Below are 54951 nucleotides of genomic sequence, written 5' to 3' on the forward strand. Positions count from 1 at the left end.
AATATCATGGTATATTTAAATTCGAATTATTTAAATGCACCCATAGCATTTTTATTATTTTTATCAATTTAATAATTACTAAATTGTTAACGCTAGAAAAAATAAAACCCTACAAGGTGGCTAATTAATTTGCAATCAATAAACCTCCAGTGTAAAAAGCTGGAGGTACTTAGTTATAGAACTAATAAAATTAAGAAATTTATTAATTAATAATATGTCCATAAAATATTAAATTATTCTTAATATTTAGACTATTGTTTTTCCTTATTATAATGGTAAAATATAGATAACAAAAACATAATTATATGGTAGTAAAGGAATTCCTCTCTAAGAAGTAAGAAGTTAATACTTAATTATGTGCCATTTATAAACGCCTCGCAAAATGGTTTAGGGCTCCTATAAAATAGGAACCCATTTCTTCTGCCGTCAAAAATAAGGAAGGATGGTTCAACGATTATGGGGCGTATAATTTAGGAGAAGTACTGCTTACTTCTGATGAAAATGGAAATAAATTAATTGATAGTTTAGATAATCAATTCAAGGTTAGGATGATGGTGCCGAAAGGCTAGAGATAGCTTATTTTAGAGGGATCTATTTAAAAATAGAATAAAAGCTCATCTGATATTTAGATGAGCTTTTATCCTATTGTATTGTCTGGTTCCTAGGTATAAGAGATTGTATAATTATATACTTACCTCATGTTTTATTGTATATATTAAATGTCAAAATAATATGTGAAAACCCAAAATGCCCCATAAATATTGCAAAGTCAGGGATAGGAAAAATGAGAAACACAAAGAAAGGCGTAGTTTAGCTGTTAAATGAGTTTTGGAGAAATCTGAAGATAGAAGACCATCACAAAAAGAAGTTTATATGAAATATGGTCGTGGCATAATAACACATGCAAAAGCTGAAAACATAAAGATTTATAAGGTTGAGTATACAGTTGAATATAAAAAAGATGGTGTTGGTCCTGAAGACAGTGGGAAAGATATTAAATGGTGCACACTTATTAGAAAAGACAAGAATTCGCCTTGGTTAATTGACGAAATTGGAGAGGGTTAATTGATAAAAAGAGTTTTGGGGAAATTCAGAACTCTTTCTCTGCTGTCAGATTAACCGCAGCGACTTCATGGGAGAGATAAAGCCCGGAGGGTGACTAACTAAAAACATTCTTATTCTCTTTTAAAATTAGTTTGACATGTAAATAGAATAGATATAAAATACAAATAAATAAATGTTCATTTATTTATTTGTATTTTTGGATGGTGATATGAAATGGCTAGAATTGCAGATCCTAAAAAAATAGATAATATTAAAAAAGCAGTGATGGAGTGTATAATAGATTACGGATATTCCAGCGTATCAATCGCTTTAATTTGTGAAAAAGCAGGAGTTTCTCCTGGATATTTGTATAGATATTATAATAGTAAAGAGGAATTAGTACAGGAATTGGTGGACTCGGAAATGAGCGTGATAATTAATGACTTTATAGCAGATATTGATTCTTCTGATACTATGTATGAAGCTGGATGTAGAACAATAAGAAAATTATTTATGAATGCAAACAGGGAGCCGATGATGGCAAAATTTGCTGCTTCAGTTGTGATGGATTTGAGAATACCCACAAAGGAAAAGTTTAATAGATTTAATGGCATACTGAATCTGGCGAAAAAATGTATTGAATTGGGGAAAAGAACGGGTGAATTTAAATCTAATGTAACTGCTGCGGAGGTATTGGTTGTGTCCTTTACAATTCCATTTAGGTATCTATCATTTTCGCTGGAATTAGAAAATAATAAAAAATTTACAGAAGAAGAAGCTAAAAGAATAGCAAAAATATGTATTAATGCATTGAAATAATTTTTACTTAAATTAATGAATAAATGTTTATTTATAAATAAAGAAGGTATAGATTTAAGTACAAGAAAATTACTATGATAATGAATTAAAATTGTTTCCTGAATCGAATTCTAAAGTCAGGTAGAACCGAAGATAAAACTGTCGAAGTTATAGGATAGGAAAGACCTCTTGAAATGTTCATACATATGATTTGATCGTGTATTTTGGAATAAGTGTATAAGGAATGGAGAAGGAGAAGCTTGATGAAGAACAGAATAAAAACTAAACCATCCGATCTAGTAGTCAATTTTATTGTAAATAAAAGTAAGTATATTGAAATATTTTTTGCAGTCATGGTCGTAATCAGCATATTTTTATATCTATTTGTGAAAGTCAATTATGATCTCACCAAATATCTGCCGAATACGGCGGCATCCAAAGTCGGCCTGAACCTTATGGAGAAAGAATTTGGCTATCCAGGTACCGCCCGCATCATGATCAAGAATGTATCCCTGTATCAGGCAAAGCTGTATAAGGAAGAGATAGAGGCGGTGGATGGCGTAGATACAGTATTTTGGGCAGATACGGCAGAAAATATTGAAAAGTATACCGATGTATATACTTCTGATACCTTTATAAAAGCCGAAAATATCCAGGATTATTATAAAGACAATTGTGCAGTGATGGATATTTCCTTTGTCAAAGGGGATTCCGACCAGAGGACATCGAAGGCACTGGACAAGATTTATGAAATTGTAGGTGATAAGGGCAGCTTTACAGGACCTGCTGTTCAGAATAAATCCTTGAATGAGAGCTTGAACAAGGAAATGAAAAGCGCTACGGTAATTGTAATCGCCGTTGTGGCATTGGTACTTATATTGACAACGACAGCGTGGCTTGAGCCATTGTTGTTCCTTCTGGTCATGGGGATTGCCATTGTGATTAATATGGGAACAAACGTATTTTTGGGAGAGATCTCATTTATGACTGCAAGTGTGGCCCCCGTTCTGCAGATGGCCGTTGCAATGGATTATTCAATTTTTCTGATGCATGCGTTCACCGAAGAAAAAGATGCAGGTAAAGAGCCCAAAGAAGCCATTGAAATTGCCATACGGCAATCCGCATCCTCCATTATAGCCTGTGGCATGGCAACCATTATCGGTTTTTTGGCGCTGACTCTCATGAAGTTTTCCATAGGATATGACCTGGGAATTGTTCTGGCAAAGGGAATTTTTATCAGTTTGCTGACTGTTTTGTTTCTGATGCCTTCCCTGATTATCCGAAGCCAAAATATGATTCAAAAAACTGCGCATCGTAAACTGGTAAAGCTCCCTAAGAGGCTGGGCAAAGGTATTTTAAAGATCAAATATGTGGCATTGGGACTTGCTATATTTTTGGCGGTGCCCTGTTTTATTGCAAAAGACATGAACAGTTTTCTTTTCGGCAATTCGGCGGTAGGTGCGGGAGAAGGTACGCAGGTCTATAAAGATGAGCAGGAAATTGACAGGATTTTTGGAAAAAGCAATATGCTTATGGCATTGATACCAGATGACTCCAACATAAAGGAGAAGGAATTGTCCGATGAATTGGGGAAGCTCAGTTATGTGAAAAAAGTAACCTCGCTGGAAAATACACTGCCGGAGGGTATACCGGAAAGCATTATTCCAAATAGAATCACCACACAGCTTCACTCGGGAAAATATGCACGTATTTTAATTTACATAAGAACGCGGGAAGAAAGTGATGCGGCATTTCGATATGCTGATGGGATCAAGGCCATTGTTCAAAAGTATTATCCTCAGCATTCGTCTTTGATTGGAGCTACTACCTTTACACAGGATATCAAAACCATACTCACCCGTGATTATACATTCGTGGACAAACTTTCTCTAATAGGGGTGGTAATCGTGGCAGTGATTGTATTTAAATCACTGTTGATTCCCATTCTGCTGGTAGTGCCTATTGAAATAGCGATTTTTTTCAATATGGCAGTACCTTATTTCATGGGGGAGAACATGATTTTCATGGGTTACATTATAGTCAGCTGCATCCAGTTGGCTGCAACTGTAGACTATTCAATATTGATGACCAACTACTATTTAGAATACCGAATGCATTTGGATAAGAGAGAGGCCATTCTAGAAACGATTTGGGCAGCGGTTCCGCCTATCATGAATTCTGGGCTCATTCTTTCCTTTGCAGGATATACACTTTACTTTACTTCAAGTATTGCCGCCATTGGTGCCATGGGACATCTAATTGGACGTGGTGCACTGATGAGTATTGCAATGGTTGTCTTGCTGCTGCCGGCACTACTGTATATTTTTGATGGACGCATCTACAAGCATATTTCCAGGATGAACCAGCTGAAAGACAAAGCAAGGAAGAAACTTGCAGATAAGCTGCAGTTGGGAGAAGTGTTGCCCAAGACAATAGAGGATAAATCTTCTGAAAGTTTGGAGGGATTGAAGAATGAAAATTAGGAAAAGAATTCTATCAAGTATATTAGCACTCTTGATTTTGCCCGTCACCTTGTCCGGCACGGCCACAGCGGCAGCACCCAAGGTCTCGGTGGATGAATCTGCTTATGTAAATCTGGATTATTACGGTACACCAACCAATATAAACATTGTAAAAAGCTGCAATTTAAATGGGAATCAACAATTCACAGACTATGGTGAATATGAAAAGGTGAGCAATATGTCCAACAATGTTGTTCCCACGATGAAGAATGGAGCTGTCAGTTGGAATCTGAACAACTACAAGGGACGATTCTATTATGAATGCACTCCCAAAAAGGGAACTGTAGTTTTACCATGGAATGTGGATGTGTCCTATTCCCTTAATGGCACTCCCATAGCTGCATCCAAATTGGTTGGTGCATCTGGTTTGATACAGATTGATGTAAAGGTGACGCCAAATACCAAGGCCAACATGTATTACAGAAACAATATGCTTTTGCAAATGCAGACCATAGTGGATATGTCAAAAGCGTCAAGCGTGGATGCGCCGGGTGCACAGGTTCAGACCATAGGCAATAAAAAAATCATTTTGTTTGCCGCACTTCCGGGAGAGAAAGATACCTTTACCCTCCGTATCGGTACGAATAGCTTTGAAACCGATGGTATTCTGCTGACCATGGTGCCGGGAACTCTGAGTCAGCTGCAGGATGTGAAGGATCTTAAAGATAACATCGACACGTTTAGAGATTCCATGAATTCCATCTATGACAGTACAAATGCACTTTTACAAACAGCTGAAAATATGCAAAGCGGTCTGTCACGAGCTAAGTCTGGTTTATCCTCATTGGACCGCGCTAACAGTAATATAAGTGTATCAAAAGATAGTTTGTTTGATAAATCAGAAACGGCATTGGCGGATTTGTCAAAAGTGGCATCCAATACGGCGGCAATGATTCCCCATATCAATGAGGGGGAAAATGCTATTGAAGATTTGAACTATGATTTGAATGCTATGACAAAAACCATTGAAAGTACAAAGACTGAACTGGAGAAATATAAGGCTTCCATCAAAAACGTACAGGATGACATTGAGGAACTGCGTGATGTTGTGAAAGATGTAAACAGCAAATCCGATGAAAGAGATGAACTGCTTCAGCGTACCAGATCGGATATAGAAGATATGCAGGCAGATCTGGAGAATTTGAGTGACAGCTCCTCTGACTTGAGCAACAAGTTGAATGCAGTGAGTTCTGACATATCCACATTGTCAGATGCCATGAAAAGTGTAAGTGGGGAATTGTCAGGAATTGCCGAAAAGTATTTACAGGGTATTGAAAATGAAGAGCTGAAGAAAGTTCTGATGGCATTATATAGTAACATACAACAAATGCTCTCCTATGTTGATTCAACGCTCTCAGATCTTGCTGCAGCATGCGATTCCACCAGTGAACTGCTTGACCAAACATCTGATATAAGTGAAAATGGTAAAGATTATTTAAATACCGTCAATTCAAGCATATCTTTGATAGAAGATTATTTCGAAGATTTTGACAGGGCAAATGAGGTTACAGATGATATGCTCAGTGAACAATCGGAAATATTGTCAAACACCAGCAGCTTGCTGACAAAAAGTGAAACCCTTATTGACAATATTTCAGCAGTCAATGATACAGCAAATAAGTATAAGAGCAGTTCTATAAAAGCACTGCAGGATATGGGAACCCTGCTGGACAGTATGACCAAAGGTCTTAATAGTTCACAGAATTTTCTGAGCAGCTTTGAATCTGTACTTAAAAACAGCAGCGGCGATATCAGCCAGGGCAACAGTGATATGCTTAAAGGCCTTATCGGAGTACTTAAGCAGAGCCTTGAGGGAATTAAAAGCGTACCTACCATGAGGAAGGCAAATGATTCTATTAAGTCTACTGCAGATAAGGAAATCGATAAATTTGAGAATGAGAACAGGCTGCTGTATCTGGATCCGAAAGCAGAACTGATCTCCTTTACTTCCAGCAAAAACCCTTCGCCCAGGAGCATACAGGTGATTCTGAGAACGCAGGAAATCAACAAGGACAGTGGTAATGAGAATATAACAAATGCGGATTCAGACGCGCAGGATAAAGGTGTACTTTACAGAATCATCCGGGTATTTGTTAAATTAAAGCAAGCTGTGGTATCAGCTTTCTCGGATATCAATCAATAAGGCGGCCAAGCATTAATTGAGTGATGTTAAATATGGAAAAGGAGAACTTGCAAAAGCTCTCCTTTTCCATAAATGTATATTTATCAGAGAACTATTATTTGATAATACTTCTAAATTCATAGATATATTAAAAGATATCACATTTGTTAAAAATGTGCCGAAAATATTGTATAATGAATGTAACATTTTAATTAGGGGGATATATAAGTGGAAAATGCAGATGTAAGGAAATCCTTAATTGCAGATATTTCTCTTCTAGTGGTTGCAGTAATATGGGGAGGAGGTTTTATAGCTGCAAAAATAGCTTTATTGAGTATTACTCCATTTTATCTGTTGTCCTTTAGATTTTTGTGTTCAGGAATCATTTTATATATGATATTTTTTAAAAAAATGATAAAAATAGACAGACAAAGTTTTATAGCTGGAATTACCCTGGGGCTGATCTTATACGCAGGGCAGACCTTTCAGACTGTTGGGCTTAAATATACAACAGCTGGAAAGCAGTCCTTCTTAACTGCTTCCTATGCTGCAATAGTACCTTTTGCTTCCTGGCTGGTGACTAAAAAAGCACCTAATATTTATGCAGTATTGGCCGGCTTTTTAACTTTAATAGGAATAGGATTTTTGAGTCTGCAGCAAAATATATCCATAAGTTTTGGAGACAGCCTTACACTGCTTTTTACAGTTGTTTATTCTTTCCAGATAATTTTGATTGGAATCTATGCTAAGAGGGATATAAATCCTATACATTTAACAACGGTACAATTGTTATCCGCAGGTATATTTACGTTGATAAGTGCGTTGATATTCGAGCCCCATATGCATGTCCCGGATAGCAGAGGAATAGCTGGAATATTGTATCTCATAATATTTAATACGACTATTGCATTCTTAGTACAAAATGTAGCGCAGAAGTATACATCTGATACCCATGCTTCAATAATATTGTCACTGGAATCAGTCTTTGGATGTTTTTTGTCTATACTTTTGATGGGGGAGGTATTTACAAAAAAAATGGTCATTGGATGCATAATCATATTTATTGCAGTAATTTTATCTAAGACAGATAGACTTCATTCTTTGCCAGGCAGGCAATCGAGTGATTCTTAGGTTCAGATTGTCGATCTGCAGAATTTTATGGAATATATATAATAGATATAAAAATATTGGGCAAATTATAAATGGGTATTTTTAAGATAGATTTAATAATAGTGCTATACTATCATTGTATTGAGAAAAAATTATAGATTCTGGAGGTGGAAATCAACTGTGTTGAATAAGGGTATAAAATTGGATTTAAGCAAAGTTGCTCCATACGTACAGGAAAAAGAAATTATGAACATGCAGTCAGATATATCAATTGCCCACAATATGATAGAAAATAAAAATGGAAGAGGAAATGATCAGCTGGGATGGGTTGACTTACCTGTATATTATGATGAAAATGAATTTAGAAGAATAAAAATTGCGGCACAAAAAATAAGGGAAAAATCTGATGCCTTAATAATTATAGGAATAGGGGGTTCATATTTAGGAGCTAGAGCAGCTATAGAAATGCTTTCACATAGTTTTAACAATATACTACCAAAGGATAAAAGAAGGAATTTGGCTGTATTTTATGCAGGTAATAATATGAGTTCAACCTATATGTATGATTTGATTCATACTGTAGAGGAAATGAATTTATCTATAAATGTTATTTCAAAATCTGGAACGACCACAGAGCCAGCAGTTGCATTTAGAATATTTAAAAAATTGCTTGAGAAAAAATATGGGAAAGAGGAAACTAGAAATAGAATATATGTAACTACAGACAGTAAAAAGGGTGTTTTAAGGGAAATAGCAGATAGAGAGGGATATGAGACATTCACCATACCAGATGATGTAGGTGGAAGATATTCTGTACTCACGGCAGTAGGACTTTTACCAATAGCGGCTTCAGGTATAGATATAGACGAAATGATTAGGGGTGCAGAAGATGCACGGTTGGAATGTAGAATAGAAGATCTTCAAAAAAATCCTGCATATCAATATGCAGCAGTTAGGAACATACTGTATAAAAAAGAAAAAATCATTGAAATGATAGTAAATTTTGAGCCCTGTCTTCACTATTTCGGAGAATGGTGGAAGCAGTTATTTGCGGAGAGTCAGGGTAAGGATAACAAAGGTATATTTCCCGCTTCGGTGGATTTTTCTACAGATCTCCATTCAATGGGTCAGTATATACAGCAGGGTTTGAGAATAATGTTTGAAACTTTCATAAATGTAGAAAAGCCTAGAAGGGAGATATTCATAGAAAAAGATAATGAAAATGTTGATGGAATTAATTTCCTGGATGGAAAATCTATAGATTTTATAAATCATCAAGCTTTTAAAGGAACAGTTTTAGCCCATAATAAGGGAAACGTACCGGTAATAGTTTTAAATGTACCTGAATTAACTGCCTATTACTTTGGGTATATGGTATATTTTTTTGAAAAATCTTGTGGAATTGGCGGTTATTTGATGGGAATAAATCCATTCGACCAGCCGGGAGTTGAGACCTATAAGAAAAATATGTTTGCCTTCCTCGGAAAACCAGGTTATGAATATAAAAAGAAGGAATTGGAAGGAATACTTGACTGACAATTTAAATTCACCTGCTTTACTGTGCTGTTGTACATAAGGCAGGATTATTTTTACTAAAGTGCAAACATGAAATAATAAATTTTTTCAGTGCCGATGAAAATATCCAGCCAAGTCTGAATTTTGATGCTTAGAAATGGTACTTATAATCTGCGTTGACAGCTGATTTCATCATGTCTATAATAATAGGTAAAATCGGGTTTTATTTACTTAATAGGAGGAAATTTTTATGAAGAAGGTGTTTATTAAATCCTTAGTAATATATACGATCTTGTTTTGTTTGCTAAATTACGTCAATACTTCAGAGCTTAATCCCATATCAATAATAAAGATGTTGATTATTTCTATCTTGTGTGCGCTGGCACTTTCCGGCCTTACTGTTTTACTGAAAGCCAATTTTTTAAAAAATAATAAGGATAAATTGAAGAGCAATAAAAAAAGTCAAAAAAAATAGAGGAGATAGCAATTGTAAATATGAAAATATTAGTAGATGCGGATGCTTGTGCAGGTAAGGATATAATAGAAAATGTTGCCAGAAAAAACAATGTTCCAGTGAAAATGTACTGTGATTTAAATCATGTTTTAGATTCTGACTACAGCAGTGTGGAATATGTAGACAGTGGATTTCAAAGTGTGGATATGTATCTTATAAACAACACTGAAAAAGGAGATATAGTAGTAAGTCAGGATTATGGGGTGGCAGCCATGGCTCTTGGCAAAAATGCCTATGCCATAAGTCCTAAAGGATATATATACAGTAATGACAATATAGATAAGCTCCTTTTTGAAAGGCATATATCTTCTAAGGTGAGAAGATCAGGAGGAAAGACTTGCAATCCAAAAAAACGGACAAAAGAGGATGATCATAGACTTGAAAAAAATTTACTTGAGTTGATACATTCATTTCATTGATATTCAGTGATTATCTTAAATTATTCCCTTGTATAGAAATAAATACATAAAAAATACTATTACAAAATATGGAATTATAGTATAATATAAGTTAGAAAAATCTGATCAAAGGAATTATTATACGTAGGGGATGATTTAGATGAATGAGCTGGCTATAAACTGTAATTTAAAAAGTCCGCAGGCGAAAGAGTCAAAAGTTATTATCAATGTGGATAATAACTTAAAGCAAAAGCTTGTTTATAAGTATATGATAGGATGTAATGGTGTATGGGATATCTTAAAGGATTTTACGAACGAGGAAAAAATTGAGTGGATTCCTGAGAAAGATGGAAAATATATATTGATGGTGCAGGCTAAAAAAGTAGGAGGAAATAAGAGTTTTGATTATGTATCTAAGATGGATTATATAATAGGAAAGGCAGAGGAAAAGTTAATAAGCGGCATTTATATAGATAAGGACAAGCTTAAATTAGGAGACAAGCTTAATATAACAGTGGATACTACTAGATTTCCCCTTTTGTTCAGGTATTGGATAAGAATAGAAGATGAATGGGAAATGATAAAGGATTATTCGGCAGATAATGTACTTTCCTGGGTGGTTAAAGGCGAAGGAAAGGGTGAAATACTGGTAGAATGCAAGAATATAGATTCTAAAAATGATTTTGATGATTTTCAAAGTGCAAAATTTCAGGTATATTCTTTAAAAAATGTGGTAATAACTGATTTTAAATGCTTAACTTCGGACCTTCTCGAAGACTCAGAACTGATTTTTCAGATAGATTCAGATCATGATAGTGACAGGACAATACTCTATAAATTTTTTAAAATAAGTTCTAATGGAGAAACAGAGTGCATTCAAAATTATTCTACAAAAAGGATAGTAAGTTATGTAGAGAAAAAAAGTGGTGAATATAGACTTTTATGTCTGGCAAAAGATATATATTCCATGAATAAATTTGATGACAGGGCTGTTTTGAATTTTAGAGTCAAAAAATACAATAAAATCTATATAAAAAATTTTATTGCAGACATGAACTATCCTCAGTTGTGCGGAGTAAAGATAACTTTAAAAGCAGAGGTCATAGGTGGAAGGGAACTTTTATACAGGTATGTGATTGAGGGAAATTACAGTGAAGATTCCGGGTATACTACCTGTGACAGTTATGTATGGGAAAGCAAACAACCAGGCAGATATAAACTTATCCTAATGGTAAAAGATAGATCTTTTCAGGGAAATTATGAGGCTATAGAATATCTAAATTATATTATAGATGAAAGAAGTAGAGAACCAGTTAAAATTGAGGGAATGATCTTAAATGTAGATAATCCTGTATTAAAGGGTAAAACTATTAAGATGAAGGTGAATGCTTCTGGTGGAGTGGATCTCAAATATGGATTTTTAATAAGGAAAGAGGGGACTGAATTAAAAAATATAGATTATAGCAAAGATAATTTTATGGAATTTACTCCAGAGGAAAGTGGAAAGTATGAGCTGGAAGCGAGGGTAAAAGACCAATATTCCGATAGAGAATATGATTGTCATTCAATAAAAAGTATAGAGGTTTTTGACTATATTCCTGCCGTAATTGATTACATACTATATCCTGTGAAAGAGCTTTTCTTAGTAGGAGATGAAATTGTTATAAATTCTGTGGTGCAAAACACTAAAAATGTTGTTATAAAGTATGTACTCAATATAAATAACCATAAAGTGGAGGAAACAGATTTTGTTCCTCAGAAAATATATGCTTTTGTTCCCAAATACGGCGGTGTATACAGATTGGAAATTTTTGCAAAAAATGTTAAAAGTAAAAAAGAATTTGACTGTAAAAAAGAAGTATGTGTAGAAGTCAATGAAGCGCTCCCTATAACTAATACAAGAATAACCTGTGATAATTTGAAATTTAAATGTAGTATACCTGTGACCTTTACGGTTCATAAAGAAGGTGGAAAAGATGTTATGTATGAATTTTACGTCATGGAAAAGGGGGATTGGAATTTAGTACAGGACTACAGCAAAAAAAATTATTATACTTATATTCCTTTTAATAGAGGAGAGTATAAAATATTAGCCCTTTGTAAAAGTCAGCGCAGTAAAGTTTCCTATGAGGACTACAGCATATTCTCTTTTAAGACCGAATAGCGGCAGACTTAAGTTTATATACTTTAATACGATAAAAGAAGAGTAATATATTTTTAGGCGGGTGAAATAATGAGTTTAAATAATATAAATTCTACAGATCAGGATAAGAATATCCAAAAAGTTTTACAGCTGGAGTTTATGACAGAAATATTCAAGCAGGCCTTTGAAAACCAGGATTCATTTCAACTTGTTATGGAAAGTTTGACAAAAGCATTGTCAGACAGCAGTGGAAATATAGATATATCCAAACTTTCTCTGGATGATGAGGACTTGAGCAAGCTGGGATATGGAGGCGGACAAAGACTGAATAATATCTACAATAGTGTAAGAGATGACGTAAAAAGTGGAAATTCGAGTATTGATGAAGCGGTGGAGAGTGCTTCCAGAAAATACGGTGTGGATAAAAATTTGATAATGGCAGTTATAAAACAGGAATCCGGTTTCAATCCGCAGGCCAAATCTTCTGCAGGAGCCATGGGACTCATGCAGCTTATGCCTGGGACGGCTAGTGAATTAGGTGTGACAAATCCCTATGATGTAGAACAAAATGTAGATGCTGGAACGGAGTATCTGAGAAATATGCTCAATATGTTTGGAAATTCCAAAGAACTAGCTCTTGCGGCATATAATGCGGGACCTGGAACTTTAAAAAATAGAGGCGTAGATAGCAGCTCGGATATTGTCAAGCTGCCCTATGAAACTAGAAATTATGTGCAAAAAGTTATGCAATATTATGGATAATTAAGTATATAGATTTAAATTTATAATTGTAGAATACAGAACTGCCGGATATACTGTGAAAAGCGTTCTGTATTTTTATGCATTAATTTATTCAATTATATGAATCTTTAATAGCTTGATTTTAAGTGGAAAATACTATAGTATTAACGAAAAAAGGAGTCAGTAAAGTGGATAGATTGGATAAGATATTGGCCAATTTGGGATATGGCACTAGAAAAGAAATAAAATCAATAATAAAAAATGGAGAAATTAAAATAAATGGGGCAGTTGTAAAAGATAATTCTGTGAAAATAAATCCCTATGAGTGCAGTATAGAAATTTCTGGAGAAAATGTAGATTATAAAAAATACATATATATTTTGATGAATAAGCCTTGTGGAGTTGTATCTGCAACTTTTGATAATTTTGATGAGACGGTTATAGATATTCTGGAGCCTAAATACCAGTCTTTTAAACCCTTTCCTGTAGGAAGACTTGATAAGGATACCAGGGGATTACTCATAATTACCAATGATGGAAAGTTAAATCATAGATTGATATCTCCAAGGAGCCATGTGGATAAAGTATATTATGCTGAAATAGATAGGCCTTTAAATGAGTCCGATGTTGATAAATTTGGAAAAGGTATAGTATTAAAAGACGGATATAAGTGTATGTCTGCTGCTTTGCACATCATGGAATCTACTCAGGACGGTTCCAGGGCAGAGGTGACTGTACAGGAAGGAAAATTTCATCAAGTTAAGAAGATGTTTAATTCTTTGGGCAAAAATGTAGTTTATTTGAGAAGAATACGGTTTGGCCCAATAAAATTGGAGGATAGTTTAGAGGAAGGGGAATATAGAGAATTGTCTAAAGAAGAAATAGAAAGTATAAAAAAAATTTAGCCGTGAAATTTTTTAATGCATATTTATGTAATTATATAGATGACCCCATATAAAATAATTCATATTCTACTTGATATTTTGTTTTAATTTTACTATAATGAATATGCAAGAATAAATAAAAGGAATAATAGCCCCCTTTTTATTTATGAGCAAACAGTCCATGCCCCAATGGACTGTTTTTATTTTATACAATTATACTTTTTTTACATATACTGAAATTTTATCAATAATAATTAATGGAATGTATTTATTTGAATAATAAATACAATATAATATGCTATATTGTAAAAATATCTACAGTTTTATAGATTAATATTTTAATACGTGATAAAATTAAATAAAAGATGTGTTTATAAACATACATGAATAAGGAGTGGCGTTCATGGGAGAATATAGATCCAAATTAGAAAGTAAGCAGATGGATTATCTATGTGAGGCGGTATTGTGCTTAAAAACAAAAGAGGAATGTTATAGATTTTTTGATGATATATGTACGATAAACGAAATAAAATCTTTGGAACAGAGACTTCAGGTAGCCAAAATGCTCAGCAATAAAAAGACATATTTAGATATTGCAGCTGCAACAGGAGCCAGCACTGCTACGATAAGCAGAGTGAATAGATGTCTTAATTATGGAAGTGATGGGTATAAAATAGTATTGGGAAGGCTTAAGTAAAATATTTTTAGTATAAGTAAAATTTTTAGATGTGTTGATGGGGGTCAGCACATTTTTTATGTCTTATATGATTAAAGTACTGCTAAAATGTTATAATATTAGACATGAAGCAGATATACGTATACAGTTTAGATTAAAGATATAGATCTATATCTATAAATAGGAGTGAATTTTATGGATTTGAAAAATCTTTTGAACCGGGAACAGTATGAAGCAGTAGCAGCGGTAGACGGTCCACTGCTGATCTTAGCTGGAGCAGGATCAGGTAAAACGAGAGTCCTTACCTATAGAGTGGCCCATATGATTAAAGATTTAAATATATATCCTTCAAAAATATTGGCCATAACTTTTACCAACAAGGCTGCCGGAGAGATGAAAGATAGGATAAAGGAACTTGTTGGAGATGAAGTGGAAGGTATGTGGATATCTACGTTTCATTCAAGCTGTGTGAGAATATTGAGAAGAGAAATAGATAAACTTGGATATAATAAAAATTTTGCCATATATGACAGCTATGATCAGAAGGTGCTTATAAAGCAGTGCATGGAGGAATTGAATATAAATGACAAGGATATAACAGATAGGGAGATAATAAATAAAATTAGTGGACAAAAGGATATTTTAGTATCTCCGGAGCAGTTCAAAAGAGAAAATGAGGGAAATTTTAGAATTAATAAAATTGCAGATGTCTATTTGTTGTATCAAAAAAAGTTAAAAGATAATAATGCTTTGGATTTTGATGATCTTATATATAAAACTGTGCAGCTTTTTAAGGAGCATCCGGATGTACTGGAGTTTTACCAGAGAAAATTTGAGTATATAATGGTGGATGAGTACCAGGATACTAACAGGTCCCAGTATGAATTTGTCAAATTATTGGCTCAGGGGCATAAAAATATATGTGTAGTTGGAGATGACGATCAATGTATTTATGCCTGGAGAGGAGCGGATGTGAGAAATATTTTGGATTTTGAACAGGATTATCCAAATGCGAAGGTGATAAAGTTAGAACAAAATTATAGATCAAAGGGGAATATATTAAAGGCGGCCAATGATGTTATAAGCAATAATTCCAATAGAAAGAAAAAAGTGCTTAGGACTGAAAGTGAAAATGGAGACAAGATAAAATTGTACAGGGCTTATTCTGATCTTGAGGAAGGAAGATATGTGGCATTTAAGATAAGAGATATGGTGAATAGAGATGAAAAAAGACAATATAAGGATTTTGCGGTGCTTTACAGAACCAATGCCCAGTCACGTATTTTTGAAGATGCTTTTATGAAATCCAATATACCTTATAGAATAATTGGAGGACTTAAGTTCTATGATAGAAAAGAAATAAAAGATATTATGGCATATCTGAAATTTATAAATAATCCACTGGATGATATAAGCTTGAGGAGGATAATAAATGTACCCAAGAGGAATATAGGAGATTCTACAGTACAAAAGATACAGGGTTTTGCCAATTCTATGGAAGAATCTCTGTACAATGTGATTTTGGATGTGGACGAAGTATCAAATTTATCCAAGAGAAGTATTAATTCTATAAAAAAATTTGTAAGTATAATAAACAGCTTTATCAAAAGTAGGGATAAAATACCTGTTTCCAGTCTCATAAGGGAAATACTGGATATAACAGGATATTTGGATGAACTCAAAGACAGCAAGGAGGCAGACAGTATAAGTAGGGTGGAAAATCTTAAAGAACTCGTATCGGCTGCTTCTGAGTTTGAAACTACTTCAGAAGATACTTCACTTTCTGCATTTTTGGAGAAAGTGACCCTTGTTTCAGATATAGATAATTTTGATGACAATGCTGATTCTGTTGTACTCATGACTGTACACAGCGCGAAAGGGCTGGAATTTCCGGTAGTATTTATGGTTGGGATGGAAAATGGAATATTTCCGGGAATGCAGTCGTTGGATAGTGCCAAGGAAATGGAGGAGTCCAGAAGGCTCTGCTACGTGGGTATAACCAGGGCAAAAGAACAGCTTTATATGACTTCTGCTGAAACAAGAAGGGTATTTGGCAGGACAGTTTCATATCAGCAGTCTGATTTTGTAGATGAAATATCCCGCGAACTGAAGGAATATGATACTGTAAAGGAAAATAATATTAATAGTTATTCAAATAGGGTTTTGAATAATAATGCTTTTTTATGGAAGAAAAAGGCGGTTTCTAGCAATTTATCAGAGGCTGCAGGAATTTCTGCTGAAAGAGATGTTCCTGGTGACAAGTATTTAAAGCCTGAAGGTATAAAAGAGGGTATAAAGGTAAGACATAGTAAATTTGGGGTAGGAACTATTGTCAGCATATCAAAAAGTGGAAGTGACATAAAGCTCACTATAGTTTTTGACAAAATGGGAATAAAAAATTTGATGTATGGGATAGTGCCATTGGAAGCTGTATAGGGTGTACTCCCAGTTTACTTATGAGGTGATCTGATGAATGATGATATTGTGCATAAGATGAATGAAATTATAAAAGAGTTAAATAGATATGCCTACGAATACTATGTTGAGGATAATCCGAGTATTTCCGATAAAGAGTATGATATGAAATACGATGAACTTGTAAAATTGGAAAGGGATACTGGAATTGTTTTTCCCTATTCTCCTACACAGAGGGTGGGGGATACTGTGCTGTCTCAGTTTCAAAAATACATACATAAAGGCAGATTGTGGAGTCTTGACAAAGCTCAGAGCGTAAATGCCATAGAAGAGTGGCACAGGAGAAATGAAAGAATTGTAAATAATTATAACTTAACTCATGAGGATAAATTGCCAGAGCTTAAATATGTGCTGACTAAAAAGTTTGATGGACTTACGATAAACTGCACCTATGATGAAAGAGGAATGCTGATAAAAGCAGCTACTAGAGGCACGGGTATTGTTGGAGAGGATATAACTGCCCAGGCAAAGACCATAAAGTCTCTTCCCCTTAAAATAGACAATAACAGTCTGGTTGAAATACACGGGGAAGCTGTTATGACTAAAAAAGCTTTTGAACAGTACAATAAAAAAGCGAAGACTCCACTTAAAAATCTCAGAAACGGTGCTGCGGGGGCTCTTAGAAACTTGAATATAAAAGAGACGGCCAGGAGAAATCTTTCAGCCTTTTTTTATGATGTGGGATATAATGAAGGCAGACCCTTTAAAAGTTATGTGGAGATGATGAATTTTATAAGGGAAATGGGACTACCGCAGGACAGCTATCTTAAGATATGTACCAATATGGATGAGATAAAAAATGAGCTGGAGTATGTACACAGTATAAGAAATGAACTTCAGTATGATATAGATGGAGTGGTAATAGTAATAGATGATATGAGAACAAGAGAAATTCTAGGATATACCATTAAGTTCCCAAAGTGGGCCATAGCTTATAAGTTTGAGGCAGAGGAGATTACCACACAGCTTTTAGATGTTGAGTGGAATGTAGGTCGCAGCGGGAGGGTGACCCCTACAGCCATTTTGGAGCCGGTGGAATTAGGCGGAGCTACAGTAAAAAGGGCTACTTTGAATAATATGGATGATATAAGGAGAAAGGGAATAAAAATAGGATGCAGGGTGTTTGTAAGAAGATCCAATGATGTGATTCCGGAAATTACGGCGGTGGTGGAAGATGGTGAAGCGGATAAGACTGTGGATATAGAAGTCCCTGAAAAGTGTCCATACTGTGGTAGTAAACTTATAAAGGATGGTGTGCATTATTTTTGTGAAAATACGCTTTCCTGCAAACCTCAGATGGTAAAAAGCATAGTTCATTTTGGAAGCAGAGAGGCAATGGATATAGAGGGATTCAGCGAAAAAACTGCAGGGCAGCTTTTCGAAAAATTAAATATAAAATCCATAGCTGATTTGTATAGAATTCAAAAAGAGGATCTAATGACCTTAGATAAATTTGGAGAAAAAAAATCCCAAAATCTTATAAATGCCATAGAAAAAAGTAAAAATTGTGATCTGTCCTCATTTATATATGCCCTTGGAATACCGAATGTGGGCAAAAAAACTGCCACTGATCTGTGTAAAAAATTTAATAGATTGAGAGATATCCGAAAGGCTGAACTGGAAGATCTTGTATCAATTCCGGATATAGGTGAAACGGTGGCAAAAGGTATAATAGAATTTTTTAAACAGGACAATATAATAGAGAGCATAGATGAATTATTGAAATTAGGTATTAAACCACATTTTGAGAGTATTAATGTAGAGGAAAATGTATTTAAGGGAAAAACGGTAGTGGTCACAGGAACTTTAAAAAACTATACGAGAATGGGCATAAAAGAAAAATTGGAATCTCTAGGAGCTAAGGTTTCCGGCAGTGTAAGTAAAAAGACAGATTATGTCATAGCAGGTGAATCTACTGGAAGTAAATATGAAAAGGCAATTCAATTTGGAGTAAAAATAATTGATGAAAATCAATTTGAAAATATGCTGTGAATATTTACAAAACAATCGAAGAGAGTTAATATAAAAATAGTTTTGATTTATGATAAAATTAAACTTCAGGTAAAGAACCTGTGGAGGAAAAAATGAAAAGAACAATAAGTTTACTAGGATGGATAGGTGTTATATTCACTATTATTGCATTGGTATTGACACTTCTTACTACATATCATTTTACATATGTAAAGTATTTTAATGATTATTATATGCTGCAGTGGAGTATATTTGGTACTATGATAATATGGGCTGTGAATATGATCATTTTTAGAAGTAATTTTAAAAATATAGTATATCCTATAACTTGCGTGATAATAGCTTGTGTGACTATGTTTTTTATGTACATGAAGGTATTTTGATGTTTTTAAATAAGACAATCTTAAAGATTGCCTTATTTTTTTGATGTAAGCATATGTACATATTGAGTTAATTTTTCCAGCAGGTAATTTTTATATTTTAGCTGTGATAAGACTTGTTTGACAGTTATAAATCCCCAGATTAAGACGAATATGACAGTACACATAGTCAAAATACCTAAAACTTCTATTACAAGTAACATTTTACACTCCTCCGTATAATTAAAATCTTAAGGATACAAAAGCGCTTAAAACATACGTGAACATTATATCATAAAAAATTTATATTAAAAATATTATAATATAATCTGATTATTTTTGTAATAACTGACAATAATTTAAACTGTATTTTATTATCGTGAAAATAAGGAGATATATATGAAGAAACTTATTTATATAATGTGTATTATATTAATAATTTCAGTGGTTTCAATAACATTGATAGGAGGATCTCTGGAAAAAAAAGTTCAGCAAACTGAGAGCAATGATTATAAAAATAGTTTGGTATATAATTTAGGTGAATCGCCTAAAAATTTAATAATGCTTGATTCTGATAATATAAGGCAAAAGGATATACTTGCAAATACATTTGAGGGTCTGGTGAGTAGTGATGAAGATGGGAAAATAATTCCCGGTATAGCGGAAAATTGGAGTGTAGATGAAAGTGGAACCAGCTATACTTTTAAGATAAGGAAAAATGCTAAATGGAGCAATGGATCTAATATTACCGCCTATGATTTTGTGGACTTTTTTTCTAATATACTAAGCAAGGACATGGACAATATATATGCCCAGCAGCTGAATTGTGTATTTGGAGCAGAAGAATACAGGCAGGGTAAATGTGATTTTGGAAATGTTGCCATAAATGCTCTAAATGACAGAACGTTATGCATAAGGCTAAATTATCCCTGTAACTATCTCCTGAATATACTTGCACAGCCTATATACTCTCTTAGAAATATTGATTATAAACTCGTAGATTGGAAAAAGGATTATAAATCCATATTGTATTCGGGAAGTTTTGTCATAGACAGCATATCTCAGAATGGTGATATTACTTTAAAGAAAAATACCTATTATTGGAATAGATCACAGGTGAAAAGCAGCAAGGTAATACTTACGTTTTTAAAAACCAGTGAAAATGCATTGGCAGCTTTTGAAGAAGATAGGGTAAATATATTTACTAATCCCCCACTGGGAGAAATAAAAAATATAAAAAATAAAGTAAATTACATGACTTCACCTAATTTAAGCGGTAAAGGCATAGCTTTCAATATGAAAAAAGAAAATGTAGTAAATGACGTCAAATTTAGAAATTTTGTATCCATGGCTGTTGATAGAGAAAATATAGTAGAAAACATACTGTGTAATACTGCTGTTACAGCTAACTCCTATGTACCGAATTATGTAAGTAATGGATTGAACGGTAAATTTATGAATAAAATATTTTTTCAGGATAAGTCACAGGGGGAAAATGCTGCAGATATGATTAAAGGTTTGAATTATGGTGAAAATGAATCCCTCAAATTAATATATGTGGATAGTGTGGAAAATAAAAAAGTATGTGAGGACATAGCTGAGCGTATTGAGAAGATCTCTGGAATAGCAGTAAATTGTCAGGGATATGAATTGTCTAAATTCAAAGAGCAGTTGAGGGAGGGGCATTATGATATGGCAGAAATAGACTATGCAGGAGACTATGATTATCCACTTGCATTTTTAAATATGTGGAATTCCTCCCGGGCTTATAATTTATACGGATATAGAAATTTGCAGATTGACAGTAAATTGATGAATTCGTCCTTTAAAAAGGATGGAAATCAAAAAATAGAGATATTTAGAGATATCGAGAATGACTTAGCACGGGATATGCCTATGGTACCTTTATATTTTGAAAATACGGTTATTGTCTCAAAAACTTATGTTTCGGGTGTCTATGCGAATATAATGGGAAATATAAAGCTGGATAGGGCCTATCTGAATTATTAAAGGTCAGATAAAAAGGGATTGTCTTAAAATTTTTTAAAACAATCCTTCAAGTTTTTATCCTTGTGAATTTAAGGGGAAAGACCTTTATCTTTTATCTGATTCTTTGGAGAAAAGTATATACAGTTTGTTTTTGGAGATGAAAGATCTGTAATTGCAGTAATATGATTTAAAGTACATTTCCCGTTTTTCTCATGTATGCATCTTTCAGAACAGTTAATATCCATCATTGCCTATCACCTTCCTTATAAAGAACCAGATTGATTTTTATGTTTAGCTGTAAAATGCTTGTACTGGAGTGATATTATTATATCCTAAAGATAAAAAATTTATCCTTGGAAAGAGATTGGAATTTTGGGGTTTAAAAAATGCAGTACAATGAAAAATATAAACATATTTTTATATGTGTCAAAAGAAACTTTTACAGATTTAAATTTTTTCTTTTTCATGCTGTAAGTTACATACTTACAAAAAACTGGTGCTATTTCACAGGATTCAGGAGAGGGAATTGAGGATGTCCTGAAATTTTGTTCCTCTATTAGATCTTCTGATCTAAGAGAAAAATTCCTATATCGCTCTACATTGTTTAAATCGGGAGCTTCAGGCCAGCTTAAGATCATACCTGAATCTATAAGTTGACGTTTGAATATATCCAATACTATTAAATTGTTTTTATCTCTATTTTTGTACACTTCTACATTTATCAGAAAAGCCATTAGATACAGCATGACTTCCAGACAGGTAAATTCTACATTCTTTTTAGAAGTATCCTTTATAAACAATCCTTTTTCTGAATCATAAAGTTTTAAAAGTTTTTCAAGTATAAAATTTGCATTTTCTTTATATTTTATAAAATTCGTATGCTTATATATCATAATAAAATTTATATAGTTTAAGGAATCATTTTCAACGTCTGTTTCTTTTGCCATGCCGGACTGAGAATTTGCATGGTAAAATTTTTCAAAAATAAGCTCCGATATGTCAAGTATCAGATCTTTGCATTTGTTATCTTTGGAATACTCGTAGAATATATTTAATGCAAAGCACAATCTTGTAAGCTCTTCAAAAGACAATTCATACAGATCATTTTTTGAATCAATAAGCATATTTAAAATATCAAAGGAAAAATTTTTAAAATCTTCTTTTCCCTCACCATCCATCAAAGTACTGCATCTATAGTATGCAGCCATTAATAGAGCTTGAGATGAAAATTTGAATTTCTTGTATTTGTCTACAAATTTAATTTCTCCTGGATTTGCTCCACTTTCACATTTTTTATCAATAAATACGCCTTCACTGTTTCTAAAATAAGATGCGTAAAACTCTAGTTGTTTTTTACTCAGGGCAATATAGAATTTTCCTAAATTGTATTTATTCTTATCTATGTTATGAAAAGAATTATAGTAATCTGAAAGTTCCATCAAGCATAATGTCATAAATGCATTGCTGTCTATGTTTATTTCTTTTTTAAATTTGTCATCGTTCCAGCATAACCTGTCATTTATATTTATGAGAACAGGATTTGCTTTTCTATAAATACATAAAAGTGGAGAAACATTTTTAAATGTGTTAATATCAAAATTGGATGTATTTTTTGAGATAATTCCTTTGACTGAAGTGAGAACTCCACATTTTGAGTGTAGTACAATGTCTCTTAAAGATTCTTTTGAAAAATAAAACAGCTGCTGCTTCACATTACTGGGTTTTATTTTATTGATTTTTAAGAAAGGTCCTATATATTTCAAAATATTTACACCTACCATAAATTAATCCCTATATAGATAATATGAAACAGGATGCAAAATGGTGCTTATTTATTTTAGAAAGGAAGGAAAGTTTTATGGAAATTGGAAAATTGGATTGGAATGACTTAAAGGAGATAATAGATAAAAATAGGGCAGTTAAGAGAGAAGATGTTAGGATAAGGGGTGATATAGGTGAGGACTGCAGTGTTATAAATTTTGGAGATAAAGAATGCGTTGTTTCTACAGATCCTATTACTGGTGCTGATCTGAATAGCGGTAGGCTTGCAGTACATATAAATTGCAATGATATAGCATCCTGTGGTGTAGAGCCAGTGGGAATTTTAGTTACAATTCTAGCTCCTGAGAATTCATGCCTGGAGGATATAAATAAAATTATGGAAGAAGTAAGTGAGGAGGCAGGAAAGCTAAATGTGGAAATATTAGGCGGTCATACAGAAGTGACTAAAGCTGTAAATAGGATGGTTATTTCCTGTACTGCTATAGGAAAGGGAGAAAAAGATAAAGCTGTGGCTACTTCAGGGGCAAAGAAAGATGATGATATAGTAGTGACAAAATATTTGTGCCTGGAAGGAACTAGTATTATAGTGAATGATTTTGAGGAAAAACTCAAAGACATACTTACAACGGAGGAAATAGAGAAAGCAAAGGGTTATATAAAGCATATAAGTGTAGTTAAAGAAGGTGTATTGTCCGGCAAATTTGGAGTGAATTCTATGCATGACGTAACTGAAGGAGGGCTTTTGGGAGCGCTTTGGGAAGTTGCTAAGGCAAGTAAAGTTGGATTTAAAGTGTATGATGATAGGATACCACTTACTGAAATAACGATGAAAATATGCAGAAAATATTCTGTAGATCCTTTGAGATTTGTATCTTCAGGTAGTATGCTCATTACTACTGAAGATGGAAAAGGATTGGTACATATGTTGAAAAGCAATGGAATTAAAGCCAGTATCATAGGGAAAGTTACTGAGGAATCATATAAACTGGTTTGCAGTGGAAAAGAGAAGAAGATAACACCTCCAAAAAGTGATGAATTGTTTATATTGGAGGAAAAATTGAAATAATTGATGTATAATTGATTTGATAAGATACAGTTTTGGTTTTGGAGGTAAAAAATGCGAATTGATGGTAGAAAATGTGATCAAATTAGGCCTATAAAAATAACGAGAAATTATACGAAATATGCAGAAGGATCTGTGCTTATGGAAACTGGGGATACGAAGGTAATATGTACTGCATCTATAGAGGATAAAGTTCCACCATTTTTGAAAGGAAAAGGTGAAGGTTGGATTACCTGTGAATACAATATGCTTCCCAGAGCTACTCAGGTCAGAAAAGTGAGGGATATAACCAAAGGGAGAATTGATGGAAGGACCATGGAAATACAGAGACTTATCGGCAGGGCACTCAGATCTGTAGTGGATTTAAAAGCCATAGGGGAGAAAACCATATGGATTGATTGTGATGTAATTCAGGCAGATGGTGGTACTAGAACAGCCTCTATATCTGGAGCATTTGTGTCATTGGTGGATGCTGTGAATGTGCTCCACAAAAGATCACCTTTTAAAATATATCCAATAAGAGATTTTGTAAGTGCCATAAGTGTGGGAATTGTAGATAATGAAAGAATGTTGGATTTGTGTTATATAGAGGATTCAAGAGCTAAAGTAGATATGAATATAGTGATGACAGATTCAGATGAAATTGTGGAGATACAGGGTACAGGAGAACAGAGCCCGTTTACAAAGGAGGACTTGAGAGAACTTATGATTCTGGGAGAAAAAGGAATAAAAAGTATGGTTCATGCCCAGAAAAACAGCCTGAAGATGGATTCACTGTGGATAGGGACAGGTGGCAAATAGTGAAAAAATTAGTGGTAGCCAGCAATAATTATAATAAAATAAGGGAGATTAAACAGATACTTGCCCAATACCCCCTGGAGATTTTATCTATGGGGGAAATTGGAGTGAATATAGATATCGATGAGAATGGAACTACATTCCTGGAGAATGCCTATAAGAAAGCCAAAACGGTATATGATTTTCTTGGACGAAAGTTTATGGTATTAGCAGATGATTCGGGTCTTATAGTAAAAGGATTAAACGGAGAACCAGGAGTGCATTCTGCAAGATTTGCAGGCGAACATGGGAATGATAAAAAAAATAATGAGAAACTCTTAAAACTTTTGGAGAATAAAAATAGAGAGAGTAGAAATGCAAGATTTTTGTGTACTATGGTATTGATATTGGGAGTTGATGAGGTACTTGAAGTACAGGGAGAAATAGAGGGTATAATATGTGAAGAAGAAAGGGGAAATAACAGATTTGGCTATGATCCCCTGTTTTATGTACCGGAATACAATATGACTTTTGGAGAAATGTCTGCTGAATTGAAGAACTCCATAAGTCATAGGGCGAGAGCCCTAAAAAAACTGAAAATTGAGATGGGAAAATATATTGAGAAGAAGGTATGAGATTTGCATATAGGAGTAATAAGTGATACCCACAGGGATAGAAAGTTTGTGGACAGAGTTAAAAGTATTTTTTCCGGCATGGATACAATTATTCATTTGGGGGATAATGTTCAGGATGTTTTGCAGATTGAAAAGTTTTATAGAGGACCCATTATCAATGTAAAGGGAAATTGTGATTTTTCTGTAAGTGTTCCCAGCGAAAGAGTTGAAGTCATAGGAGGCAAGAAATTTTTTATAACTCATGGTCACAGATATGATGTTAAATATGATCTTTCCAGACTAAAATATAAAGCTTTAGAGGAAGAAGCCGATGTAGTTTTATTTGGACATTCGCATGTGTCCAAGATAATTTATGAAAATGGAATATGGTTTATAAATCCAGGAAGTCCATCTGTTCCTAGAGATGGGTTTAACAGTGTGGCAGTGATAGAACTTAGTGATAAAATTATAAATCCCCAAATAAGGGGAGTATGAATAAAACAAAAAAATCTCAAATTGGGTATTGACGAATCCATATATATCGTGTAGAATAATTTATGTTGTCAAGAGTTTGAAAAAACTTCTAGTATGAATAAAGCCAATATTTTATGTCGGGGTGTGGCGCAGATGGGAGCGCGCGTGGTTTGGGACCATGAGGTCGCAGGTTCAATCCCTGTCACCCCGACCATTTGATTTCATGAAATTTTATGACAGGGATATTATCACTTAATATTAAACAATTATGCGGGTGTAACTCAATGGTAGAGTGCTAGCCTTCCAAGCTAGTTATGAGAGTTCGATTCTCTTCACCCGCTCCAAGCGTGCGTCTTTAGCTCAGTTGGATAGAGCAACGGCCTTCTAAGCCGTGGGCCGGGGGTTCGAATCCCTTAAGACGCACCAATATGCGCCATTAGCTCAGTTGGTAGAGCATCTGACTCTTAATCAGGTTGCCCGGGGTTCGAGTCCCCGATGGCGCACCAGAATATGGTGGACGTAGTTCAGCTGGTAGAGCGCCAGATTGTGGTTCTGGTTGTCGTGGGTTCGAATCCCATCGTTCACCCCAGTGTTGGGATGTAGCCAAGTGGTAAGGCAGTGGACTTTGACTCCATCATTCGTAGGTTCAAATCCTGCCATCCCAGCCATTTAATGGTGTACTAGCTCAGTTGGTAGAGCATCTGACTCTTAATCAGGTTGCCCGGGGTTCGAGTCCCCGATGGCGCACCAGAATATGGTGGACGTAGTTCAGCTGGTAGAGCGCCAGATTGTGGTTCTGGTTGTCGTGGGTTCGAATCCCATCGTTCACCCCAGTGTTGGGATGTAGCCAAGTGGTAAGGCAGTGGACTTTGACTCCATCATTCGTAGGTTCAACTCCTGCCATCCCAGCCATTTAATGGTGTACTAGCTCAGTTGGTAGAGCATCTGACTCTTAATCAGGTTGCCCGGGGTTCGAGTCCCCGATGGCGCACCAGAATATGGTGGACGTAGTTCAGCTGGTAGAGCGCCAGATTGTGGTTCTGGTTGTCGTGGGTTCGAATCCCATCGTTCACCCCAGTGTTGGGATGTAGCCAAGTGGTAAGGCAGTGGACTTTGACTCCATCATTCGTAGGTTCAAATCCTGCCATCCCAGCCATTTAATGGTTTACTAGCTCAGTTGGTAGAGCACATGACTTTTAATCATGGTGTCCGGGGTTCGATTCCCCGGTAAGCCACCATATGTTTATAATGATTTCTAATTTCATACATGCAGGTGTGGCGGAATTGGCAGACGCACTAGACTTAGGATCTAGCGCCTATGGCGTGGGGGTTCAAATCCCTTCACCTGCACCAAAATTATAGATAGGGAATTTGTTATTGTGCGGGAGTGGCTCAGTGGTAGAGCGTCACCTTGCCAAGGTGAACGTCGCGGGTTCAAATCCCGTCTTCCGCTCCAAGGGTGAAATAAAATTTAAGGATTTGCGGGTGTAACTCAATGGTAGAGTGCTAGCCTTCCAAGCTAGTTATGAGAGTTCGATTCTCTTCACCCGCTCCAGCAATACGCGTCTTTAGCTCAGTTGGATAGAGCAACGGCCTTCTAAGCCGTGGGCCGGGGGTTCGAATCCCTTAAGACGCACCAGCATGCGCCATTAGCTCAGTTGGTAGAGCATCTGACTCTTAATCAGGTTGCCCGGGGTTCGAGTCCCCGATGGCGCACCATGTAAATAGCGGGGTGTGGCGCAGATGGTAGCGCGCGTGGTTAGGGATCATGAGGTCGCAGGTTCAAGCCCTGTCACCCCGACCATTTAGGATTAATGGGGAATTTAAAAATCCCTAGTGAGCTCATATATTTGTGTGATTGCTTAGCAATGGATTTGCGGGTGTAACTCAATGGTAGAGTGCTAGCCTTCCAAGCTAGTTATGAGAGTTCGATTCTCTTCACCCGCTCCATTTGTATTTTTAAAATAAGTGCAGTTTGCACCCATAGCTCAGCTGGATAGAGTGATGGACTTCGAATCCAGAGGCCGGGAGTTCGAATCTCCCTGGGTGCACCATTAAGCATTGATAACACTAGGTTTCAGCAATTTAAAATTTGCTGATTTTTTTATTTTAACACATTTTTAACACATAAAAAAATAATGATGCTAAATGATTGTTAAAATAAATCATTTAATGTTTCTGCAGCATCAGTCTTTTGTTTAGGCATAACGTGAGTATATATATCTGCTGTAGTGGAAATACTACTATGTCCTAGGAGCTTTTGAACTGTTTCAGGCCTTGCTTTACGCTCAAATAATTTGGTAGCATATGTGTGCCTTAAACAGTGAAATTTACGATAAGGTACATTTGCCTTTTTTAATAGCCTTCTATACATTTTGGTTAAATTTCTTGCGTATATATTTTTGCCAGTGGGGGTTGCAAATACAAAATTATTATTAGTATAATCTACATTTGCGGATTTTTCTTCCTGCTGCTTTGATTTATGCTCTTCTAATATTGGAATTAATTTTGAGGGTATAGCTACAGTTCTAACACTATTTTTAGATTTAGGAATTTGTTCTATAACTTTAAATTCTCTACTTTCATCATCATTAATTAAACTAACTTGTTTGATTGCTCTCTTTACATGGACTTCTTTTTTTTCAAAATCAATGTCACTCCATTTAAGGCCTAATAATTCACCTTGTCTCAATCCAGTGCCTAATGCCATTAAAAATAGCGCTCTCAATCTATGATTAATTAATACACCTTCGAATCTATGTATTTCCTCATCTGAAAAAACTTGCACTTCTTCTTTTTTAACATCTTTTAAACCAGGAATAGTTAACCTTGCACATGGATTTCTATTAAGGTATCCTTCATCTACTGCATAATTAAAAAATTCCTTTAATAACTTGTTTAAATTTTTAATTACATTACTGCTTTTAGCGGATTTATATAATAAATTATAATATCTCTGAAGCTGTATGCTCTGGATATTGCAAAGTTTAGAACCATATATGCTATCACTCTTTACATAGTTTCTATATATACCTTCGTATCTTTCAAAAGTAGCAGGCTTTATTTTTGATTTCATAACTTCAAATAACCATAAGTGCATGAGTTTGCCTAAGGTGACATCCTGAAAATTTACATTAAGACCATTTTTTATTCCATTTAAATACTCATTTTTTTTACTTTCTGCATCTGACTTGTCCTTTCCATAAAATTGTTTTCTTATAATTTTACCATTACCGTCGCGGCCAACTACGGCAGTCATTCTATAATATTTAGTTCCATTTATTTCAATATTAGTTTTTCTGGCCATATTAATTCCTCCCTTTAATAAAAAATCAAACTAATGTTCTGATTGAAGTTAAAAAATATATAGTACTTAATGTACTGAATCAAATAGCTTATTATTTTTTCTATATTTCTTTGGCGTATATTTCAATTTATTACATATCTTCATATGTTCCAATGCTTCTCTTATACTCTTAGAGAGAATTTCTATATCTTCTTCATTCAAGGGGTTTCCAATTGAAATATATGATTCTTCCAATTCGGAAATTGCTTTATCGGCATATTTATTTATTTTATCAAGTTCTTTCTGAGTGAGAGTTTTTGTAAGTTTTTGAATATATTTTTGACTATATTCCATTTATATCATCCTTTCTAATAATTATAATTTAGAGTTATTTTTATGGGCAAATTTTCTTTTGTTAAGTATTTTAGCCTTCCAAAATAATTCACTTATTGTATCAAGCATTTCCTTTTTACCTTGTTTACTTATATTTTTATCTAATTCCAATTGTTCAATACATTTATTCATTTCTCGTATGTATTGTTTTTTATCTCTGGAAGTTACTTTGTATGGGTAATCTTCTGGTATGATAACTTTGATATTATCTTTCATAATAAAACACTCCTTAAACAGAATATTGGAACATCAGTTCTTTAAATGTTAAAAAATATAGAATTATTATTAATGTTAATTATTTATATCATATTAAATCTTAGCTTCAAGGCTTGTACCGGAATACCCTCCGCACAAGCAATTTGTACAAGAGTAAACCCCTTGTAAGGTAGTAAAATGTCTTTAGGTATGGTCATAAATGCCGCAAAAGTATTGGCCTGAATTTCTAGTTTATTAATTGAAAAAAGAGTAGTGTTACGTAAAAATGGAGTATTGGCATTAGGGTGAAATCTAATATGGCCTAATTCGTGAGCACAAGTAAAGCGGCCAGAAAAGCTGTTTTCTTCTAATTCCCGATTTATGTGTATCATTCTTTGGCGTACATATTTATTATAATAACCATTTATATTCCCCAGAGGTTCTTTTAATATCATAATATTTTCAGCCCTTGCAATTTCAAAAGGGTTGTTTGTTTTATGCTTTTTTATTAGACGGAGTACTTCTTTCTCTATAACATCCCTCAATTCCCCATTCCCCCAATTTTATTTTCTGTATTTCTTTGGAGTATATTTTTTAGCTGCCTGTTTGGCAATTCTCATTGAGTTTTCAAGGCTTATCCTTAATAATTCCCTGGTTTCATCATCCATAGGTTCGCCGTCAAACATGAGTCCATCTTGCGAATTTTCCAGCTGTTCAAGTGTTTTATTAAGGTCTTTTTTTATATCACGTTCATCCTTTTCACTTAACTTTGGTCGGGGATTATTGGTTTTGCTATCCGTGAGACCCATTAAGTAATCTAGAGAAACGTTAAAATATTCTGCTATTTTTTTCTTTATAGAATCACTAGGAATTCTCTTGCCTGATTCGTATTGAGACAATGTTGTATTAGCTATGTTAAGTGTTTTAGCCAATTCCAATTGGCTTATAGATTTTTCTTCACGTAAAATTCGTATTCTATCTCCTAATGTAGCATTTTCTGTTCTATCTGTAGTGTCTAGTAAATAATCTACAGATACATTAAAATATTTTGCGAGTAACCTTAAAGTTTCAATATCGGGCTCTCTTCTGCCTGTTTCGTAATGAGCATATGTAGCTCTGTTAATATTTAAATTTTTACTTAATTCTTCTTGTGTAAGTCCTTTTTCGATTCTAAGCTTTTTTAAATTAATTGATACGCTCATTTAGATACACCTCAATTTTATATTATCAAACAATGATACAAAAGCAAACAAATGATACAAAAAGTATAATTTTTATTAAAAACATATTGACAATGATACAAAATGGATTATAATAAAAATATAGATACAAAGTGTATCATAAATACAGAAAGGAGAAAAAGTTATGAAATACAAGCTAAAAGAACTTAGAACTAAAAAACATAAAACTCAAGAACAAATTGCTAAGGCAATAGGAATAAATCGTGCAGCATATTCGCATTATGAAAATGGATTAAGGGTTCCCAAAATTGATATAGCCATTAAGATAGCATCATATTTTCATGTTAAAGTGGAGGATATTATTTTTTTACATGAAAATGATACAATATGCCACAATGAGCAAAATAATCAAACCGATCAGAAGAAGATAGTGTAACCCCATAACTTAATTCTACCAGCAGGAAGGGACAAGTAGAACATAATTTCATACAACTTTTACCATCAAAAGTACAATTTCGCTATAGAAAGAGGTGAGAACATATGAGCAGATCAATAAGAGATACGGATACCATCTACAAAAAGGCAAGGATAAAAGCATCTGAAAGCAATGACAAGCTAAGAAGCCGAGAAGGAGCTAGTGAACTGCTGGATGTCAGTGTTGGTTCTCTTCTTAATTATGAAACTGGAGTTTGCAAGCAGATACCTGCAGATGTAGTTGTTAAAATGGCTGAAATCTACAATGCACCAGAGCTTATGAATTATTATTGTCACAGCGAATGTCCTATAGGGAAACATACAGTGCCACAAATAGAGGTACTAGAAATTGATAGGGTTACAATTCAAATTTTATCTTCACTAGAAAATATCAGTAACGTGAGAAAGGAATTATTGGATATTACATCTGATGGAGTTATCACAGAAGAGGAAAAACCTAAGTTAAAATCCATTGTGAAAGCATTAGATGAATTGTCTATAAATGCTCAAGAATTAAAGCTTTGTGTCCAGAAAAAACTGAAGTAGGGAGGAGAACTTATTTATGGAAATGAGAGCAGATGAAAATTTTAAGGAAGTAATTAAAGATGCCATTAAGGAAGCTTTGAAAGAAATTAACAAGTCTACATTGACGATAGATGAATGCAAAGAGTATTCAGGAATAGGCCGCGACAAGATTATGGAGCTTGTACATGCTGAGAATTCTGATTTTCCTTGCTTTAGGAATGGTATTAAGTTTCTAGTAAATAAAAAGAAATTGGATTTATGGCTGGAGAGAGTTGCAGAAGAAAGAAGAGTTTTATAAGGAGGGATGAAATTGAGTAACTTGATAAAAATCAATAATACAGATTTAGCGGTAAAAGAATTCATAGGAAAGAGAGTTGTAACTTTTAAAGATATTGATGATTTACATGAAAGAGCTGAAGGAACATCAAGGAAAAACTTTAATAACAATAAACATCATTTTATTAGAGGCATTGATTACTTCGAGATTCGTAAAAGCGAGGTTGGGGAAGATTTTACCCAAACATATGGATTTGATAAATTCGCTCCATCAGGATATTTGTTAACTGAATCTGGATACTTGATGTTGGTAAAATCCTTTACTGATGATCTGGCGTGGAAAGTTCAAAGAGAATTGATAAATGGTTATTTTAGAGCTAAAGAGCAAAAGCAGCTTTCACCAATGGAGCAGTTAAGACTTCAATATCAGGTTATAGAAAGCCACGAGGAAAAATTAAATGAGCTTGATACCAAAGTGAAAAATTTATCTTTAACAATGAATATAACTGATGGCCAGGCAAACACAATCCGAAAGCTGGTTAACAAAAGAGTTAAAACCCTATGCCGTGGAAATGAAAGTAATGCATATATGGATTCATCAGTAAGGAAAAGAGTGTACAGCTATATATGGAGGACTTTAAAGGATTATTTGAATGTTTCAGTTTATCATAACATTTTAAGGAAGGATTACAGCTCAGCAATTAAATATATCGACACTATCACGCTTCAAGGAGCTTTGCTTAGAGAGGTTCAAGAAATTAATCAACAGATAAATATCAAGGAGGCGGCAATATGACTGAATATACACTAGCACAGGTAATTGACAAGTTCGGGAGGAACAAAAATTTGAAATTTCAATTTGTTGAAGATGAAATATACAAAGAAAATGGAAACGGAATTGTAATTGCTTTAGATGAAGATGGCAGAGTTATAAATGAGGCAGGCAGGCCTATATTATCGAATTTTAGCTTGAGCAGCAAGTTCAGGCTGGTAAATGAGCCAGTAAGTGTGAAAGAAGCTCTTAAGGCGGCCGAAGATGGAAAAACAATTATATGTGAACTAGGAGACTTCACAGCTAAATACCATGTAGTCAATGATGGCTCGGCATTTTCAAAAATATGTGATACCCGCAAGAATGCAGACCCCGTTTCACTTCAAGAACTTCTATACGGCAAATGGTTTATAAAGGGGGATGATTAAATGTTTATTCCAGAAAAGATAAAAGGGTTTAACAAGCTAGCTAATGCAGACAAGGAACTTTTCAAAAGGTTCTGTACAAGATTTTATAATGCATGGGAGTACCCGGAGGATCATGCGCCCGTAAAAGTTCAAAGAGCTGATGGATATTTAAAAATCACGCTGAATGACGGTGACTGGCTGCATGTTCTAGGGAATGGAGATTGGTATTAGGAGGGAGAAGGATGGTATTTGAAAATCTAATGGCGCTTTGGATTGCAATAGAGAAGGAGTGCCCGCAGGAAGTTGCATTCAAGTATCTGGACAACTGTTTGGAAAACGGACCCGATTTTAAAAGGTCTCCTAAATTTAGATGGACACCTCAGGATATACAGGATGTTATGAGATTTAGAGAGCAGGGTATTAATTGGGATGAAATAGGCAGTTATTATGGGATGAAAGGTGACAGCATAATACATCTATTTTATACAAATACAGCTGGGAAGATGAGGATAGAGCATAAAAAACGTGCTTCAAAGAGTGAAATACAGGAAATGTTGAAACTAAAGGAACAAGGATGGAAGTCAAGAGAGCTGGCAGAAAAATTCAATACAAACATACACACCGTGTACAGCAGGATTTATAAGGCAAAGAAAAGAGTGGGAGCTTAATATGGAGGAATTAAAGAAAAGGTTAAATGAATGCATTGTTTTATACGGTCTGCAGGATAAAAGGACACTAGAAGTCAGCCAGCAACTTGATAAGCTGATAGTTCAGAAAATGAAGGAGGGTAAAAACAAATGAATGGATATTTGCAATGCTTGATAGACCAGTATGAGGGCAGGGCAAGAAAGGCTATAGGTGGTACAGAAAGAAGGATATACAGAGGTATATGGAACGATTTGCTGGGATTTCAAAGATATATTCAAGGGGAAGGAGTTCAAGGACCCACTATTGATGATATCCCTAAAAAGTATGTGGTAGCTGATTTCAGTGGCGATATGAATGGATTTGTAGAGTATCTTAAGAGGTTGAAGGAGGACATATGAGAGATAAAGAGTTTATGAAGCTGGAGAAGCAAAATGCAAAGCTAAAGGAACTGTTGGAGGAAAGCTTACAGCTTATAGAAGCATACAGAGAGCAGGCCAAGCACTGGAAAGGTATGTACAATCAGCTGGATCGGTACTGCAGGTATAAATATAACGATTGAGGGGGTGAGTAGATGGAATCCGTTAGGCGAAAGGCAGACAGGGTGGTTGAACTTGTACAGGATGAAAATTTAGGAATCAAGGAGGCTGTAGATAGAGTTAAATATGACCTTGATGGTGATGAACTGTATGATATGAAAACCGGTAAGACCATATGTGATATTGATACTGCTACAGATGAACAGATAAAAATTTTATTTCAGGCAAAAGAAGACCCTTTGCAGAGGGCCCAAAAATAAATATTCATTACTCTCATTCTACTAAAGAATGGGAGAAAAATCAAATAGGGAGGTTAAGCCATGGAATTAAGACTTGATTTTAATAAGCCTTTTACGATACTTGCTAAAACTAAAGATATATCCGAGCTTGGCTGGCTTAAGAGCCGTCAAGCCGGCATTGGAGGCTCTGATGCAGGAGCAATTTTGGGAATAAACAGATACAAGACACCATTTCAAGTATATATAGATAAAACACAGGAAATAACTGAGATAGGCGAACAGAGCGAAGCTGCTTACTGGGGAACTGAACTTGAGGATATGGTGGCAAAGGAATTCACTAAAAGAACAGGTAAAAGGGTTAGAAGGAGAAATGCAATACTTCAAAGCATTGAGCATCCATTTATGACTGCAAATCTGGACAGGGAAATAGTGGGCGAAAAAGCACTGCTTGAATGTAAAACAGCAAATATATTCTTGTCAAGTAGCTGGGAGAGTGAGGAGATTCCTGCAAGTTATCTGGCACAGGTTATGCATTATCTGGCTGTTACAGGTGATGAAAAGGCATATATAGCCGTGCTCATAGGTGGACAGAAGTTTATATATAAAGAAATTGAGAGGGACCAGGAACTTATAAATATAATCGTAGCCAAAGAAAAAGACTTCTGGGAAAACAACGTACTTAAGAGAGTGCCGCCCAAGTTGGATGGATCAGATGCTGCAGAGAGGTATTTAAAGGAAAGATTCAAGGACTCAACTCCAGGGACGGTTGTAAATCTAAAATCTGAATACAAAGACAAGATTAAAGATTATATTGAAATCAAAAATACCATCAAATCCCTCGAGCTTCAAGCCAAGGAAATTGAGAACAACATAAAGCTTGAAATGGGTGAGGCTGAAATAGGATATGCTCCTGACTACGAGATTAATTGGAAAAGCATAACCTCCAATAGGTTTGATAGCAAAAGATTCAAGACAGAACACCCTGAGCTATTTAAGCAGTATTTAAATGCAAGCTCATACAGAAAATTTAATATCAAGGAGGTAAAAGCGTAATGGCAAATCCGGCATTTACAGCACTTATAAATAGTTTTAATGCCCAGCTGGCAGCTATGAACAAAAATGACTTTAAAATGTACGATCCAGGTGACTGCGGGTATTTTATAGATTCAATTTATTATGACAGTGATAAAGACAAAATAATGTGTAAATTTAAAGAAGATTTTGAAGGGGATGATGAGTAATATGGCTACAAGTCAGAGCTTAAAAAAGGAACTTACAAAAAAGGAACCGGGGAAACTACCGAAGGATCCATTCAAGGCACTTGTTTATTCCGCAAGTATAAAGAAAAGATTTGAGGACATGCTCGACAAACAGGCCAATGGATTTATAACCAGCTTGCTTAACTTGAAACAGGAGAAATTAAAGGGTTGTGACAATATGACAGTTTTGGGGAGTGCCTTAAAGGCCGCCTCCTTGAAACTTCCCATAGATCCTAACTTGGGATTTGCATGGATAATACCATTTAAAAATCATGGAAAGCTGGAAGCACAGTTTCAAGTTGGATACAGGGGATTTATTCAGATGGCTCAGAGGTCAGCACAATATAAAAAGCTCAATGTAACAGAGATATATGAAGGACAGCTTAAAAGCTTCAACCCTCTCACAGAAGAATTGGAATTAGACTTGGATAATAAACAATCGGATGCAGTAATAGGATATGCAGCATACTTCAGGCTCTTAAATGGTTTTGAAAAGATGGTGTACTGGAGTAAAGAAAAAGTAACAGCGCATGCCAAGAGGTTCAGCAAGAGTTTTGGTAACGGACCATGGAAAACAGACTTTGATGCAATGGCAAGGAAAACAGTACTTAAAAATATGCTTTCAACCTGGGGAATTTTAAGTATTGACATGCAAGAAGCAATTACAAGTGACAGTAAAATAATTAAAACTAATGAGGACAACTATGAAGTATTTGACGAAGAAGCAGCGGATGAACCAGAAGTAAATGCGACAGACGTAGAATATATGGAAGCAGAGGATGAAGAAGAAAAAGGCAAGGATAGGGATCCGTATGAAGGCACACCGTTTGCAGATGATGTTGAAAGCTAAAAAATATTTTGGGCATGACTTATGTGGGCACAATGCAGCTGCCCACCCCTTAGAGGGGGATTGATTATGAACTATATAAAAGAGATTAATGCCTTCCGGAATTATTTAAGGACCAATTCTATTCCTGCAATCGCTCAGGCCCTATGGTATGCAATCATAGACTACCATAACCACAGCAATTGGGAACCATGGATTACCATAGATAATTTGCGGCTAATGGCAGACTTGGAAATCTCAAAAGGAACCCTTATAAAACATAGAAATATTCTTATACAAAATGAGCTGCTTTTATATAAGTCCATACCGAGAAAAAAGAATTCAGGTAAATATTGCCTGGTAAGTTTAGTAGAAAAGCCGGTAACTGGTGTACAAACTGGTACAAAAAATAAACCAGATAGTGAACCAGATAAACCAAATAATCAATCTGGTATAAATTTTGAACCAGTTCATGAACCAGACCTTGAACCAGAGTGTGAACCAGAGTGTGAACCAGATCGTGAACCAGTTGTGCCCGGGATGCCGCACTGTGAGCCACTTCTTGAGAGACATAAACTAAAAACTAAACTAAACAAAAAAGATAATACTACTACTCCTACTATAGAGAACCAGCCTGTGGATAATGTGGATAACTCAGGCTATGTTGATTTCTTCAACAACAACTTTGGGCATCTCATAACGCAGTTTGAGATGGAGCTTTTAGAAAGCTATGTGGAGGACGGCATGGAACCGGAGGTTATTACACTGGCACTGCAGGAGGCAGTAGAGAGCAACAAAAGAGATATACGGTATGCGAAAGCAGTACTCAACCGGTGGAAGGATAACCAACTGAATACGGTCCAGGCGGTTATGGCAGATAAAAAAGGATTCGAGCTGAAGAAGAATCAAAAAAATAAAAATAAAAGTCCCGGGAGAAGTGCACCCAATTACGGCAAAAAAGAGAGTACGTTCAACAATTTCAAGCAGAGGAATTATGATTTTGAGGATTTAGAGAAAAAGCTTCTAGGATGGGAGGATGGATAGGTGAAACTTAAAAATTTGAGTAATATAAAGTGGATTGGTGGTAAGCATGGCAAGGAAGAAAGGTACATGGAGCTTATGCCTAAACATAAAATATTTGCAGATGTTTTCTTTGGATCTGGAGCAGTTACTTTTTACAAAGAAACGGTGCAACCAGCTGATATGACAGTTGTGAATGATATAAACGATAGGCTTATAAATTACATGGCGGTTCTTAAAAATAATCCAGGAAGCCTTTATAAAGAGTGCAGTTCACTTCCGTATTCAGAAAGTCTGTATGAAAAGTGGAAATGGGAGCCATGGCCGGAGGATAAGCTCCAATCAGCAGTTAGATTTTATTATTTAATGCGTGTTTGCTTCGGAGGTGGAGGTCACAAGTACAAGAATGGTATAGGACTTTCCAAAACACAAAATAAAGCCAAGCAGTTAGCAGCTGCAACAGAGTTAATTCCTAAGATGGCGGAACTAATAAAAAACTGGAACATTCTCTGCAGGGACTTTGAGGAAGTCATACGGTTCTATGATACCAAGGATACGCTGTTCTTCCTGGACCCACCGTACTTGGGACATGAGGACATGTACTTCGGAGGATTCAAGAGGGAGGACCATATAAGGCTTAGGAAAGTACTTGAAGAAATAAAAGGTAAGGCCATGGTTTGCTATTATCCGGATCCACTGGTTGATGAATTGTATTCGGGGTGGTACCGAAATGAATATCATACGGCCAGCCAGATAAGAGTCAGAACTGATGGAGACAAGTGCCCGGTCCGGACCGAATTGATTTTAATGAATTACAGACCAGAGGTTAATGAACAGTTGAAAATAGTTTGAGGATTGGACAATAGAATAGAAAGCAGAAAGTAGTCGAATTTAAGCCGAGAACGGGGTAAATTTTAATTTAAATAGCACAAGGGTATAAATACTTGTCCAGTAAATTAAAATCCGTTTAAGAGTATCGTATGAGCGATTTAGTGTAATAGGAAAGTAGGCGAATAGTTTGAATAACCCAATAGAATTAATAGTTCCAGGAGAACCAATGGGAAAGCAGGCTTGCATAAAAGAAGCGTTAGAAATATATTGTAAAACTTTTGATATGAATATGGATGAATTATTTTAAATATTTGGGAGGAAAACATTGGAAGACTATAAATATTCCTTAGATATTATAGAACAGGAGTTAAAAAGCAAGTGGATTTGTCCGGAGATTAAATATGCGTTTAAAGCCAGTGTGGAAGCTTTGAAAAAGCAAATACCTCAAAGGCCAACTCACTTGACGGCCAAGAATGATATTAAAATTGGAAGTTTTGTATTTCACAAGGGCGCCAAGATTTATAGCTGTAAATGTAAGGAATGGGTAGGATATAAGGATCCATTTTGTAAACATTGTGGTCAAAAATTAAAGTGGGATTAGTTAGCAAAATGCTTAAAGAAAAATCCAGGGATAAAAATCCCTGGAATGAGGTTTATTACAATATAAGTTTAAACACTGGAGATTCATCATCTCCAGTGTAAAGTAAGTATCAATGCACCAAGAAAAAACATTTTAATTCATACAAACTTCTTTCAAACTTCACATAAACTTTAATATTCTAACATCTTGAGTGCATTGATATCCTTATGAAAATAGGATGTGCAGAAATCAAATTATTATTCTGGTAATTTTAGAAGTTGACAATCTTACAAAGAAATCATGAATATGAGACAAGAAAAAAGTTAGCTTAAAGAAATAATTTTAGGAGTGGTATACATGGAGAAGCTGACAGCTAGAAAGAAAGCTGAAATGACATATAATATGCTGCAGAAAAGAAGGGCAAAGAAGGCTAAATATAAAAAGAAAATGGTGGATGAGGTCGTGGCACAGAGTTTTAAAAGATGTGCCAGAAGGTAGGTGAAAAATGTGACTAAAATAATTGCAATACCTTATAAGAATTTTAAACATAAGATTAGGCTTACTAGGAAATTTAATAAATATTATCATATCGAGGATTTAGCAGAGGACTCAATTCGTGGCGTTTTGTATATGGAGAAAAAGCAGGGAGTGATGCCATGAGGATAGTGATTCATCTTGTTGTTTTGTATCTTCTGTGTATGTGTATTTTCGTTGGGATAATGGTGGTGGCTATAAGATTTAGACATAAGTAATAAATAAGTAGGAGGGATAGCTGCTGGACAAGGAGACATTTAAAAAGACAGAAGGGAAGTTATATGGCTATTTTAGAGATCTTAAGGAAATGGAGCTGCTGGAAATTGACTGCAGAGATCTTCAGGAGCAAGTCGAAAGCATTGAATGGGACATAAAACACTGTAATGTATGTGTCACTCCAGATAGCCATATGAGCCCTAGTTTTGGGGAGAAAGTACAGACAAGTCCTACAGGTGAAAGTGTGGCAGAAAAGGGAATTGTGAGAGAAATTGAGAAACTTGAGGATGAGCTTGAGTATGTGGGCAGCAAGCTCCGTAGAAACAGAGCCCGAATAAGACAGTTAAAAAGAAACATAGCTCCATTGAAAAAAGTGCTGACAGTCCCTCCACTATCAGAAGAAATTATGAAATTTATTACTTACAAATATAAGTTGAACAAGAGTGTTGGGTGGATTGCCAATGAAATGTATGGTGGGGTAAGAAGTACTGCTTACAGATGGCGGGAAGATATACTGGAGGATATCGTTAGATGGGGAAGAATGTATGGCAATAGTTGAAAAATGCTGTTGCCTTTTAAATAGCAAAAAATCGTGGGACAAAAATAGGACAAAAGTGGGACAAAGTTGGGAAAAATTTTCGGAAGGATGATATATAATATAAATGAAATTTGAAGAATTCAATTTGGTAAAAGTAAAATATGTCCCCTTTTATGGTTTGGGTGAACTATATTTTTTTTAGGAGAGTGAGGGGTTTGAAGGCTGTTATAGATAAAGAACAGGTTAAAAATTTGTATAATGCAGGATTTACGGATTCTGAGATTGCCAGAAAATTAAATTGTAAAAAGGATACCGTCAAGAAGTGTATCCAGAGGAATTTTGGAAGTTTGAAAATAAAACATCAAGTTGCACTGATCCGCAGGCGTGAAGTGTTGAAAGCGGTAAACTATCAGGCGAACAGATATATGGGAGACAGTACTTTTGTAAAAAAGAACAGATCCATATATAAAACCAGACCTAATGGAGATATAGCATTGAACAAAGATGTTGCTCCGGTTGTTACCTGGGACACGCCAAGAAGACTGGCAAATGAATATAAAGATAGATTTTAATACCCTCAATAAACCTGTGGCTCCAGGGTTAAATGGGGCCTCCAATATGGTTTATATGCCATAAATATAATTCCTATATCTTGTAAAAGACACCTGGCTTTTAGTTGGGTGTCTTTAAAAATTCATAATATTTATAAATAGTTAATTAATACGACACTAAGTTGTCACAAATACCATATATACTTATAAGTGTCCTAAGGAAATAGATGATAGTGAAAAAGGTTCTTCATAAAGTTTAATTCCCTAAATAAATAGTTTTTAAATATTGTCCCCTTTAAAAATAATAATAAGTGTCTGCGGTTGCAGGGCACGTTAAACTTAAATGCAACCACTAATAGACTCTTTATAAAATGGACTCCTTTAAGAAAGATATGATGTAAAATAGGCACCTGTTATTTAGGGTGCTTATTTTGCGTGACTCAAACTTTTTATTATATTTATTGATTTTTGTGTTGACTTAATCCAGAAGCTATTTTTTCGCATTCTACAAGACAATTAGTAATCTGAGTTAATTGATTGTTTATTTGCTTTTTAATATTAGAATTTTCAACCTCATTTGCAGCCATCTGGAGACAGTGCTGGGTACTTTTTAATGATTCCTTTACTTTATGAATGTTATCTCTTGCTTGTGAATTCATTAATTGAATCCTCCTTTACTACCGTGTTTAATTAATATTATTTACAATATGGTAAATATGATACTAGGATTTTTATGAATTGATTTATGAATCTCATTTTATAAATTAAATGAAAGTGAATCGGAAATAATGAATTGTTGGGAGGAAGTAGGCAATAGGTATGGAAAAAGAAAAGCTCAAGAAGAAAAAATTAAATAAGGATAAACCAGGGAGAGGCGAAGACCTCTCCTTTTGTGATATAGAAAAACTTATGCATCACGACTGCTACCGGAGGGTCAAAGGTGCTATTAGGAGGGTGAGGTAGATTATAATGATGAAAAAGATATTAATGTTTTTATTTAATAAAAGTCAAAGCAGAATTGAGATATGGATGCTTATTGCCGTACTTATATTATTCATGAACGGCAGAATAGTACAGGGAATAGTTGCGTTACTAGGTGGAAGCCTGATAATTGCTTTAACAGAGGTATATTTGAAAATAAAATAGTTAGCAGGATTATCTAACAAGATTCTTTTTTATTCTAAAATAAATGATAGGCAGGTGGTGACAATGTAGACATGCCGAGACAGAGAAGCCCGAACCGGGACAAAGCATTTGAGATTTACAAAAAACACAATGGAAATATTGATTTAGTAAAAATAGCAGAGATATTGAATCTTTCACCTGGCACCATAAGAGGGTGGAAGAATAAAGATAAATGGGACAGTAAATTGAATGGAACGCTCCAAAAGAATACGGAACGTTCCAAACGGAAAAAGAATAAGGTAAATAAAGAGCCAGAGCTTGAAGAAGTTACCGAAATATTAAATTCGGGACTCACCGACAAGCAAAGGCTCTTTTGCATTTATTATATTAAATGCTTCAATGCCACCAAGGCGTACCAAAAAGCATATGAATGTGACTATATAATTGCCAATACCAATGGACCTCGGTTGCTTGTAAATGCTCGTATAAAAGAGGAAATACGGAAGCTGAAAGAAGGTAAGCTCAACAGGGCAATGATTAGCCCGGATGATATATTTCAGAGGTATTTAGATATAGCGTTTGCCTGTATAACTGATTATGTTTCCTTTGGGCAGAGGTCTTATAAGGTCAAGGATAAGAAAGGCAAAGAGAGGACAGTCGTGTACAACTATGTTGACCTCAACAATTCAAATGAAGTGGATGGCAGCCTTGTAAGCGAAATCAAACAGGGTAAAGATGGCGTGAGTATAAAGCTACATGACGCAATGAAAGCCCTTGACTGGCTGTCAAAACACATGGATATTGCGACAGAGGAACAGAAATTGAGGATTGAGAAGTTGAGATGTGAGGTTGATAAAGTCAAGAATCCTGACAAAGATAAGCCAATAGAAATTATGATAAAGAGAAAAAGTGATGAATAATGCTTATAGAAAAAGAAGTAAATCCAAGTTTTGAAGATTTTATTTTCAACTGGGATTATAAATTCTATTTTTTAGTTGGAGGTTATGGATCATCAAAGAGTTATCATGTGGCCTTGAAATTAATACTTAAATTGCTCCAGGAGAAAAGAACTGCTTTAGTAGTCAGAGAAGTATTTGACACCATAAGGGACAGCTGCTATTCACTTCTAGAGGAAATAGTAACTGATATGGAACTTGAGGATAGAATTAAGTTCACAGCCTCGCCAATGCAGGTTAAGTTCCCGAATGGTTCCAAGATAATATTTAAAGGTATGGATAAGCCCTCAAAACTAAAATCTATAAATAATGTTTCTATAGTATGGATAGAGGAATGTTCAGAGGTAAAATATGCAGGATTTAAGGAACTTCTAGGGCGTTTGAGGCATCCAAGCCTATCATTGCATATGATACTTTCAACCAATCCTGTGAGCAAGGGTAATTGGACATACAAGCACTTCTTCAAAGATGAAAAGAAGAAAATATTCACACTTGATGATGAGGAACTCTATAAAAAAAGAATAGTTATAAGAAACAACACATATTATCATCATTCTTTGGCAGATGATAATTTATTTTTGCCCAAAAGCTATATACAGCAGCTTGATGAACTGAAAGCATATGACCCTGATTTATACAGAATAGCCAGGAGAGGCAGATTTGGAGTAAATGGCAGGAGGGTACTTCCTCAATTTGAAGTTGCTCCACACTATGCGGTACTTGAGGCTATAGGGAATATAAAAAATCCAATCAGGAGAGTTGGCATGGATTTTGGTTTTGAAACTTCATACAATGCTATCGTAAGAATGTGTATTGATGATGATAAAAAGATACTTTATATCTGCTGGGAGTATTATAAAAATCAAATGACAGACGATAGAACCGCTGTTGAAATATCAGAATTTAAAGATACACAGGAGCAAATCAATGCAGATTCGGCTGAGCCTAAGACAATTAAATATTACAAGCAGCAAGGATTTAACATTAGAGGAGCCAAAAAGTTTCAGGGGTCCAGGCTGCAGAACACCAAGAAGGTAAAGAGATTTAAGAAAATAATATGTTCCTCTAATTGTACCAATACTATAGCAGAATTAAAGGATCTCACTTATGCTGTTGATAAAAATGGTGAAATCATAGAGGATGAATTTAATATTGATCCACATACATTTAGTGCCATATGGTATGGCCTTGATGGGTATGAGGTTGCTGATATCAAAGAGAAAAAATATGCAGACAGTGTTTATAGCAAAGGCAGAGGGCTTAAAAGCAATATTTATCATAGGAGGAAAGGGGGTGCCGTATTCTAATGAATATAAAACAGCAACTATTAAAACTAACAGATATGCAGCTCAAAGAAAGAAAGCAGTGTAAGAATGATTATTTCTATTACAAGGGAAAATGTCAGGATGAACAGCTGGCAATAAGCGATCCAGATACCATTGGGCAGTCCTGGACAATTAATGATAATTTGGATTATGTACCTGCTCAGGATATAAGAAATAAAGTGGGCCCACTGCTCCGAAAGCAGGCAAGATTTATGTTCAGTGTGCCTCCGGACATTTTATTCAAGCCTTATGATACAAAGGACAAAGATAAATGTGAGGAATTAAGACAGTTTATAGATAAAATTTTGGCAGATAATAGCTTTTGGAGTGATACTCTAAAGGCTTTTTTAGACTGCACTGTCAGAAGAAGAGTGCTTCTAAGGATTGAAGCCAATCCAGAGCAGCCGATAAATATTTTTTACAACTCTATTAATGATTTTACCTATAGAACTACCTCAAGCAATTATAAAAAGCTTCAGGAGATTATTCTTGTAGTTAAAGAGCCTGATACAGCAGATTTAGAGCAGGATAAACAGATATGGTATAGACATACCTATACTCTGAATGGAGGTACCTGTGTCCATAATATAGAGATATTTTCAGGAGGGAACTTTGATACTCCTATATCCACAGAAACAGTGGATACAAAGTTGGATAAGCTTCCTGCATGGGTAGTATTGAATGATGCCATGCTTGGAGATATACATGGGCAAAGTGATGTAACAGGTCTTAGAGATGCGCAGAACAGTTATAACAGAAAAGTTTCAGATTATGCTGATGCATTGAGGTTCAATATGTTCGGAGAGCGTGTAATCATAGATGCTGATGAAAGCAGTGTGAACAACTGCAAGGTTGCACCGGGTGCAATAATACCATTGAAAAGTATAGATGAGCATACAGCGGATGCAAAAAGGCTTGAGAGTTCGTTTACTTCAGCTGAACCCGCGGAGAAGTTTCTTGACAGGGCTGAAAAAGATATGTATGAGATGCTGGACATGCCAAGGCAGGAAGAACTGAAAAATGTTCCATCAGCCAAAGCTTTGAAGTACTTGTATAATGACTTGATAGCCAGGTGCAATGAAAAATGGAATACATGGGAGCCAATTATAAAAGATTTGATAAGGCTTATTATTGAGTGCTGTAGTAAGTTTAATTGTTATAAGGACTGGAACCATGAATGGGATGACTTGGAATTTAACATTGTATTCAATCATAATTTCCCCATACCTGAAGATATAGACGATAAAAAGACATTGGCCATGCAAGAAGTTCAGAGTAATGTAAGGAGTCACAAGTCCTATATCAAAGATTTCTCTAATACAGAGGATGTTGATGGGGAGATGGATGAAATAATCAAGGATATAGCGGATATAACAGCGGCAGAAAATGAACAAATAGTTCCAAACACTGACAATATTCCTTAAAATATGGTACAATATGCATAAATAGTATCATCTTGATAGGGAGAGATTCTTATGATTGAGTGGATATATTATGTTGTAGGACTCATATTTCTGGTATTGTTTATATTATCTATTATGACTAAACCAATACTTTTTAGGGAGAAGTGGCAAGCAGGATTAGGATATGGAATATATGCTGTTTTGTATTTAGGATTATTTTTCTTAATGTTCTTTGGAGAATATAATGTAACAGCAAATAATGTAAATACTACTGATGTTAAAACATCTAATGTATCTGTAAAAGGACCAGTGGTGGCAATTGAACCTAGAAGTGTAAAAAAGTCTACGTTTCAAGATATTCCAGTTCAAGAAGTCAAGGAAATACCTGTTCAAAAAATTGATGTTACTCCAGTACAGAATGCTAGTTCAAATACAACAACTACTACGAGCAGTGGGAATCAATATGTGGATGCAAGTGGAAAAGGGACAATTATAGGTGACACTGACAGTAAGATATATCACCTGCCTGGAGATCCATATTATGAAAAAGAGATGCAAAAAACCAGCAATAATGTTTATTTTAAGACAGCCGCAGAGGCAGAATCAGCAGGGTACAGAGCAATAAAACAGTAATTTTTTATAGCACATCAAGTGCTATTTTTTTATGTTTAGAATTTGGAACGGTGGTACTATGAATAAATATGAAAAATTAATTGAAGATTCCAGAAAAAAACAATCCAAATTGACCTTAAATCAATACAAAAAGATAAGAGATTTATATAGAGATGTTGCCAAAAGTCTGGAGACAAAAGCAAATAAAGCGAAAAAGGGTAGCCTCACAGAGAGATGGGCAAAAGATTATAAAAAAGCTGTAAGAACACAGATTAAGCAAATGAATTCAGTGCTTAAAAATATTGTATCTGAGAATATAGAAAAGAGTGCTGAAAATGCCACTGATATACAGCTGAACTTCTTTGAACAGATCAATGTAGAGAATGGTCTGGGGATGAGCGAATCTTTTAAAAATATGTTTTCTAGTGTTCCTAATGATGTACTGAAGGATATTGTATCAGGAGACTTTTATAAAGATGGCAAAGGGCTTTCTCAAAGACTATGGTTTAATGGCAATAAAGTAAATGGGGACATTGATAGGATAATTCAAAAGGGTATAGCAGAAAAGAAGAGCGCTTATGAATTAGCTCAAGATCTCCAGACATATGTAAATCCGAATTCTAAAAAAGATTGGGACTGGAAAAAAGTTTACCCTAATGTGGCTAAAACAATAGATTATAATGCCCAGAGACTTGCAAGAACCTCCATAAGCCATGCTTACACATTATCAATGCTTAAAAGTTGTGAGAAAAATCCTTTTGTCAATAAAGTAAAATGGCACAGCGTATTTGCCCCAGGTAGGACATGTCCTCTTTGCAAAGAAAGAGATGGACAAGAGTATTTGCTTAAAAATTGCCCAATGGATCATCCGAATGGTTTGTGCTATCAAGAACCTTTGTTGGATGATAGTTTGGAGAATATAGGTTCCAGACTTAATAGCTGGGTAAAAGGTGGCAATGATCCAGCGCTGGATTCCTGGTATGATAAATATGGCAATTATTTCAGTGGAGAGAGTAAAATAGGTATTAAAAGTACAGCAAATAATGGTATAAAAACAATAGAAGATGCGAAGAAAGTACTTATAAATGAAGTAGGCTTTACAGAGGTTGAAGATAGTTTTATGGAAAATGTCGACCCAGAATTAATAATAAACAATACAAGACAATTAGAAAAATTAGAGAATAAATATGGTGTAATTCATGATTCTGTAAATACTACTATATGCTCATCAAGCAGAGGTGGCAATGCAATTGCTTATGTAGCAAACGAAGCAACGAATCCGACCAGACAAAATCTATCTTTGTGTCCAGATGATTACAGTAATTTTAATAAATTAATAAAATATGAGAAAACAGCGACAGAGAAGGGTTATTTTATGCCAAGGGCACTAACTAATGAAGAATTATCTATAAGTACCGTTACACATGAATATGGGCATATGCTTCAAAATAAATTAATAGAGGATGAAATGAGGGCTAAAGGCTGGATACCTGACAAGCCTATGCAATTTATAAACACAAAGAGAAAGACTTCAAAAGCAGTGCTTAAATGGTATACCGATATTGAAATGAAGGTTAAAAAGCGTTGTTATGACGAAATAATTGATATCGCAAAGAAAAATAATCCTAAATTTGATTTTAATAGTAACATATCAAGATACGGTAGGGAAAGTTATGGGGAGTTTTTTGCAGAAGTATTTATGAATGCAGAACTCTCAAAGCCTAATGAGTTAGGGTTAGCTATGAGAAAATGGCTAAAATCATTTAAAGACATGAGAAATAAAACTATAGCAAAAGACAAAGGAGCAATAAGAGGGGCATTGACGGGTAAAAATGATCCTGATAATAAATTAAGAGAAAAACATGCTGAACAATACTATAAATCAGTGAGAAATAGAGATAAGAATTTAGAGATAGAAACAATATCTAAAAATACTGGAATTGATGTCAAATCAATAGAAAAAGTTTATAATCATGTGTTTATAAATAAATATGATTTATATGGAGGGCATAGAAATTTTGATGCTGATTATGATATGTCACAGTCATGGCAAAGACTTAGAGAAGGAAAAAGTATTCAAGAACATGACATAATAATGTTAAAACATGAAAGACTTGAATATGAGCTGATGAACAGATATAATAAAAATTATAAGGAAGCCCATAAATTAGCTGAAAGTAAATATAACTACGATAAGGCGCTAATTAAATACTTAAAGGAAAATAATTTAGATTGAGGAGGGATGGGTATTGGTAACTATAAAATTAATAGAATTGACGGATGATAGAGTGATATATGAGTATTTCCCGGAGGATAACCAAAAACATCCTGGGAAAGTAGCACTAGATTTAAAAACCAAAGAAAGATTATTTCTAAAGGATTCAACAGAAGATTTTGGGAAAAGATATGCTGCACATGCTATTAAAAGAATTGAGGAATATGCTTCAAAAAAGGATTTTAAAGACAATGATCTTGTAGCGTGGTATTAAAAAGCACTTACTAAGTGAAAATAGTAGGTGCTTTTATTTATGGAGGGGATTACATTTTGCAGAAAAAATCTATTAAAAATTTGAAGGTAAACTGTGATAGATGTGGGAAACAATTTGAAATAAAAAAACTTAAAACAAAATGGATAGATGAAAATGTCCAGAGAACTTATTTTGTTTGTCCATACTGTAATCAGGAGTATACTTCATTTTATGCAGATAAAAGGGGAGGTATGATGAAATAGTCCAACAAAACAAAGAAATAATGCAGGAGCTTAGGCAAAAGTATGAAGGGAGTAAATTATGAGTTCTATAAGTAGATTGTCAGAAAAATGTTCAAAATGCCCGGATGCTAAAAAGTGTAGCAATAAAAGAATGGAGGTTTGTGCATATTTGAAGTTACCCAAGAAACTATCAAATAATTGTGGAGCACGTTTAACAAGTTCTTTAATGGAACCAGCAGCAAAACCTTATACTCCCATAACTATTAAAATGGGTGAGTATGGTGATATACATACAAGCTTGGAACAGATACATGAAAATATAATGAAATCTTTTATGTTAAATCCCATTAATGAAAATTGCAATTCCAATAAGTCTTAGAAATAAGGCTTTTTATTTTTGATCTGAATTAGAAGGGAGGTTATATTAATGCCAAAAGATCTATCTGTAAAAGTAGATATTACAGGAACTAATGCATTTAATGGATTTATAAATATTTTGAAAGGGGTCATAGAAGATAAAAGGGTTCCTGATGCAGTGAAGAATGATATCACGGTTAAAATTAATGACTTAATAAATAAAAATAAGGAGGAACAGTGTAATGCCGAAGTTAAATGAAATTTTAGGAGAGGCTGCTTTTGCCCAGATACCAGAAGACGTTAAAAAGAAATATGCTGATGTTGATTTGGTGGATAGCACGGGTTATGTTGAGAAAACCGAATTGGATACTGCCAATAATTCAATTAAGGATTATAAGAAACAGCTAAAGGACAGGGATAAACAACTTGAGAACTTGAAGGAGAAAGCTAAAGGAAATGAGGAACTCACAGCGGAAATTGAAAAGCTCAAAGATGAAAATAAAAATGTTGCCAGAGATTATGAAGCCAAGATTGAAAAACTGAATTTTGATACTAAACTTGATAAAGCTCTTACAGATGCCAAGGCCAAAAATCCTAAGACTGTAAAAGCACTTTTAAACCTAGAAAACTTGAAACTAGACGGAGAAGATATTATTGGGTTAAAAGAACAGCTTGAAGGCTTGAAGGAATCTGATGGTTATTTGTTTGATGATGATGCTGGAAATGAAAATCAAAGTGGAAATCAGGGCAAAGGTGGGACTGGCCATATAGGCAATCCTGGATCATCCGGTACAGATAAAGTTATGAATATAGGTGAAAAACTCGCAAAACAGAGAGCAGAGCAGCAGGAAGCAGCCAAAGGTATAGACGATTTCTTATTAAAATAAAGGGGGAATAAAAATTGAGTATTCAATCATCAAGAACAATATTTGGAGAAAACAAAAATATACTTAGAGATGCACAGCACTTTATTAGTTTACCTGTTAAAGTTAGTGCTGCATTAATTACAGCCGATTCAAATGGAAAAAAGATATTACCTGCTGGAAGTATTGTAGATAACACTGGGAAAATAGTTAATGACGCTACGGCTTATGGTTTTGTATATGAAGATGTAGATTTTACCAAGTCTACTGGAACAGAAACAGTGCCGGTAGTTGTTCATGGAATTATAGACAGCAAACAGATACCTACTCAGCCTGCAGCCGAAGCACTTGCAGCAATGAAACTTATATCAATAGTCTAGAAAGGAAGATGATAATTAATGCCTATTAATTTTATGGATGTTTTAAATCCTGAGAACATAACAACATATATAACAAATTTACCGCCGCAAAATTTATTAGGAGCAGCATTGTTTCCAGCAGTAAAACAAATGGGGATAGATATAACTCTTATAAAGGGAGCTAAGAATAAAGCAGTAGCGTTGAAGCCTAGTGCTTTTGATGTAGCTGTAAGAGTTAGAGCATTAAGGGCTAGTGTTGATGAAAAAACTAAAGAAATGCCGTTTTTCAAGGAATCTGTTGTAATAAAGGAAAGAGACAGGCAGAATTTACTTTTAGCTATGCAGGCCAATAATCAGCAGATGAGAGATTTAATTCTTAATAATATATACAGCGATATTTCTACTCTTGTTGATGGTGCTGATGTTCAAGCCGAAAGAATGAGAATGCAATTACTTTCAGACGGCAAAATATATATTTCTACAGATGATTCAGATATATCACTGGATTTTGAAATACCTGCAGGCCATCAGGAAGTACTTGCTGGAACTGCCAAATGGGGTGATTTTGACAATGCTGACATTGTAGGAGATATAGAAAGGTGGGTAAATACCATAGAAACAGATCAGGGGGTAACTCCTTCAATACTTGTTATGACCAAGGCTACATTCAATTTAATCAAGCAAAACAAAGCTATAAAGCTTGATATAAATAAAGATGGCACAACTATAATGACTGATGCAATCATAACTGCATATCTTCAAAATAAATTGGGGGTAAGCGTAGCGATTGAAAACGGGAAATATTTTGCTGAAGATGGTACTACCCAGCTGCCGTATTATCCAGATAACAAGATAACATTAATTCCAAAAGGTACTCTTGGCAATACTCATTACGGTACAACCCCTGAGGAAGCTGATTTGATGAGTGGCGCATCTGCTAATGTTTCTATAGTTAGAAATGGTATAGCTGTAACTACTGTAAAACAAACAGATCCAGTGCAGATACAGACAAAAGTATCTCAAATTTGTATGCCTTCATTTGAGCATTCAGATGAGGTATTTATAGCAACAGTAGCATAGAGATTTCAATTTTCTCTATGCTCAATTTTATTTTATGAAAGGGTGATATAAATGGCAGCGGTCAAAGAAACTATGGTTGAAGTAACTCTTAAATTGAACATGAAATATGACAATGAAATTAAGAAGGCAGGAGAAAAACTCAAGATAAGGGAATCTGATTTAAAAGAACTTCAGGGTAAAGGATATATAAGCTATATTCCGCCAGTACAGAATCAGCAAACATCACAAAATCCGCCCAGTAAGTAGGTGAAGATTATGACCAGCGATTTGAATATATTGAAATTTAACCTCCAGGAGAAAGAGTATCCTTATTTTGATGATGAGGATTTACAGCTGTTGCTAGATAAAAATAATGGAGATGTACAGGCTGCATCTTATGAAGGATGCATGAAAAAAGCTGTAGCAGATGATTCGCTTACCCTATCCAACATAAAGCTTTCTAGCAATAGAGAATATTGGCTTGTACTTGCAAAACAATTTAAACCAGCACCGAATTATATTACCAGCATGAAAAGAGCTGATGGGCAATGAGATGGGATGAGACTAAAAAGCAGAGGATAAGAAACCAGCTTGTGAGAAAAGTTACCCCGTTTATGAAAGATGTAATAATCTTGAGGCCAGGAAAAAATGTTTTTGGAGAATATGAGGAAGATCAATATGTCTGTAATGTTAAAGGATATTACCACATAGGAAGCACTTCTGTTAATATAGTCAACAATAGCACAGATGCTGCAAACTTAAACAGGAACTATCAGGACAGGCTTTTGATGATAGTTGATGACGAGGTTAAAAAAATAAAAGAGCATGACTATTTTAAACTTGATGATGTTATGTATGAAATAATAGACAAAGGGAACATTCAAGATATTGTCTGGGATACTTATTTGAAAAGGAAGGAGTGAGAACCGTGGATGGATTTAAATTTGATGCTACCGATATGTTAAAAAAGATTGCTACAATGGGTGAAGTACACAATAGAATGAAATCGGCAGTAGGAGTTTATTGTGATAGCTCCGGTAAAAAAATGGAAGGCTATGCTAAGAATAATGCAAAATGGGAAGATAGGACCGGAAATGCAAGGCAGACGATAAAAGGCGGATTCAAATGGGAAAATGATAATAAATGCAGTGCTTATGTAGCTGGCAATATGGAATATTCCCCATATCTTGAGTTGGCACATGCTAGAGGTAAAAGCGGAGATGATGAAGTCGGCATGGAAGTAGCTCCTTCTTTTTCTCAATTGGAACTTGCTAATGAAGGTAAATATGCTATTCTAAGACCAACAGTTAGGAAACTTACCCCTGAATTTATTAGCGGCATGGCTAATCTTTTAAAATAAGGTGATGATATGGCAGAGGCTAATTTTAAATATGCAGTTCCAGGGGATATACTACAAAATTATATAGATGGATTGTATGAGCCACTTACCGTATGGGAGCGTGTTTTTTTATTACTAAAAACTAAGGGAATAGATGTATATTCTCCAGGACAACATGAAGGAAAATGTGCATCTCCTTATGTTGTAGTAAAGAATACAGGGACCATGGGATTTCAAGGGAGCAATCAGATAGGTTCGCAGACATTGGATGCAATTATATATTACCCCGCCACGAATTATTCAGGTATAGAACCTTACACCTGCCAAATTCAAGGCTTTTTAAGTGAATTGAGAGAGTATATAAGACCTACAGGAAATATTACACCGGTTATTTTGGATAATACAGTAAATGGATACACGCAAACTATTGAATATCAAACATTTCAGAGATTGAGGAGGTAAAAAAGAATGTCAGAGACTGAAACTTCATCTTTGCCAATTGCCAATATAGCGTTAGCAGAGATAATAAATGAAACAACAGGCGAAGCCTTTATTTTTGATACTGCTGAGAAAGCAGATGCAAAACCTGATTTAAGTAAAGGGAAAGAGGACATTTTACGAGTTAAAAATAGAATAATTGCTATGAACAGAACTGATGATATTTGTATTGGATATAACACAAAGCTTACAGACAATACATTTTCGCCAGAGCTTATGGCATTGATAGATGGTGGCGTAGCTACAGAAAATGGATATGAAGGGCCTGAAGTAGGAAAGGTAGTTAATAAAGCACCGTATACTTTAAATCTATATAGTGAGGAGAAGGACTATGATTCTTCAACTCTTAGGTATGCAAAATTTTCTTTCAAACATAATAAAGGAACACCGGTTGAATTTCAATTCGAGGATGGAAAGTTTTATGTACCAGAATTTGAATCAACTAGCAGGCCCAAGAAAGGTGAGAAACCTGTATATATTACTTTTGTAGATGAATTGCCAAGCGTAGATGATGGAGGGACTACACCAACTGTACCCAATCCGCCAGAACCGACTAATCCGGATGAATCTACAGGTACACCAGGAGTAACCATAGGATCTGATTGCAGAGTAACATGGACTTTTGCTGATGCTGTAAATGATGCAGATGTGATAGCTGCTAATTTCAAGGTTACTAAAAAATCAGATGGATCAGTTGTTCCAGGTGATGTAACTATGGATACAACTAAAAAGATTATTACTTTTGTGCCTACAAGTATAAGCGCTGGTGTAACTTATGAGGCTACTGCGGCATCCATAAGAAAAGCTGATGGAAGTGGCAATACAACATCAGTAACAGTTGAGTTTACTACAGCATAGGAGGGTTTTAAATGGATGAATTAAAAGTAACAAGTATGGAAGAATTAAAAAATCAGTCTACAGAAGTGATAGAATTGCAGCCTTTTGCTGGCGATAAACTTATTCGGGTAAGAGTAAAAAGACTTTCAATTTTGGGACTATGCCAAAGTGGAGAAATACCTAATCAGCTTTTAGGAGTAGCAAGAAAGTTATTTTATCAGGAAGATATTCAAAAAATAGACTTAAAAGA

71 protein-coding genes and 19 tRNA genes (1 of these 90 only partly in view) are annotated in these 54951 nt (G+C 34.8%); 81 read left to right on the forward strand and 9 right to left on the reverse strand.

Annotated features, from left to right (window positions below):
* Nucleotides 1-828 precede the first annotated feature (828 nt).
* The 16 genes from ACFHWD_RS14135 (at nucleotide 829) to ACFHWD_RS14210 (ending at nucleotide 19296) form a co-directional block, all read left to right on the forward strand.
* Nucleotides 829-1065: a DUF4829 domain-containing protein gene (locus tag ACFHWD_RS14135; RefSeq protein WP_378062402.1), complete on the forward strand. Its 237-nt coding sequence runs from the start codon at nucleotides 829-831 to the stop codon at nucleotides 1063-1065.
* A 213-nt stretch (nucleotides 1066-1278) separates the two neighbouring features.
* On the forward strand, nucleotides 1279-1863 hold the full coding sequence (locus tag ACFHWD_RS14140) for a TetR/AcrR family transcriptional regulator (protein ID WP_150358349.1): 585 nt from the start codon (nucleotides 1279-1281) through the stop codon (nucleotides 1861-1863).
* Nucleotides 1864-2105: 242 nt separating this feature from the next.
* Nucleotides 2106-4325 carry an RND family transporter gene (locus tag ACFHWD_RS14145; protein ID WP_378062404.1) on the forward strand — a complete coding sequence of 740 codons (2220 nt, stop codon included), beginning with the start codon at nucleotides 2106-2108 and terminating at the stop codon, nucleotides 4323-4325.
* Nucleotides 4315-6507 (forward strand): methyl-accepting chemotaxis protein, encoded by a 2193-nt coding sequence (locus tag ACFHWD_RS14150; RefSeq protein ID WP_150358347.1) that lies wholly within the window; start codon nucleotides 4315-4317, stop codon nucleotides 6505-6507. The genes ACFHWD_RS14145 and ACFHWD_RS14150 overlap by 11 nt, the downstream gene beginning before the upstream one ends.
* A gap of 16 nt (nucleotides 6508-6523) precedes the next feature.
* The gene (locus tag ACFHWD_RS14155; RefSeq protein ID WP_150358346.1) at nucleotides 6524-6733 is read left to right on the forward strand and encodes a hypothetical protein; all 210 of its coding nucleotides are present in this window, start codon (nucleotides 6524-6526) and stop codon (nucleotides 6731-6733) included.
* Nucleotides 6715-7617 (forward strand): DMT family transporter, encoded by a 903-nt coding sequence (locus ACFHWD_RS14160; RefSeq protein ID WP_378062407.1) that lies wholly within the window; start codon nucleotides 6715-6717, stop codon nucleotides 7615-7617. Before ACFHWD_RS14155 ends, ACFHWD_RS14160 begins: the two co-directional genes overlap by 19 nt.
* Nucleotides 7618-7779: 162 nt before the next feature.
* Nucleotides 7780-9132: a glucose-6-phosphate isomerase gene (locus ACFHWD_RS14165; RefSeq protein ID WP_378062515.1), complete on the forward strand. Its 1353-nt coding sequence runs from the start codon at nucleotides 7780-7782 to the stop codon at nucleotides 9130-9132.
* Nucleotides 9133-9361: 229 nt separating this feature from the next.
* Nucleotides 9362-9586 carry a hypothetical protein gene (locus tag ACFHWD_RS14170; RefSeq protein WP_150358344.1) on the forward strand — a complete coding sequence of 75 codons (225 nt, stop codon included), beginning with the start codon at nucleotides 9362-9364 and terminating at the stop codon, nucleotides 9584-9586.
* A gap of 20 nt (nucleotides 9587-9606) precedes the next feature.
* On the forward strand, nucleotides 9607-10044 hold the full coding sequence (locus ACFHWD_RS14175) for a YaiI/YqxD family protein (protein WP_150358343.1): 438 nt from the start codon (nucleotides 9607-9609) through the stop codon (nucleotides 10042-10044).
* Nucleotides 10045-10183: 139 nt separating this feature from the next.
* Complete coding sequence (locus ACFHWD_RS14180; RefSeq protein WP_150358342.1) at nucleotides 10184-12187, forward strand: triple tyrosine motif-containing protein; 2004 nt, start codon at nucleotides 10184-10186, stop codon at nucleotides 12185-12187.
* 69 nt (nucleotides 12188-12256) lie between these two features.
* Nucleotides 12257-12928 (forward strand): lytic transglycosylase domain-containing protein, encoded by a 672-nt coding sequence (locus ACFHWD_RS14185; RefSeq protein ID WP_229981190.1) that lies wholly within the window; start codon nucleotides 12257-12259, stop codon nucleotides 12926-12928.
* 167 nt (nucleotides 12929-13095) lie between these two features.
* Nucleotides 13096-13812 carry a pseudouridine synthase gene (locus ACFHWD_RS14190; protein ID WP_229981189.1) on the forward strand — a complete coding sequence of 239 codons (717 nt, stop codon included), beginning with the start codon at nucleotides 13096-13098 and terminating at the stop codon, nucleotides 13810-13812.
* Nucleotides 13813-14194: 382 nt separating this feature from the next.
* Nucleotides 14195-14488 (forward strand): YerC/YecD family TrpR-related protein, encoded by a 294-nt coding sequence (locus tag ACFHWD_RS14195; protein WP_150358897.1) that lies wholly within the window; start codon nucleotides 14195-14197, stop codon nucleotides 14486-14488.
* 174 nt (nucleotides 14489-14662) lie between these two features.
* Nucleotides 14663-16903 (forward strand): DNA helicase PcrA, encoded by a 2241-nt coding sequence (gene pcrA, locus ACFHWD_RS14200; RefSeq protein WP_150358896.1) that lies wholly within the window; start codon nucleotides 14663-14665, stop codon nucleotides 16901-16903.
* Between the two features lie 33 nt (nucleotides 16904-16936).
* Nucleotides 16937-18934, forward strand: a complete 1998-nt coding sequence (ligA, locus tag ACFHWD_RS14205) for an NAD-dependent DNA ligase LigA (RefSeq protein WP_179978448.1) — start codon at nucleotides 16937-16939, stop codon at nucleotides 18932-18934.
* A gap of 92 nt (nucleotides 18935-19026) precedes the next feature.
* On the forward strand, nucleotides 19027-19296 hold the full coding sequence (locus ACFHWD_RS14210; RefSeq protein ID WP_150358894.1) for a hypothetical protein: 270 nt from the start codon (nucleotides 19027-19029) through the stop codon (nucleotides 19294-19296).
* A 32-nt stretch (nucleotides 19297-19328) separates the two neighbouring features.
* On the opposite strand, the gene ACFHWD_RS14215 is transcribed toward ACFHWD_RS14210, so the two are convergent.
* On the reverse strand, nucleotides 19329-19496 hold the full coding sequence (locus ACFHWD_RS14215) for a hypothetical protein (protein WP_179978449.1): 168 nt from the start codon (nucleotides 19494-19496) through the stop codon (nucleotides 19329-19331).
* Nucleotides 19497-19671: 175 nt separating this feature from the next.
* On the opposite strand from ACFHWD_RS14215, the gene ACFHWD_RS14220 reads away from it, so the two are divergent.
* On the forward strand, nucleotides 19672-21282 hold the full coding sequence (locus tag ACFHWD_RS14220) for a peptide ABC transporter substrate-binding protein (protein WP_150358623.1): 1611 nt from the start codon (nucleotides 19672-19674) through the stop codon (nucleotides 21280-21282).
* A 68-nt stretch (nucleotides 21283-21350) separates the two neighbouring features.
* Here the strand turns inward: ACFHWD_RS14220 and ACFHWD_RS14225 are convergent, their stop codons facing one another.
* Nucleotides 21351-21509: a hydroxymyristoyl-ACP dehydratase gene (locus tag ACFHWD_RS14225; protein ID WP_150358622.1), complete on the reverse strand. Its 159-nt coding sequence runs from the start codon at nucleotides 21507-21509 to the stop codon at nucleotides 21351-21353.
* A gap of 99 nt (nucleotides 21510-21608) precedes the next feature.
* The gene (locus ACFHWD_RS14230) at nucleotides 21609-23024 is read right to left on the reverse strand and encodes a hypothetical protein (RefSeq protein WP_150358621.1); all 1416 of its coding nucleotides are present in this window, start codon (nucleotides 23022-23024) and stop codon (nucleotides 21609-21611) included.
* A gap of 95 nt (nucleotides 23025-23119) precedes the next feature.
* Between ACFHWD_RS14230 and ACFHWD_RS14235 the strand changes: the two genes are divergently transcribed.
* The 23 genes from ACFHWD_RS14235 (at nucleotide 23120) to ACFHWD_RS14345 (ending at nucleotide 28025) form a co-directional block, all read left to right on the forward strand.
* Nucleotides 23120-24109: an AIR synthase family protein gene (locus ACFHWD_RS14235; RefSeq protein WP_150358620.1), complete on the forward strand. Its 990-nt coding sequence runs from the start codon at nucleotides 23120-23122 to the stop codon at nucleotides 24107-24109.
* A gap of 51 nt (nucleotides 24110-24160) precedes the next feature.
* A complete protein-coding gene (gene rph, locus ACFHWD_RS14240) occupies nucleotides 24161-24907 on the forward strand; it encodes a ribonuclease PH (protein ID WP_150358619.1) in 747 nt (248 codons plus the stop codon).
* On the forward strand, nucleotides 24904-25518 hold the full coding sequence (locus ACFHWD_RS14245; RefSeq protein ID WP_190972262.1) for an XTP/dITP diphosphatase: 615 nt from the start codon (nucleotides 24904-24906) through the stop codon (nucleotides 25516-25518). Before rph ends, ACFHWD_RS14245 begins: the two co-directional genes overlap by 4 nt.
* Before the next feature lie 3 nt (nucleotides 25519-25521).
* Nucleotides 25522-25992 carry a metallophosphoesterase gene (locus ACFHWD_RS14250; RefSeq protein WP_150358617.1) on the forward strand — a complete coding sequence of 157 codons (471 nt, stop codon included), beginning with the start codon at nucleotides 25522-25524 and terminating at the stop codon, nucleotides 25990-25992.
* Between the two features lie 117 nt (nucleotides 25993-26109).
* Nucleotides 26110-26185, forward strand: a tRNA-Pro gene (locus ACFHWD_RS14255).
* Nucleotides 26186-26241: 56 nt separating this feature from the next.
* A tRNA-Gly gene (locus ACFHWD_RS14260) sits at nucleotides 26242-26315 on the forward strand.
* Between the two features lie 5 nt (nucleotides 26316-26320).
* Nucleotides 26321-26397, forward strand: a tRNA-Arg gene (locus ACFHWD_RS14265).
* Nucleotides 26398-26401: 4 nt separating this feature from the next.
* Nucleotides 26402-26477 (forward strand) — tRNA-Lys (locus ACFHWD_RS14270).
* 7 nt (nucleotides 26478-26484) lie between these two features.
* Nucleotides 26485-26560, forward strand: a tRNA-His gene (locus ACFHWD_RS14275).
* Nucleotides 26561-26564: 4 nt separating this feature from the next.
* Nucleotides 26565-26639: transfer RNA gene (locus ACFHWD_RS14280), tRNA-Gln, on the forward strand.
* Between the two features lie 89 nt (nucleotides 26640-26728).
* A tRNA-His gene (locus tag ACFHWD_RS14285) sits at nucleotides 26729-26804 on the forward strand.
* Nucleotides 26805-26808: 4 nt separating this feature from the next.
* Nucleotides 26809-26883, forward strand: a tRNA-Gln gene (locus ACFHWD_RS14290).
* Nucleotides 26884-26972: 89 nt separating this feature from the next.
* Nucleotides 26973-27048: transfer RNA gene (locus tag ACFHWD_RS14295), tRNA-His, on the forward strand.
* Between the two features lie 4 nt (nucleotides 27049-27052).
* A tRNA-Gln gene (locus ACFHWD_RS14300) sits at nucleotides 27053-27127 on the forward strand.
* A gap of 6 nt (nucleotides 27128-27133) precedes the next feature.
* Nucleotides 27134-27209: transfer RNA gene (locus ACFHWD_RS14305), tRNA-Lys, on the forward strand.
* Between the two features lie 31 nt (nucleotides 27210-27240).
* Nucleotides 27241-27324: transfer RNA gene (locus ACFHWD_RS14310), tRNA-Leu, on the forward strand.
* Between the two features lie 28 nt (nucleotides 27325-27352).
* Nucleotides 27353-27427 (forward strand) — tRNA-Gly (locus tag ACFHWD_RS14315).
* Between the two features lie 25 nt (nucleotides 27428-27452).
* Nucleotides 27453-27526 (forward strand) — tRNA-Gly (locus ACFHWD_RS14320).
* A gap of 7 nt (nucleotides 27527-27533) precedes the next feature.
* Nucleotides 27534-27610 (forward strand) — tRNA-Arg (locus tag ACFHWD_RS14325).
* A gap of 4 nt (nucleotides 27611-27614) precedes the next feature.
* Nucleotides 27615-27690 (forward strand) — tRNA-Lys (locus ACFHWD_RS14330).
* Between the two features lie 9 nt (nucleotides 27691-27699).
* A tRNA-Pro gene (locus ACFHWD_RS14335) sits at nucleotides 27700-27775 on the forward strand.
* Between the two features lie 72 nt (nucleotides 27776-27847).
* Nucleotides 27848-27921 (forward strand) — tRNA-Gly (locus ACFHWD_RS14340).
* A 27-nt stretch (nucleotides 27922-27948) separates the two neighbouring features.
* A tRNA-Arg gene (locus ACFHWD_RS14345) sits at nucleotides 27949-28025 on the forward strand.
* Nucleotides 28026-28126: 101 nt separating this feature from the next.
* Here the strand turns inward: ACFHWD_RS14345 and ACFHWD_RS14350 are convergent.
* The 5 genes from ACFHWD_RS14350 to ACFHWD_RS14370 all read right to left on the reverse strand — a co-directional run bounded on the left by ACFHWD_RS14350 (nucleotide 28127) and on the right by ACFHWD_RS14370 (nucleotide 31047).
* Nucleotides 28127-29278 (reverse strand): tyrosine-type recombinase/integrase, encoded by a 1152-nt coding sequence (locus tag ACFHWD_RS14350; RefSeq protein ID WP_378062414.1) that lies wholly within the window; start codon nucleotides 29276-29278, stop codon nucleotides 28127-28129.
* Nucleotides 29279-29344: 66 nt separating this feature from the next.
* Nucleotides 29345-29611, reverse strand: coding sequence for a hypothetical protein (locus ACFHWD_RS14355; protein ID WP_378062416.1), 267 nt, complete (start codon nucleotides 29609-29611; stop codon nucleotides 29345-29347).
* Between the two features lie 21 nt (nucleotides 29612-29632).
* Nucleotides 29633-29866: a hypothetical protein gene (locus ACFHWD_RS14360; RefSeq protein ID WP_378062418.1), complete on the reverse strand. Its 234-nt coding sequence runs from the start codon at nucleotides 29864-29866 to the stop codon at nucleotides 29633-29635.
* A gap of 83 nt (nucleotides 29867-29949) precedes the next feature.
* Nucleotides 29950-30390, reverse strand: coding sequence for an ImmA/IrrE family metallo-endopeptidase (locus ACFHWD_RS14365; RefSeq protein ID WP_378062420.1), 441 nt, complete (start codon nucleotides 30388-30390; stop codon nucleotides 29950-29952).
* Between the two features lie 18 nt (nucleotides 30391-30408).
* Nucleotides 30409-31047, reverse strand: a complete 639-nt coding sequence (locus ACFHWD_RS14370) for a helix-turn-helix domain-containing protein (RefSeq protein WP_378062422.1) — start codon at nucleotides 31045-31047, stop codon at nucleotides 30409-30411.
* Nucleotides 31048-31210: 163 nt separating this feature from the next.
* Between ACFHWD_RS14370 and ACFHWD_RS14375 the strand changes: the two genes are divergently transcribed.
* The 20 genes from ACFHWD_RS14375 to ACFHWD_RS14470 all read left to right on the forward strand — a co-directional run bounded on the left by ACFHWD_RS14375 (nucleotide 31211) and on the right by ACFHWD_RS14470 (nucleotide 41279).
* Nucleotides 31211-31462, forward strand: coding sequence for a helix-turn-helix transcriptional regulator (locus ACFHWD_RS14375; RefSeq protein ID WP_378062424.1), 252 nt, complete (start codon nucleotides 31211-31213; stop codon nucleotides 31460-31462).
* Between the two features lie 104 nt (nucleotides 31463-31566).
* Nucleotides 31567-32046: an XRE family transcriptional regulator gene (locus ACFHWD_RS14380; protein ID WP_378062426.1), complete on the forward strand. Its 480-nt coding sequence runs from the start codon at nucleotides 31567-31569 to the stop codon at nucleotides 32044-32046.
* Nucleotides 32047-32062: 16 nt separating this feature from the next.
* Nucleotides 32063-32323: an excisionase gene (locus ACFHWD_RS14385; RefSeq protein ID WP_378062428.1), complete on the forward strand. Its 261-nt coding sequence runs from the start codon at nucleotides 32063-32065 to the stop codon at nucleotides 32321-32323.
* 6 nt (nucleotides 32324-32329) lie between these two features.
* Nucleotides 32330-33097, forward strand: coding sequence for an ORF6C domain-containing protein (locus tag ACFHWD_RS14390; protein WP_378062430.1), 768 nt, complete (start codon nucleotides 32330-32332; stop codon nucleotides 33095-33097).
* Complete coding sequence (locus tag ACFHWD_RS14395; protein ID WP_378062432.1) at nucleotides 33094-33501, forward strand: hypothetical protein; 408 nt, start codon at nucleotides 33094-33096, stop codon at nucleotides 33499-33501. The genes ACFHWD_RS14390 and ACFHWD_RS14395 overlap by 4 nt, the downstream gene beginning before the upstream one ends.
* Nucleotides 33502-33711 carry a hypothetical protein gene (locus tag ACFHWD_RS14400; protein ID WP_378062434.1) on the forward strand — a complete coding sequence of 70 codons (210 nt, stop codon included), beginning with the start codon at nucleotides 33502-33504 and terminating at the stop codon, nucleotides 33709-33711.
* A gap of 11 nt (nucleotides 33712-33722) precedes the next feature.
* A complete protein-coding gene (locus ACFHWD_RS14405) occupies nucleotides 33723-34148 on the forward strand; it encodes a hypothetical protein (protein ID WP_378062436.1) in 426 nt (141 codons plus the stop codon).
* Nucleotide 34149: 1 nt separating this feature from the next.
* A complete protein-coding gene (locus ACFHWD_RS14410; protein WP_378062438.1) occupies nucleotides 34150-34281 on the forward strand; it encodes an aspartyl-phosphate phosphatase Spo0E family protein in 132 nt (43 codons plus the stop codon).
* Nucleotides 34278-34526: a hypothetical protein gene (locus ACFHWD_RS14415; protein ID WP_378062440.1), complete on the forward strand. Its 249-nt coding sequence runs from the start codon at nucleotides 34278-34280 to the stop codon at nucleotides 34524-34526. Before ACFHWD_RS14410 ends, ACFHWD_RS14415 begins: the two co-directional genes overlap by 4 nt.
* Nucleotides 34523-34687, forward strand: a complete 165-nt coding sequence (locus tag ACFHWD_RS14420) for a hypothetical protein (RefSeq protein ID WP_378062442.1) — start codon at nucleotides 34523-34525, stop codon at nucleotides 34685-34687. The genes ACFHWD_RS14415 and ACFHWD_RS14420 overlap by 4 nt, the downstream gene beginning before the upstream one ends.
* Nucleotides 34688-34699: 12 nt before the next feature.
* Nucleotides 34700-34924 (forward strand): hypothetical protein, encoded by a 225-nt coding sequence (locus ACFHWD_RS14425; RefSeq protein ID WP_378062444.1) that lies wholly within the window; start codon nucleotides 34700-34702, stop codon nucleotides 34922-34924.
* Nucleotides 34925-34984: 60 nt separating this feature from the next.
* Nucleotides 34985-35956 (forward strand): YqaJ viral recombinase family protein, encoded by a 972-nt coding sequence (locus tag ACFHWD_RS14430; protein WP_378062446.1) that lies wholly within the window; start codon nucleotides 34985-34987, stop codon nucleotides 35954-35956.
* Nucleotides 35956-36144 (forward strand): hypothetical protein, encoded by a 189-nt coding sequence (locus ACFHWD_RS14435; RefSeq protein WP_150356045.1) that lies wholly within the window; start codon nucleotides 35956-35958, stop codon nucleotides 36142-36144. The genes ACFHWD_RS14430 and ACFHWD_RS14435 overlap by 1 nt, the downstream gene beginning before the upstream one ends.
* Before the next feature lies 1 nt (nucleotide 36145).
* Nucleotides 36146-37012: a recombinase RecT gene (locus ACFHWD_RS14440; protein WP_378062448.1), complete on the forward strand. Its 867-nt coding sequence runs from the start codon at nucleotides 36146-36148 to the stop codon at nucleotides 37010-37012.
* 66 nt (nucleotides 37013-37078) lie between these two features.
* A complete protein-coding gene (locus ACFHWD_RS14445) occupies nucleotides 37079-38032 on the forward strand; it encodes a DnaD domain protein (RefSeq protein WP_378062450.1) in 954 nt (317 codons plus the stop codon).
* Nucleotides 38033-38860, forward strand: a complete 828-nt coding sequence (locus tag ACFHWD_RS14450; protein WP_378062452.1) for a DNA adenine methylase — start codon at nucleotides 38033-38035, stop codon at nucleotides 38858-38860.
* A 304-nt stretch (nucleotides 38861-39164) separates the two neighbouring features.
* Nucleotides 39165-39440 (forward strand): hypothetical protein, encoded by a 276-nt coding sequence (locus tag ACFHWD_RS14455; protein WP_378062454.1) that lies wholly within the window; start codon nucleotides 39165-39167, stop codon nucleotides 39438-39440.
* 336 nt (nucleotides 39441-39776) lie between these two features.
* Nucleotides 39777-39917: a hypothetical protein gene (locus ACFHWD_RS14460; protein ID WP_378062456.1), complete on the forward strand. Its 141-nt coding sequence runs from the start codon at nucleotides 39777-39779 to the stop codon at nucleotides 39915-39917.
* A 343-nt stretch (nucleotides 39918-40260) separates the two neighbouring features.
* Nucleotides 40261-40728, forward strand: coding sequence for a transcriptional regulator (locus ACFHWD_RS14465; RefSeq protein WP_378062458.1), 468 nt, complete (start codon nucleotides 40261-40263; stop codon nucleotides 40726-40728).
* Nucleotides 40729-40913: 185 nt separating this feature from the next.
* Nucleotides 40914-41279: a DNA-binding response regulator gene (locus tag ACFHWD_RS14470; RefSeq protein WP_378062460.1), complete on the forward strand. Its 366-nt coding sequence runs from the start codon at nucleotides 40914-40916 to the stop codon at nucleotides 41277-41279.
* 437 nt (nucleotides 41280-41716) lie between these two features.
* On the opposite strand, the gene ACFHWD_RS14475 is transcribed toward ACFHWD_RS14470, so the two are convergent.
* Nucleotides 41717-41917, reverse strand: coding sequence for a hypothetical protein (locus ACFHWD_RS14475; RefSeq protein ID WP_106008490.1), 201 nt, complete (start codon nucleotides 41915-41917; stop codon nucleotides 41717-41719).
* Between the two features lie 160 nt (nucleotides 41918-42077).
* Here ACFHWD_RS14475 and ACFHWD_RS14480 point away from each other — a divergent pair, with 160 nt between their 5' ends.
* The 21 genes from ACFHWD_RS14480 to ACFHWD_RS14580 all read left to right on the forward strand — a co-directional run.
* Nucleotides 42078-42221: a hypothetical protein gene (locus ACFHWD_RS14480; RefSeq protein WP_378062462.1), complete on the forward strand. Its 144-nt coding sequence runs from the start codon at nucleotides 42078-42080 to the stop codon at nucleotides 42219-42221.
* 6 nt (nucleotides 42222-42227) lie between these two features.
* Nucleotides 42228-42404, forward strand: coding sequence for a hypothetical protein (locus ACFHWD_RS14485; RefSeq protein ID WP_378062464.1), 177 nt, complete (start codon nucleotides 42228-42230; stop codon nucleotides 42402-42404).
* 71 nt (nucleotides 42405-42475) lie between these two features.
* The gene (locus tag ACFHWD_RS14490) at nucleotides 42476-43303 is read left to right on the forward strand and encodes a terminase small subunit (protein WP_378062466.1); all 828 of its coding nucleotides are present in this window, start codon (nucleotides 42476-42478) and stop codon (nucleotides 43301-43303) included.
* A complete protein-coding gene (locus ACFHWD_RS14495; RefSeq protein WP_378062468.1) occupies nucleotides 43303-44646 on the forward strand; it encodes a PBSX family phage terminase large subunit in 1344 nt (447 codons plus the stop codon). The genes ACFHWD_RS14490 and ACFHWD_RS14495 overlap by 1 nt, the downstream gene beginning before the upstream one ends.
* The gene (locus tag ACFHWD_RS14500) at nucleotides 44646-46088 is read left to right on the forward strand and encodes a phage portal protein (RefSeq protein ID WP_378062470.1); all 1443 of its coding nucleotides are present in this window, start codon (nucleotides 44646-44648) and stop codon (nucleotides 46086-46088) included. The genes ACFHWD_RS14495 and ACFHWD_RS14500 overlap by 1 nt, the downstream gene beginning before the upstream one ends.
* Before the next feature lie 51 nt (nucleotides 46089-46139).
* Nucleotides 46140-46700 carry a hypothetical protein gene (locus ACFHWD_RS14505; protein WP_150356060.1) on the forward strand — a complete coding sequence of 187 codons (561 nt, stop codon included), beginning with the start codon at nucleotides 46140-46142 and terminating at the stop codon, nucleotides 46698-46700.
* 31 nt (nucleotides 46701-46731) lie between these two features.
* Nucleotides 46732-48915: a hypothetical protein gene (locus ACFHWD_RS14510; protein WP_378062472.1), complete on the forward strand. Its 2184-nt coding sequence runs from the start codon at nucleotides 46732-46734 to the stop codon at nucleotides 48913-48915.
* A gap of 13 nt (nucleotides 48916-48928) precedes the next feature.
* Nucleotides 48929-49168: a hypothetical protein gene (locus ACFHWD_RS14515; protein ID WP_150356062.1), complete on the forward strand. Its 240-nt coding sequence runs from the start codon at nucleotides 48929-48931 to the stop codon at nucleotides 49166-49168.
* A gap of 56 nt (nucleotides 49169-49224) precedes the next feature.
* Nucleotides 49225-49410 carry a hypothetical protein gene (locus ACFHWD_RS14520; RefSeq protein ID WP_236035028.1) on the forward strand — a complete coding sequence of 62 codons (186 nt, stop codon included), beginning with the start codon at nucleotides 49225-49227 and terminating at the stop codon, nucleotides 49408-49410.
* 58 nt (nucleotides 49411-49468) lie between these two features.
* Nucleotides 49469-49768 carry a hypothetical protein gene (locus tag ACFHWD_RS14525; protein ID WP_150356063.1) on the forward strand — a complete coding sequence of 100 codons (300 nt, stop codon included), beginning with the start codon at nucleotides 49469-49471 and terminating at the stop codon, nucleotides 49766-49768.
* Between the two features lie 48 nt (nucleotides 49769-49816).
* Complete coding sequence (locus tag ACFHWD_RS14530) at nucleotides 49817-50005, forward strand: hypothetical protein (RefSeq protein WP_150356064.1); 189 nt, start codon at nucleotides 49817-49819, stop codon at nucleotides 50003-50005.
* The gene (locus ACFHWD_RS14535) at nucleotides 49989-50633 is read left to right on the forward strand and encodes a phage scaffolding protein (protein WP_150356065.1); all 645 of its coding nucleotides are present in this window, start codon (nucleotides 49989-49991) and stop codon (nucleotides 50631-50633) included. The genes ACFHWD_RS14530 and ACFHWD_RS14535 overlap by 17 nt, the downstream gene beginning before the upstream one ends.
* 14 nt (nucleotides 50634-50647) lie before the next feature.
* Nucleotides 50648-50989 (forward strand): hypothetical protein, encoded by a 342-nt coding sequence (locus ACFHWD_RS14540; protein WP_236035030.1) that lies wholly within the window; start codon nucleotides 50648-50650, stop codon nucleotides 50987-50989.
* 18 nt (nucleotides 50990-51007) lie between these two features.
* Nucleotides 51008-52048, forward strand: coding sequence for a major capsid protein (locus ACFHWD_RS14545; RefSeq protein ID WP_150356066.1), 1041 nt, complete (start codon nucleotides 51008-51010; stop codon nucleotides 52046-52048).
* Between the two features lie 51 nt (nucleotides 52049-52099).
* Entirely contained in the window at nucleotides 52100-52294 is a 195-nt protein-coding gene (locus ACFHWD_RS14550; protein ID WP_150356067.1) for a hypothetical protein, read from the forward strand.
* Between the two features lie 9 nt (nucleotides 52295-52303).
* Nucleotides 52304-52579: a hypothetical protein gene (locus ACFHWD_RS14555; protein ID WP_378062477.1), complete on the forward strand. Its 276-nt coding sequence runs from the start codon at nucleotides 52304-52306 to the stop codon at nucleotides 52577-52579.
* The gene (locus ACFHWD_RS14560; protein WP_378062478.1) at nucleotides 52576-52950 is read left to right on the forward strand and encodes a hypothetical protein; all 375 of its coding nucleotides are present in this window, start codon (nucleotides 52576-52578) and stop codon (nucleotides 52948-52950) included. Before ACFHWD_RS14555 ends, ACFHWD_RS14560 begins: the two co-directional genes overlap by 4 nt.
* Nucleotides 52951-52955: 5 nt before the next feature.
* The gene (locus ACFHWD_RS14565) at nucleotides 52956-53387 is read left to right on the forward strand and encodes a hypothetical protein (protein WP_378062480.1); all 432 of its coding nucleotides are present in this window, start codon (nucleotides 52956-52958) and stop codon (nucleotides 53385-53387) included.
* Nucleotides 53388-53396: 9 nt separating this feature from the next.
* The gene (locus tag ACFHWD_RS14570; RefSeq protein ID WP_378062482.1) at nucleotides 53397-53828 is read left to right on the forward strand and encodes a hypothetical protein; all 432 of its coding nucleotides are present in this window, start codon (nucleotides 53397-53399) and stop codon (nucleotides 53826-53828) included.
* Nucleotides 53829-53834: 6 nt separating this feature from the next.
* Nucleotides 53835-54722: a hypothetical protein gene (locus tag ACFHWD_RS14575; RefSeq protein ID WP_378062484.1), complete on the forward strand. Its 888-nt coding sequence runs from the start codon at nucleotides 53835-53837 to the stop codon at nucleotides 54720-54722.
* A gap of 11 nt (nucleotides 54723-54733) precedes the next feature.
* Nucleotides 54734-54951, forward strand: partial view of a hypothetical protein gene (locus tag ACFHWD_RS14580; protein WP_378062486.1) — the beginning only. It continues 238 nt past the right edge of the window; only the first 218 of its 456 coding nucleotides appear in the window; its start codon is at nucleotides 54734-54736; its stop codon lies off the right edge, out of view.

Origin of the sequence: Clostridium sp. MT-14 (assembly GCF_042436595.1) — a bacterium.
In the GTDB taxonomy this organism is placed as follows: domain Bacteria; phylum Bacillota; class Clostridia; order Clostridiales; family Clostridiaceae; genus Clostridium_B; species Clostridium_B aromativorans.

Excerpts from the sequence above, each read along its gene's own strand:
- ACFHWD_RS14140 (WP_150358349.1), top strand. The coding sequence starts at position 1,279 with ATGGCTAGAATTGCAGATCCTAAAAAAATAGATAATATTAAAAAAGCA.
- ACFHWD_RS14145 (WP_378062404.1), top strand. The coding sequence starts at position 2,106 with ATGAAGAACAGAATAAAAACTAAACCATCCGATCTAGTAGTCAATTTT.
- ACFHWD_RS14150 (WP_150358347.1), top strand. The coding sequence starts at position 4,315 with ATGAAAATTAGGAAAAGAATTCTATCAAGTATATTAGCACTCTTGATT.
- ACFHWD_RS14170 (WP_150358344.1), top strand. The coding sequence starts at position 9,362 with ATGAAGAAGGTGTTTATTAAATCCTTAGTAATATATACGATCTTGTTT.
- ACFHWD_RS14175 (WP_150358343.1), top strand. The coding sequence starts at position 9,607 with ATGAAAATATTAGTAGATGCGGATGCTTGTGCAGGTAAGGATATAATA.
- ACFHWD_RS14180 (WP_150358342.1), top strand. The coding sequence starts at position 10,184 with ATGAATGAGCTGGCTATAAACTGTAATTTAAAAAGTCCGCAGGCGAAA.
- ACFHWD_RS14185 (WP_229981190.1), top strand. The coding sequence starts at position 12,257 with ATGAGTTTAAATAATATAAATTCTACAGATCAGGATAAGAATATCCAA.
- ACFHWD_RS14195 (WP_150358897.1), top strand. The coding sequence starts at position 14,195 with ATGGGAGAATATAGATCCAAATTAGAAAGTAAGCAGATGGATTATCTA.
- pcrA (WP_150358896.1), top strand. The coding sequence starts at position 14,663 with ATGGATTTGAAAAATCTTTTGAACCGGGAACAGTATGAAGCAGTAGCA.
- ligA (WP_179978448.1), top strand. The coding sequence starts at position 16,937 with ATGAATGATGATATTGTGCATAAGATGAATGAAATTATAAAAGAGTTA.
- ACFHWD_RS14210 (WP_150358894.1), top strand. The coding sequence starts at position 19,027 with ATGAAAAGAACAATAAGTTTACTAGGATGGATAGGTGTTATATTCACT.
- ACFHWD_RS14215 (WP_179978449.1), bottom strand. The coding sequence starts at position 19,496 with ATGTTACTTGTAATAGAAGTTTTAGGTATTTTGACTATGTGTACTGTC.
- ACFHWD_RS14220 (WP_150358623.1), top strand. The coding sequence starts at position 19,672 with ATGAAGAAACTTATTTATATAATGTGTATTATATTAATAATTTCAGTG.
- ACFHWD_RS14225 (WP_150358622.1), bottom strand. The coding sequence starts at position 21,509 with ATGATGGATATTAACTGTTCTGAAAGATGCATACATGAGAAAAACGGG.
- ACFHWD_RS14235 (WP_150358620.1), top strand. The coding sequence starts at position 23,120 with ATGGAAATTGGAAAATTGGATTGGAATGACTTAAAGGAGATAATAGAT.
- rph (WP_150358619.1), top strand. The coding sequence starts at position 24,161 with ATGCGAATTGATGGTAGAAAATGTGATCAAATTAGGCCTATAAAAATA.
- ACFHWD_RS14350 (WP_378062414.1), bottom strand. The coding sequence starts at position 29,278 with ATGGCCAGAAAAACTAATATTGAAATAAATGGAACTAAATATTATAGA.
- ACFHWD_RS14355 (WP_378062416.1), bottom strand. The coding sequence starts at position 29,611 with ATGGAATATAGTCAAAAATATATTCAAAAACTTACAAAAACTCTCACT.
- ACFHWD_RS14360 (WP_378062418.1), bottom strand. The coding sequence starts at position 29,866 with ATGAAAGATAATATCAAAGTTATCATACCAGAAGATTACCCATACAAA.
- ACFHWD_RS14370 (WP_378062422.1), bottom strand. The coding sequence starts at position 31,047 with ATGAGCGTATCAATTAATTTAAAAAAGCTTAGAATCGAAAAAGGACTT.
- ACFHWD_RS14375 (WP_378062424.1), top strand. The coding sequence starts at position 31,211 with ATGAAATACAAGCTAAAAGAACTTAGAACTAAAAAACATAAAACTCAA.
- ACFHWD_RS14380 (WP_378062426.1), top strand. The coding sequence starts at position 31,567 with ATGAGCAGATCAATAAGAGATACGGATACCATCTACAAAAAGGCAAGG.
- ACFHWD_RS14385 (WP_378062428.1), top strand. The coding sequence starts at position 32,063 with ATGGAAATGAGAGCAGATGAAAATTTTAAGGAAGTAATTAAAGATGCC.
- ACFHWD_RS14390 (WP_378062430.1), top strand. The coding sequence starts at position 32,330 with ATGAAATTGAGTAACTTGATAAAAATCAATAATACAGATTTAGCGGTA.
- ACFHWD_RS14395 (WP_378062432.1), top strand. The coding sequence starts at position 33,094 with ATGACTGAATATACACTAGCACAGGTAATTGACAAGTTCGGGAGGAAC.
- ACFHWD_RS14400 (WP_378062434.1), top strand. The coding sequence starts at position 33,502 with ATGTTTATTCCAGAAAAGATAAAAGGGTTTAACAAGCTAGCTAATGCA.
- ACFHWD_RS14405 (WP_378062436.1), top strand. The coding sequence starts at position 33,723 with ATGGTATTTGAAAATCTAATGGCGCTTTGGATTGCAATAGAGAAGGAG.
- ACFHWD_RS14410 (WP_378062438.1), top strand. The coding sequence starts at position 34,150 with ATGGAGGAATTAAAGAAAAGGTTAAATGAATGCATTGTTTTATACGGT.
- ACFHWD_RS14415 (WP_378062440.1), top strand. The coding sequence starts at position 34,278 with ATGAATGGATATTTGCAATGCTTGATAGACCAGTATGAGGGCAGGGCA.
- ACFHWD_RS14420 (WP_378062442.1), top strand. The coding sequence starts at position 34,523 with ATGAGAGATAAAGAGTTTATGAAGCTGGAGAAGCAAAATGCAAAGCTA.
- ACFHWD_RS14425 (WP_378062444.1), top strand. The coding sequence starts at position 34,700 with ATGGAATCCGTTAGGCGAAAGGCAGACAGGGTGGTTGAACTTGTACAG.
- ACFHWD_RS14430 (WP_378062446.1), top strand. The coding sequence starts at position 34,985 with ATGGAATTAAGACTTGATTTTAATAAGCCTTTTACGATACTTGCTAAA.
- ACFHWD_RS14435 (WP_150356045.1), top strand. The coding sequence starts at position 35,956 with ATGGCAAATCCGGCATTTACAGCACTTATAAATAGTTTTAATGCCCAG.
- ACFHWD_RS14440 (WP_378062448.1), top strand. The coding sequence starts at position 36,146 with ATGGCTACAAGTCAGAGCTTAAAAAAGGAACTTACAAAAAAGGAACCG.
- ACFHWD_RS14445 (WP_378062450.1), top strand. The coding sequence starts at position 37,079 with ATGAACTATATAAAAGAGATTAATGCCTTCCGGAATTATTTAAGGACC.
- ACFHWD_RS14460 (WP_378062456.1), top strand. The coding sequence starts at position 39,777 with ATGGAGAAGCTGACAGCTAGAAAGAAAGCTGAAATGACATATAATATG.
- ACFHWD_RS14465 (WP_378062458.1), top strand. The coding sequence starts at position 40,261 with ATGGAGCTGCTGGAAATTGACTGCAGAGATCTTCAGGAGCAAGTCGAA.
- ACFHWD_RS14475 (WP_106008490.1), bottom strand. The coding sequence starts at position 41,917 with ATGAATTCACAAGCAAGAGATAACATTCATAAAGTAAAGGAATCATTA.
- ACFHWD_RS14480 (WP_378062462.1), top strand. The coding sequence starts at position 42,078 with ATGGAAAAAGAAAAGCTCAAGAAGAAAAAATTAAATAAGGATAAACCA.
- ACFHWD_RS14485 (WP_378062464.1), top strand. The coding sequence starts at position 42,228 with ATGATGAAAAAGATATTAATGTTTTTATTTAATAAAAGTCAAAGCAGA.
- ACFHWD_RS14490 (WP_378062466.1), top strand. The coding sequence starts at position 42,476 with ATGCCGAGACAGAGAAGCCCGAACCGGGACAAAGCATTTGAGATTTAC.
- ACFHWD_RS14495 (WP_378062468.1), top strand. The coding sequence starts at position 43,303 with ATGCTTATAGAAAAAGAAGTAAATCCAAGTTTTGAAGATTTTATTTTC.
- ACFHWD_RS14500 (WP_378062470.1), top strand. The coding sequence starts at position 44,646 with ATGAATATAAAACAGCAACTATTAAAACTAACAGATATGCAGCTCAAA.
- ACFHWD_RS14505 (WP_150356060.1), top strand. The coding sequence starts at position 46,140 with ATGATTGAGTGGATATATTATGTTGTAGGACTCATATTTCTGGTATTG.
- ACFHWD_RS14510 (WP_378062472.1), top strand. The coding sequence starts at position 46,732 with ATGTTTAGAATTTGGAACGGTGGTACTATGAATAAATATGAAAAATTA.
- ACFHWD_RS14525 (WP_150356063.1), top strand. The coding sequence starts at position 49,469 with ATGAGTTCTATAAGTAGATTGTCAGAAAAATGTTCAAAATGCCCGGAT.
- ACFHWD_RS14530 (WP_150356064.1), top strand. The coding sequence starts at position 49,817 with ATGCCAAAAGATCTATCTGTAAAAGTAGATATTACAGGAACTAATGCA.
- ACFHWD_RS14535 (WP_150356065.1), top strand. The coding sequence starts at position 49,989 with ATGCCGAAGTTAAATGAAATTTTAGGAGAGGCTGCTTTTGCCCAGATA.
- ACFHWD_RS14545 (WP_150356066.1), top strand. The coding sequence starts at position 51,008 with ATGCCTATTAATTTTATGGATGTTTTAAATCCTGAGAACATAACAACA.
- ACFHWD_RS14550 (WP_150356067.1), top strand. The coding sequence starts at position 52,100 with ATGGCAGCGGTCAAAGAAACTATGGTTGAAGTAACTCTTAAATTGAAC.
- ACFHWD_RS14555 (WP_378062477.1), top strand. The coding sequence starts at position 52,304 with ATGACCAGCGATTTGAATATATTGAAATTTAACCTCCAGGAGAAAGAG.
- ACFHWD_RS14560 (WP_378062478.1), top strand. The coding sequence starts at position 52,576 with ATGAGATGGGATGAGACTAAAAAGCAGAGGATAAGAAACCAGCTTGTG.
- ACFHWD_RS14570 (WP_378062482.1), top strand. The coding sequence starts at position 53,397 with ATGGCAGAGGCTAATTTTAAATATGCAGTTCCAGGGGATATACTACAA.
- ACFHWD_RS14575 (WP_378062484.1), top strand. The coding sequence starts at position 53,835 with ATGTCAGAGACTGAAACTTCATCTTTGCCAATTGCCAATATAGCGTTA.